The sequence below is a fragment of the Methylotenera sp. E1MeOHC1 genome, assembly GCF_058745595.1.
In genome coordinates this window covers 634,385-692,055 of the sequence record NZ_CP196025.1, presented here as the reverse complement: position 1 = coordinate 692,055, position 57,671 = coordinate 634,385, and the positions used below count along the sequence as shown (strand labels likewise).

The following is a 57,671-nucleotide window of genomic DNA, read 5'->3' as shown; positions in this document are numbered from 1 at the left end:
AAAATTACCGAACTACCTCATGAGCTAGGTAACTGTACTGCTCTGCAAAAGCTAATGCTCGCGGGAAATAAGCTACGAGACTTACCTGCATCAATGGCCGCCTGTACTAAGTTAGAACTGCTGCGCATCTCAGCAAACTGCTTTACATCCTTACCTAACTGGCTACTGTCACTCCCCCGCCTTGCTTGGTTAGCTTACGCAGGCAATCCTCTTACTGAGGCAAATGAAACTGCCGCAATAAGTAATCAAAAGATTCCACAAATTGATTGGTACAACCTTAACATTCTGCAGCAACTAGGCGAAGGTGCGTCTGGCACTATCTATCATGCCACACATCAATTACAAGGCCTAGCCTCACCTGTTGCAGTGAAGATGTTTAAAGGAGAAGTCACCAGTGATGGCTTACCAAGCAGTGAACAATGTGCGAGCATCGCTGCCGGTGCGCATGCTGCGCTGATCCCTGCAATAGGAAATGTAACTGGACATCCAGCAGGTAAATCTGGGCTGCTGATGTCTTTAATCCCGCCTAGTTTCGTTAATCTTGCCGGACCACCCAGTCTTGAGTCTTGCACACGTGATTGTTACACAGAACAAACCAGTTTTAGTTTAGCCTCTGCGCTCAACATTGCGTTGAATATTGCCAGTGTGGCGCAGCATCTGCATACACAAGGCATCATCCATGGCGATTTATATGCGCATAACATTCTGTGGGACGAACACAACAATTGTTTACTTGGTGATTTTGGTGCTGCTTCTTTTACCCCTCAGCACGATAGCCAACTGACATCCAGCTTGGAACGCATAGAAGTACGCGCACTTGCTTGCTTACTTGAGGAGTTGCTTGAGCGTTGTAGCCCTCAGCTTGAAAATAAGCACATCGTAGATGCTTTAGGTATACTTCAGCAACGTTGTGCACAACCAGAAGTAAGTTCGCGGCCTGTATTCAGCGAGATAACACAAAATTTGACAGTACTAGCCCAGCGTATAAACAATTCAGCAGTTATTAATGACTAAAGGTTAATTCTCATGATTTTGGATACGATCACAAACGCACATCGCTACGCCACCTTACACCCTATGTTTGCAAAGGTATTCGACTATATACAAAGCACAAATCTACACGCACTGGCGCCCGGCAAACACCTTATTGCCGGCGATGATTTATTTGTCATTATTGAGCGAGTGCCAGGTCGGAGCAGAGAGTCCACACAATTAGAATGTCATCGCAAATATATTGATATTCAGCTCGTACTAGATGGCGTAGATGAAATGGGCTGGAAGTCTCTTGCCGACTGTCAAAACCCTGTGAGCGACTACAATGCTGATTACGACGTGCAGCTATTTAATGCTATGCCAACTGCATGGGTCGCTACGCCAGCAAACTCTTTTTGTATTTTCTTTCCTGAAGATGCGCATACGGCATTAGTTGGCACCGGTGACATTCACAAAGCCGTGTTTAAAGTTGCGGTAAATACTGAAAGTAAAATCTAAACCTGCCTGCCAGAGTTAAAATCCTCGCAGATTCAGCGCGTTATCACGGCCGCCAGAACTTAAGCAATAGCGCATTAGAAATAACACTCACACTACTTAACGCCATAGCCGCACCAGCGAGCACCGGGCTTAATATACCCATGGCTGCCAGCGGAATGCCAACCACGTTATAGATAAATGCCCAAAATAGATTCTGTCTGATTTTTTGGTAAGTGCGCTTAGAAATATCTATCGCTTGTGCAATCAAGGCTGGGTCGCCGCGCATGAGTGTAATGCCAGAGGTGTGCATAGCCACATCCGTGCCACTCGACATTGCAACGCCAACATCTGCCACGGCAAGTGCTGGCGCATCATTTAATCCGTCACCCACCATCGCCACCAGTCCACCTTGTTTCAGTTCAGCAACGATAGCGGCTTTTTCATCCGGCAACACTTGCGCATAAAATTGTGAAATACCTAATTGACTAGCTACATTAGCAGCACTGCCCTGGTTGTCACCCGATATCAGTACGGTTTTTATACCGGCCTGTGACAAGTCTGCAATTGCCTTCTGTGCCGTGGCTTTTATCGTGTCACCAAAGGCAAAAAAACCTAATAGTTTAGGTGCAAAATTATCAAGCGGCCTCGCTTGCGCTATCCAGGAAACACTGTGCCCTGCCTGCTCCAGTAACAGCGCATCCTCTTTATATTTAGAAAGATTGACCTTTAACTCATTCATCAGGCGCGAACTTCCAACATACAGCGTCTGCCCATTTACCTCACCCACCAGACCTTTACCTGCCAATGCTTGCAACCCTTGCGCCAACTGCAGTGATAAGCCTTTAGCGTTAGCGGCGTTTGTCACGGCCTTTGCTAATGGATGTTCACTACCAGCTTGCAAGCTTGCAGCCAACATCAGTAATTGGTCGTCATTCTGAGTGTCGCCGTCTTTAGCAGTGGTGTGCATGGCAATCAACTTAGGATGCCCCTCTGTCAGCGTACCTGTTTTATCAAACGCCACTGTTTTAATCGCATGAGCAAGCTCAAGCGCCTCAGCATCTTTAATTAAAATACCATGCTGTGCGGCAACGCCAGTCCCCACCATAATGGCCGTTGGCGTTGCCAAGCCAAGAGCACATGGGCAGGCGATAACGAGCACAGTTACTGCGTTAATAATGGCAGACTCCCAGTTGCCGTTGTAGAGACCCCACACCAGCAGAGTCAGTAGCGCAATCACCATGACAATCGGCACAAAGACTGCGCTCACTTTATCCACCAAGCGCTGAATCGGGGCTTTTTTTGCTTGTGCAGATTCAACTAAGCGCACGATACGCGCCAGCACAGTTTCAGCGCCCACAGCCGTAGTTTTAATGTACAGTGCGCCTTCTCCGTTCATAGCGCCACCAGTGACTTTGTCGCCGACTTTTTTAGCCACAGGCAAACTCTCACCCGTAATTAACGACTCATCCACTTGGCTGTCACCTTCCTGCACATTGCCGTCCACAGCAATTCGCTCGCCAGGCCGCACTAGGACTACATCCCCTACCTTCACCATCGCAATAGAAACTTGCTGTGCTTGGCCATCAGCTACAACCGTAGCAAACTCCGGCCTTAAGGTATTAAGGGCGCGGATTGCTTGTGTTGTTTGCGATTTTGCACGGCTTTCCAGCCACTTTCCAAACAGCACCAAGGTAATGACAATAGTAGAAGACTCAAAATACAAGTGGTGCAGAGCGCCGTTGTGAGACGGGACAAATAACAAATAAACGCTTAAGCCATAAGCAGCCGAAGTGCCGATGGCAACTAGTAAGTCCATATTACCAGCTCTGGCCTTAAGCGCATGCCAGCCTGCTTGATAAAAACGCCAACCCAACCAAAACTGTACCGGTGTCGCTAACAGCCATTGCAACCAACCAGAGATTTGACCCGCCCACCCTAACCATTGCGCGACCATTGCAATCACCAGTGGTAGTGAGAACATAGCGGCAAGCGCGCTGGGCAACCATTGGTGCTGTTTATCAGCACTTGCCAGATGCTCAACCCTGTCTTGCTCTGCGAGCAATGACTGCGCTTGGTAGCCAGCAGCAACCACTGCATCGATTAACTGTTTTGTTGTGACTTTGTCTACAGCAGCAACCTGCGCAGTTTCTAAGGCGAGGTTAACCTCAGCGCTAACCACCCCTGACACTTTAAGTAGTGCCTTTTCAACACGGCTCGCACAAGACGCACAAGTCATGCCTTTAATCGCTAAAGTCCATTCACTATTTACTTGATTAGCCATGATTTTTTAATATCGATAAAGATGATTATGTTGGTAATCTATTATAATCCTCGTCAATCCAATTCACCTTTAACTTTTGTGTAGAAACGAGCAATCATGTCCGGGGCAAGTCTATTAACGCTGATTGATGATATCGCAACAATTTTAGATGATGTATCTGTCATGACTAAAGTCGCGGCAAAAAAGACCGCGGGAGTATTGGGAGATGACTTGGCGCTGAATGCACAGCAAGTTGCTGGCGTGAATGCAGATCGAGAGTTACCCGTGGTTTGGGCAGTTGCCAAAGGCTCTGCTATGAACAAAGTCATTTTAGTGCCTTTGGCGCTTGTAATTAGTGCGCTAGCGAATTGGCTGGTGACACCGCTACTGATGTTAGGTGGTTTGTTTTTGTGCTTTGAAGGCGTTGAGAAGCTATTCCATAAGTTTTTTCATGCGGAAGAAACCGTACATCATGATCCTAAAAAGATGATTGGTCTGGACGAGAGCAAAACCTTAGAAGTACTGGAGGCAGAAAAAATCAAAGGTGCCGTTCGCACTGACTTTGTTCTCTCTGCTGAAATCATCGTGATTACTTTAGGCACGGTAGCAACGGCAGCCTTTACGCAGCAAATATTAGTACTGACTGGGATTGCCATCTTAATGACAGTTGGGGTTTATGGCTTAGTCGCTGGGATTGTAAAACTGGATGATGGTGGCTTATATTTAGCAAGTTGCAAAGGTAACACCATACTAGCCAGCTTAAAACGTAAATTTGGTTTCGGTATTTTATGGTTTGCACCGCATATGATGAAAACATTATCAGTGGTAGGCACAGCAGCCATGTTCTTGGTAGGCGGTGCGATTTTGGTTCACGGTATTCCAGTGCTACATCACGCGATTGAGCATATGGGCAGCAATATGAGCAGTGGTTTTCTGCAAAGCATTACCCCTACCTTGTTAAATGGATTATTTGGTGTAGTTGCGGGGATTGCAACCCTAGTGACAATGCTGGCTGTTAAAAAGCTATTGCCAATTGCTAAGGCGAGCTAATGTTGAATATGACAGATTTTATAGGCTATTTATCAGCATTTTTAACGACATTTGCTTTTGTACCGCAAGCGCTGCACTCTTGGAAAACTAGAGATTTATCTGGCGTATCTCTGCCTATGTACAGCATTTTTAGCTTAGGGGTATTTGGCTGGCTGGTGTATGGCATCCTGATGATGTGCTGGCCGATTATTGTTGCCAACAGCATCACATTCATGCTGGCGTGCATAGTGCTATATCTAAAAATCACTCACTCAAATTAAGCAATATTTTAGTGCTTTAACAAACCAAAATCCGATAAGGCACTTTTTAAGCCACTGGCTACGATGCGGTAGCCATCGGCATTAGGGTGTACAGGGTCTGCTTTCAGGCTATTTTTTGCTAGCACATCAGAAAACACATCCTCCACCAGTGGTGTGTTGGTCTGCTCTGCCAGCTTTTCATACAAGGGATGATCTTCAAGATTGCCCAAAGCCGCCCCTATCGGACTAAACTTTGGGATGGCAATTAATACGGTATTAATGCTGCGCGCTTTGCTTTTTGCCAATATTGCGCTTAAGTTACGTACGGTTTCTGCTTCAGGAATGTGCCGTAAAAAGTCATTGCCGCCTAGCTCTACAATCAGCAAATCAATTTTTTGTGCACCATCATCATGCGATGCCAACAATGCATCAAGCCTCTCCAAACCATCAGCCGAGGTATTGCCAGGAACACCTGCATTCATGATGTTCCATCCTGTACTGCTGCTCAATAGACTTACGTAGTCTTCACCATCTGCCGCACCGGTACCGTAGGTTAGGCTATCTCCCAACACCACCACGTTGGCATTAGCAGAGAGTGCAGTGAACTGCTGACCTGAGCCACAGGCTGCCAATAAGAATAAAACTGCAGCAACCAAGAAGCGTTTAATCATTGAATATCCTATGCATTAATGGAGTGCGTAAACCAGAACCTCATCCCCAGCGGGAAAGCCAAAAATAGCATTGCCACCAGCAACCACGGCTACATATTGTACGCCATCAATCTCATAACTGATGGGCGGTGCATTGACACCGGCAGTGGCTTTAGACTGCCAAACGCGTTGGCCAGTATGACTGTTATAGGCTTTAAAGTAGCCACTACCCTCCCCCATAAACACCAAACCACCACGTGTAACTAAGACCCCCCCCATTAACGGTTGCTCAGTTTTCACTTGCCAGCGCATTTTGCCGGTGCTTAAATTAATTGCCGACAGTACTCCCCAACGCGCATCATTGGTTGGCTCAGATGAAACATACTGTATGGCAGGCAAATCTCCCTTAGCTGGTTCGTCCACTAAGGTGTATTTAATCGGCGCATGTATACCGGCCACATAGCTTGTTTGGCTACTTTCATCTAAAGCACTTGGGCTCCAGTTTGAGCCACCTAGTATGCCTGGGTACAACACGGTACCTTCTTTTGTTGCTTTGGCAAACATATTATGCTGTGGAACAAACGCTTCTGACTTACTTAATAAAGCGCCAGTTTTTCTGTCGTTTATGTAGTACCAGCCAGTTTTACCAGCCTGCCCAACCGCGGCAATTTTTTTACCATTTTGCACATAATCAAACAGTACCGGCGGACTTGCTACATCGTAGCCCCAAACATCATGTGGCACCTGCTGATAATGCCATTTAATCTTGCCGGTTTCAGTGTTTAAGGCTACGAGAGAAACTGTATATAAATTATCACCTGGGCGTGAAACGTCATTCATCTGTGGTGAAGGGTTACCTGTACCAAAAAATAGCGTATTGGTTTTAGTATCAATGGCAGGGGTAGTCCACGCGGAGCCGCCACCAAACTTCCAAGCATCTTGATGTGTTTTCAAATTTTCTTTTTCAGCAACAATATCACGGTTTAGCGCTACGCCATCAGAAGTTGTTTCAGCAAATTTTCCCTCCCAGCCTTGAGATGGGATAGTGTCAAATTGCCATACCTTTTCACCATTATTTACATCATAAGCGGCCAAGAATCCAGGACGCCCATATTGACCGCTCACCCCGACTACGGCACCGAGTGGCGCATCTATCCTTGGTTGATCAATGTGAAGCCCATAACCAACACCAGTAACGCCTACAATGACCTTGCCGCGATATACCACTGGCGCCATGGCAATACCAATCCCAGTGCCGCCATAAATTTCTTTTTTACTTTTAGCATCAGCTTTGCTAAGCAACCCTGTATTTTCAGTTAATGCGGTATCTTCAGCGACATCAATGTCCCATAGCTTACGCCCTGATTTTGCATCCAAAGCAATGAGTCTTGCATCCACAGTGCCAATATACACTTTGCCATCGCTCACAGCCACGCCACGATTAGCTGGGCCACAACACATTTTCCAATCTGCTTTACGGCTATGCTCGTAACGCCAAATCTCTTTACCAGTTTTTGCATCCAGCGCAGCTACATGATTAAAAGGCAAAGCCACATACATAATGCCGCCCTGCACGATTGGCGTGGCTTGAAAACTAGCGGATACGCCGGTTTTAAACGACCAGGCTAACGATAGCTTATTAATATTTTGCGTATTAATTTGCGTCAGGGGTGATAAGCGCTGATTGGTGTAATCGCCACCATGTATAGGCCAATCTTTTTGTGTAGATGATGAGTGCTGATTTTCCAAGCCGGAACATGCGGTCATTGCAACGGCAGTTGCCATTAACAGCACACTCCCAACTGGTTTTAACTGCTTTAAACTCCATCGCTTATACATAAAAAACATCCTTAATATTTAGCTTGAACAGGCAAGGTTTAACTCAAAGTATACAGATGTGTATACTTTTTGCCAACGCAAGCTATGGCAAATTACCATATCTCTGCTAATTAACTGATATAGCGCTATACTCGTCAACAGGGAGTATCAAATACTGTACTGTCATTTATATAAGTCATTTAACTGCACAAGGGGTTTGCATGAACGAACGGATTCAACAATTACTAAATCAAATTACCGAACTTGAAGATGACTTACGTACTGCACTAAATGAACAACAGTCCACCATATTTTTTCAAATCAAAGGAAAGCGTGTTGAATTTGAAAAGTCAATTAAAGATACCCACAAGCGCCTTAAAAGAAACTTTTTTACGTGGCTTATCACTAACCGCCCACAAAACTTGATTACAGGGCCTATCATCTATGCCATGATTATTCCGTTGGTTATTACCGATATTTTCATCACGTTTTACCAGCTAACATGCTTTCCGATTTACGGCATAAAAAAAGTACGTAGAGCCGATTACGTTATTTACGATAGACAACAGTTACAGTACCTAAACTTTATTGAAAAATTTCACTGCACCTACTGCGCCTACGGTAGCGGCATGATTGCCTATATTAGTGAAATTGTAGCGCGCACAGAGCAATACTTTTGCCCGATTAAACATGCCAGAAAGATATTGGGCACACATTCACGCTATTCGCGCTTTATTGATTATGGGGATGCTGAGCACTATCAGGAAAGACTTGAAGAATACAGACGTGCCCTGAATAAAGAAAATAAATGAAGCGCAAAATAAATTAAAAGCAAACCAAGCTCAAGAAGCGCAACAAACCTAACGGATTAAACATCCATTTAATCCGCTTAGTTATTACGGTAATTACTACCAAAAAACTCCATCATTAAGAAGTCTTCCAAACCCGCATTATCTTCTAAGCGTGCAGACTGCGTGACGGAGCGCGCAAGTCGATGTGACTCCCAAGTAAAATCACCTTGGTAATGCTCACGGATTAGCGCAATCATACGTTTCACTATCATCAAGCGAATGTCTTGGCCGCTGCCAGCCTCTACTTCAAAATACTGAAGCTTGGCGTTGCTATAGTCATTAGTCCAACCTTTAAAGGCAAAAGTCGCGTGACGTGAACTTCTGCTGGTAATCTCAAAGATACCGTTAGTACCACTTTTAAAGTTGTTTTTAATACGCTCGTCCCTCATCTGCTCTGCACTCGGCCCACGCTCCTTGGCAATTGCCTCCGCATTTTGCCGTGCTGCGTCATATTCAGTGCCCTGTCTGCTGGCCTGTACCGCTTTCATATAGGAAGCCATATCTGGAAACTTAGTGGGATCTAGCTTACTTTCCTGCACCGGGGGCGGCTTAGGCGTGTCTGGCACTTTTAAGCTTGAGTCAGCAGTCGTAGTAGGTACATTTGCAATCACTTTGTGCTTTGGTTTCACTACAGGTTTGCTTTTTACAGGCTCTACCTTGCGCTCTACTTTAGCTGGAGGTTCTGCCTTAGGCTGAGGCGGTGTAGTAGCGGCTGGTGCACGTTTGGGCGGCGCTAGGCTTACCTCAATAGTGCTAGCTGGGCTAGACGGTGGCTGATCAAACTCAACCTTGGGTGCCAGAAAGAAGATAGCCAAGTGAACGAGGATAGAAATAACAATCGCGAGTAATGTATTACGGCTGATATTCACGCGAATCAGCTGCTCGTTGACACTCTTGAATTTGAGCGCTCGCGCTAGAAATTCATCAAAGTTTTCTTCAACTTGATTGTTATTAATTTGATCAGAGTACATAGAGATTAAAAGCGCATGTCAGCCCAAGTTTTTTCAAGCCGCTTGAGCGACACGGGGAACGGTGTTTTAAGCTCTTGCGCAAACAAAGACACACGCAGTTCTTCAATTAACCATCTAAAATCCTGCAAATGCTGTGGGATATCTAAATGCGCAGTATTCAAAGCATTGACTTTATCTTGCCATTTTTGCCAAACCAAGCCCACGCTTGCTGCATTTTTACCATCACGGTCAGGGTTAGCCGGATGCTTCTCAATACGCAGCCTTAGAGCTTTTAAATAGCGTGGAATGTGCTGCAACTGCTCCCAAGGGGTTTGATGAAAGCAGCCTTTGTACACTAACAAACCAATTTGCTGGTCTAAATCACGTTTTAGTCTGTTTGCGGCAGCTGCCATTTGGCCTTGCTTCTGCACCAGTAATTGGTATTCAGTTGCGATTGCCTGCGCTTGCCTTGCTACCGCTTGTGTCACAGCTGGCAAGCGTGTTCTGGCGCGCTGTTTTAATACCATAAACTCTGCATTGGTTCGCGGCAAATCATCTTCACCAATAAACGCACGGTCTGCTATCGCTAAAATCATGTCCTCACGTAAATCATCTGCCTGCATCACATTACGCAAGAGTAGCGCGTATTGATTAAAGTTAGGCAGGCTTTTTTCCAACTGCTTCATCTGCTCTTTTAATTCAAAGCGCATCAGGCGACACACACCCTTGCGATGACTAAGTGCAGCCTCACGCTCTGTATCAAACAGCTTAACTGCGATACTGTCATGCGCATCTTCAAGCGCAGGGTAACCTGTGACTTTTAAGCCATCACGTTCAAAACTTAGCGTCTGTGGTAAATCACCAAAATCCCACTGTTTTAAACCAGTTTTTTCAATATCTGGTGAAGTATTTCTAAAGGTAAGCTGCGCGGCTGAGCCCAGCTGTTTTTTCAGGGCGTTCCAGTCACGCCCCATTGCTAGCTCCCTGCCACCATCGTCCAACACACTAAAGTTCATTAAATGGTGTGGCGGTATGTCGCTTAGGTTCCAATCCTCTTTACTAATTTTAAGCGTGGTTTTGCGCTGTATGTAAGAGGCTAGCGCGTCTAGCATTGGTTGTGAGAAACTCTCGTTTACGTCATCCAAAAATCCGGTCACAAACTCTGGCACAGGCACGCACACACGCCTAAATGTTTTAGGCAGTGCTTTAATCAAATACGTGATTTTCTCGCGCAGCATGCCCGGTACTAGCCACTCTGTTTGCACTGGATTTAACTGATTCAATAAGGCGAGCGGTACCGTTGCGGTCACACCATCCAGCACGTGGCCAGGCTCAAAACGATACTTCAAATTAGTTTCAACACCATCTAACATGACCTTCTCAGGAAATTGCACGGCCGTAATGGCATCTGCACCATGGCGCATTAAATCATCACGCGTTAAGTACAACAGCCTTGGTGATACTTTTTCAGCGTCTGCTCGCCATTTTTCAAAACTGGCGGCATTAAAAATATCAGCAGGTATTTTGGCATCGTAAAAAGCAAAAAGTTTATGTTCATCCACTAATACGTCTTGGCGGCGTGCTTTATGTTCTAGCTCTTCAACCTCAGCAATCAAGCGCTCATTAGCAGTGAAAAATGCTGCTTTGGTATCAAACTCGCCGTTCGCAAGCGCTTCACGTATAAATATCTCACGTGATTCTGCAGCGTTAATCGGGCCATAATGCACACGGCGTTTTGGAATAATGGTGAGGCCATACAGGCTTACGCGTTCCCAAGCGTTGACCATGCCCATTTTTCTATCCCAGCGTGGGTCAGAATAATGGCTGTCGGTAAGGCCTCTGGCTAGCGGTTCTATCCAATCCGGCTCAATTTTTGCCACCCCTCGTGCATACAGTTTAGAGGTATCTACCAGCTCGGCAGCCATTACCCATTTCGGGCGCGTTTTCTTGAGCGTAGAGCCTGGTGCAACATGAAAACGAATGCCGCGCGCACCCGCGTAAGAGTCACTATCGCCGTCTTTAAAGCCAATATTACCTAATAAGCCAGCGAGCAGCGCTTTATGAATCTGCTCGAAATTGGCCTCTTGCTCATTCGGCTTAAATTCCATCTCTGAAACGATATCTAACAATTGGCCATGTAACTCACGCCACTCTTTCAAGCGTAAGAATGATAAAAAGTTGCTATGGCATTGATTGAGCAAGTCTTTATTGGATTTTTTAGTTTTGAGTGCGTTATCGAAGAAGTCCCACAGTTTGAGATAGCTCATAAAGTCTGAGCCCTCACCCGCAAACTTGGCATGTGCATTATCAGCAGCCTCGCGCTTATCCATTGGGCGCTCACGTGGGTCTTGTATGCTGAGTACACTTGCAATAATCAATATTTCTTTTAAGCAATGCTCACGTTTGGCGGCAAGAATCATGCGTCCTACACGCGGGTCCAGCGGCAGTTTTGCTAACTGTAAGCCTGTTTCTGTAATCTGGCGACGTGCATCTACGGCACCAAGCTCTTGCAATAGCAAATAACCATCAGCGATTAAACGTGATGAAGGTGCCTCAATAAACGGAAAATCCGTTACATCCCCCAAACGCAGGGCTGCCATGCGTAAAATGACTGCGGCCAGCGAACTGCGTAAGATTTCTGGTTCAGTAAACTCTGGACGGCCATTAAAATCCTGCTCAGAATATAGTCGCACACAAATACCGTTTGAAACCCGGCCACAGCGACCTGCACGCTGTTTAGCAGCTGCTTGGCTAATCTTTTCGATTTGCAGCTGTTCAACTTTTGCACGCGTACTATAGCGATTCACCCGCGCTAGACCCGCATCAATCACGTATTTGATGCCAGGCACGGTCAGCGAGGTTTCGGCCACATTGGTTGCCAGCACAATCCGCCGACTGCTATGGCTTTTAAATATCTTCTGCTGGTCTTCAATACTCAGGCGAGCAAACAAAGGCAGTACTTCTATGTGCTTAAGCTTGGCGGAGCGTCCTTGATATTTGCGTAAATGGTCTGCTACATCACGAATCTCGCGCTCACCTGGTAAAAATACCAAGATATCGCCATCGCCTTGACGCAATAAATCATCGGCCGCATCTAAAATAGCCTCTTCGATTGCCTCTTCTTCGTCATCTTCCTCTAGCCAGCGCGCTTCTGTTTTGGCTTTGCGCGCAATACCAAAGACAGTGTCGTCATCTAAGTCAAACTGTGCATTCTCAGCCTCAGCCACTTCACGTGCGCGGAAACCGGCTGCACCTAATGGACGATAGCGAATTTCCACGGGGAAAGTACGACCAGAAACCTCAATCACCGGAGCACCGTTAAAGTGCTGCGAAAAACGATCAGCATCAATGGTGGCTGAAGTGACGATGACTTTTAAATCAGGGCGTTTAGATAGCAGTTGTTTAAGGTAGCCCAATAAAAAGTCGATGTTTAAACTGCGCTCATGCGCTTCATCGATGATAATGGTGTCGTAAGCGTTTAGAAACTTATCACCTTGTGTTTCCGCAAGCAAAATACCATCTGTCATCAACTTAACGTAGCTAGATTCTGATAGCTTGTCGTTAAAGCGCACCTTGTAGCCCACCGCTTCACCCAACGGCGTTTTTAGCTCTTGTGCAATACGGCTAGCGACTGACCTTGCGGCAATGCGGCGCGGCTGGGTATGGCCGATAAATCCGGAAACCCCTCGTCCGAGCTCTAAACAAATTTTGGGTAACTGTGTGGTTTTACCTGAGCCGGTTTCACCGCACACAATCACCACTTGGTGTTTGCTGATTGCGGCAGCGATTTCATCACGTTTGCCGCTTACTGGCAGTTCTAGCGGATACTCTGGCTTAGGCAAGTGCGTTAAACGCAATTGATACTTTTGCTGCGAAGCATGCATCTTTTGCACGACTTCATTGACCATGCGCTGAGCTTTGGCTAGTGACTTTTCATCCGCAAGTTTTTGTAGCGTTTTGATATCCTGCATTTTACGGCGCAACGCATGCCGATCGGCCAGCATGCAGCTTTGTAAAGCTTGTTCAAAATTAGCAGGAATTAAATTATCAGGTTTACTCACATTCATAGGCGCAAATTTTATCATGCCATGCTGTTCTACTTTAACAATCATACGAAAGCATTTGCAAATGGCACTTAATATGTCACTTTATGCATGTTACCAGCACAAAAAAGTGTAATAAATTGGCTGTAAATACTAAAGATAAAAAGGCACACGCTTAATTAACAGCTAAACACTATCGATTTGACTTACATCAAACCAAGCCTAGGCAAAATAAAATAATCTGGGCCACAGTAATGAGACTATTTGAATTTTAGGCACTGCACCCAATGCCAGCAGAAAAACTAGCAACGTCAGCCATATTGTATTTATCTAAGGCAGGCAATATGATGAATGAAAGTCTATCCTTAAAGCTTTCATTCAAGCACCCCAGATTTATTGTTTTTAATATCATGCTATCGCTAGGCATGTTAATCATTTCCTCTGCGGCAATGCTCACGAGTACAGAACAAAGCAAAATCTCCGCGTATACGCTAGAACAAACCTACCAATTACTTAACCTATCTAAAAATCTACAAAGTGGATTTTACGACCACAAATCCCTGATTACTCAGTATTTACACAACCCAACCCCTAGCCTGCTAGAAAACTTACAGTCCATACGTTCTAATGTGTTTGAGTCATTGTCCACGATCAAGAAAATGGCGGGGCAAAGTATAGAAATGAAACGCCAGATTAGGAGCGTCGAAGAGATTTTTAGAGAGTCCATTAATGAGTCAGAGTCTATATTGCCGACTAAAGGTGGCTTAGTTATCGTTGGTCCTAGTATTTCTATCATTACTGAAGGCAATATCAACCATCTCACTAATTTACTGACTTCAAAGCTGCACACATTTGATATTGCCGTGCAAAACAGATCAAATGAGCGTCAAAAGCTGGCATCGCTGAAAGTAGGAATAGCGCAAATAGTGATGCTGATTAGCTTGCTCATTGGTATTGGCATTTTATTTTATACACTCAAAACATTGCGTGATGAAATGACCAAACGCATTGAAACAGAAAATAGATGGCGATTTGCAATAGAGGGAACAAGTGACGGTGTTTGGGATTGGAATCTGGAAACCAATAAAACATATTATTCAAGCAAATGGGCAGAGATTCATGGCTTAAGCAATGACATCATCAATAATGACATGGACACTTGGGAGAGCAACATCCACCCTGAAGATAAGCCGTGTGTATTCTCAAGCGTACACGATTATTTAAACAATAAAACAAAAACTTATATCAGTGAGCATCGCATTATTGATCACCACGGAAATACCAAATGGATACTTGAGCAAGGGGTCGCAGTCGCCCGCAATGAGGATGGAGAGCCCACACGTATTATTGGCGTGCTAAGAGATACTACCGAACACCAACTCTCCAGACACGCGCTGCAGGACAGCGAATCACGCCTTAGAGGGCTACTCACTGCGATTCCAGATTTAGTCTGGCTAAAAAGCCCTGACGGTATATACCTCACTTGTAACTCTCGTTTTGAGAGGTTCTTTGGTAAAAAAGAGTCTGATATTGTTGGCAAAACTGATTACGATTTCGTCGACATCACGCTTGCGGATTCTTTCAGAGAAAACGATAGAAAGGCAATGGCAAGTAGCGTACCGTGTATCAATGAAGAATGGATTACTTTTGCCGATGATGGTCATTCTGAACTACTGGAAACCACAAAAACTGCAATCTATGATGAGCAAGGTAACGTGACTGGCGTACTTGGCATAAGCCACAATATTACCGAGCGCAAAAGTATAGAAAATGAACTAAAAATTTCCGCATATGTATTTGAGGCACAAGAGGGAATGATTGTCACGGATGCTAACAATATCATTCTGCGCGTCAATCATGCCTTTACCGCAATTACGGGTTACAGTGCGGAAGAGATAATAGGCAAAAATCCTCGCATACTGAGTTCAGGTAAGAATAATGCCAGCTTTTATAGTGCCATGTGGGAATGCATAGCCAACAAAGGTTCATGGAGCGGGGAAATATGGAACCGTCGTAAAAATGGTGATATTTACCCAGAATATCTCACAATTACCGCAGTAAAAGACCAATATGGCACGATTACTAATTATGTAGCGACTATGGCAGACATTACCTCGAACAAAGCTGCCGCAAAAGAAATAGAAGTATTAGCCTTTTACGACCCACTCACACACTTACCTAATCGACGCTTATTCACTGACCGCTTAAGTCATGCACTAGCCTCAAGTGCCCGTAGCCAAAATAAAGGGGCTTTATTATTTATTGATTTAGATAACTTTAAAAATCTTAACGACTCACTCGGGCATGCGGTTGGCGACATGTTGCTGCTACAAGTTGCAGAGAGATTAAATAGCTGCGTGCGAGAAGGTGACACCGTAGCCAGGCTAGGTGGCGACGAGTTTGTGATTACCTTAGAAGATTTAAGCCTACAGCTAGATGAGGCTGCGTCTAAAACCAAGCTAATCGGTGAAAAGATTTTGCAACGATTAAGTCAGCCTTACAACCTAGGTGAGTATGAATACCAAATCACGTGCAGCATTGGCGCAGCGCTGTTTCACCATCATGAACAATCGCAAGATGAATTGCTTAAACAGGCTGATATTGCCATGTACCAAGCTAAAAAACTTGGGCGTAATGCGCTATGTTTCTTTGACCCGGAAATGCAAACCAGTATTAATGCACGTGTTGAACTTGAGCGCGATTTAAATATTGCCATCAATGAGCAACAATTCCAGCTGTATTACCAAATACAACTGGATAGCCACGGGCAAGCCATAGGCGCTGAAGCACTTATCCGCTGGCCACACCCGGAGCTTGGGTTAATTTCGCCTGCCAAATTTATCCCGCTAGCAGAAGAAACTGATTTAATTATCCCGATTGGCTCATGGGTACTTGATACAGCCTGCTCACAACTCAAACAATGGCAGCAAAACACGCGCACTCAGGATTTAGTATTATCTGTGAATGTAAGCGCCAAGCAGCTGCATCAAGTAGACTTCACTTCTACCGTACAAAACACCATAAACAAGTATGCAATAAATCCTAATTTACTCAAACTTGAGATTACGGAAAGTATGCTGCTTAACTCGATTGAAGACACGATTAGCATCATGAGCAGACTACAAACAATTGGCGTTCGGTTCTCACTCGATGACTTTGGTACAGGCTACTCATCACTCCAGTATTTAAAGCGTTTGCCGCTTAATCAATTAAAAATCGACCAATCGTTTGTACGTGACATTACGGTAGATGAAAGCAATCGAGTGATTATTCGCACCATTATTGCCATGGCACAAAGCCTTGGCTTAGAAACCATTGCCGAAGGGGTAGAAACAGAAGCCCAACGCACGTATTTACTCAAAAATGGCTGCACACACTTCCAAGGCTATTTACTTGGTAAACCTGTTTCTATTCATGTGTTTGAAGCAGCGCTGATCTAACATAAGCTTAGCGAAAACATTAAAATTAAACCTCAGCAGTCTCTTGCAAGCAACTACGCAACTGCTCAATATTAATAATTTGCAGCATCTGCGCTTGTGGATCTTCCGAGCTAGATAACACCAGTTCGTTCACCACCTGATTGTAAGCCGATATCTCAGCACCTACTGGGCGCACCTGCTCCATTGGAACATCCATCATTTCACCTAACGCATCTACAACCAGGCCAATATACTCACTATCGATTTTAACCACGACGACTTCCGTAATTTTTTGATTCACAGGCTTCGCACCACCCAACAGCATACAGGTATGCACAAGCGCCAGTGAGTTACCTCTATACATCAAGTAACCAGCTACTATATCTTGCTCGCCACCTGAAACTGGCAAATGCGTACCTACTTGAATCGCACTTGCAACCTGACTCGCCCTAAGCGCCAGCCAATTATTCCCAACATAAAATGTAGCGAGTTGCATGTTGTAAATACTGTTGTGTATAGCGTGCTGCACATACGCGGGCTTGAGCGACTCTACCTGTTGCACCGCCTGTGTTTCCTCTCCCAGATAAATCAGCACAAATGCAAACACCTCTTGCTGGTAATGGTCGGCAATGCCTTTATATTCACGATACCCAGCAGACTTACTGCAACCGACTGCATAGTTTTTATGGTGGAATGTCACTATTTTGCACGTAGACTGCCCGTTCTCCAGCGCAAAAAAATCATCACTAATATCAAACAAATCACCGGCAGAAAAGCTCTTATGCGTAGAGGTAATCACTGATTTATCCGCATCAGTGTAAACCGCAAAGCTGTAATCAAACTGCTCTTCCTTCTGCATTGCCACCTGATCCTGCGGCAGTACATCCTGCAACATTGCCAAAAACTGCGGTGCGGCATCAAACACAATGCCAATTCCACCTAGTACCTGGCCGTCATCTATTGCATGGATAGCAGTCGCGTAAATATAGCTAGGTAATGCGTTATATAAAGGGGTAGCAACGAAGTCAGAGACTACATAATCCTGTGCTGTTCTTAATGCCAATGCCTTCCGCACCCACGGTTCCGTCAGCACCTGTCCCTGCAAATGTTGCTCTTGCTGGTTAGAAACTGCGAGCACCTTACCCTGCGTATCAAACACGATGATATTGCTATAAACGGTATACAGGCTATTAATATAATGCAGCACAGACTGTATTTCGCTCACATCTTGTGTTTGTAGCGCACTCTTACTCATCAGGCTTCTAAACGTTGTGGTGAGTGCCCACCAGCGGCAGTCATTAGCACGTTCGTATAAGTTGCGATCCATAATATCAATGGCAAGTGCGGCCATATTCATGCTGTCTTGCAGTACAGATGCAATTACGGTTTTTTGAATATCTGCAATTGAGTTCTCAAATATATGCTTGGTCAACACACCGGTGTGCTTAATCTCACTAAGCAGTACTTTGGACACAACTGCATCACTGCTGCTTTTGTCAGTCGCTTGCTGTACGTTTCCGTTCCACACCAATCGATTCAGTTCACGTTGAATTTGACTTGCGCTGAGAGGGATGCTTTTAATCTCCGCATTAAATAATGCACCTTGCATCACAGAGTCTAGCAAGGCAGCCGGTAAGTCAATTGCCACATTAGACTGCGGGCTAAATACCTTTCTAAGCGGAACCATCACAAACCCCAGCCAGCCTGAGCCATGATAGCCTTGAAAACCATCAGTCTGTCGTGCACAGCAAAAGTACTCAATTCCTTCATAGTTCACTAAGCTGTAGTCTTGATTTAAGTCCGGTTTAAACCTTGTGTTTAAAGCCAATTTATCAGAGCTACTTGCAATGACCCTACCCTCTTGATTGAGTAAGGCAACAATGGCTAATTGATCATTACTTAACAAATCAGCAAAAATGCCATCACACTCATTTTTGAATTTAAAGCAGAGGCATATCACTCCTAAAGCATGACCGTCATCAGGCGATACAACGCGATAGGAGTAAATTAAACTATTTTGCTCATTAGGTAATAAATCGCTATACCTAAAGTTCTCTACATAGGTGTTTTCTGTATGTAAAGACTCCATAATCAAAGGGTCTTTAGATTGCGTTACTGGATTACGCTGGTCTAACTGCAGCACCACATTGCCCTGCGTATCTAACAGGATAATATTGTGATAAACAGAATATTTGGCAACATACTGCTCAAATCGGTCTAATAAATACTGGCGCTTTTCACTCAAAATATCAGATGTAGGCTCAGACTCAAGCAGCTTCAGGTATGCACAAACATCATCGTCCGTTGCAATAAAGCCAATATCAGCCGTACGCTCAAATAGATTACGAATCATGATATTAATCGCCACCTGCGCCTTAAACGCATATTGACGTACCGACTTATTCAATAACTCCAACCCTAATTGATTAAGTAAGGTTCCCGTCAACTGTGTAAACTCTTTGCGTGTTTGAGATAGCTCAGTATCCAACTTTGCGAGTTGCCCTAATACTGATAAATAATCCCACGCTACCTGCTGCTTCTGTAAATCATCACGATAGTTTTCAACGCCATTCATATGTCGAATCACTCCATACAAACGATCATCTACTTCAAAACCTTTGTAATAGCTCATCTTTATTACCTTTATACACAACCAACATCAAACAGCAACCGAGAATCATTACTGACACAAAATTTGGACGAAAAAAAAGGCGCATGACAACCGACCAACTCTTTAAAAAGAATAGTCAATTATCAAGACGCCTTTGTCTTGAACCTCTTATAAAATTCGAGCCTACGTTGGCTCTAATATTCTGCGTTACTTGTTTAGTACAGCAATCCGCCGTTGGACACCAATTACCAAACAATCTGTTACAAATACTTACATTTTATTAATCATATCAGAAAAATATTAGGTTCCCACTAATTTCTAGATTTACCTCAAACATTAGATTATTTTTAAAGTAACCTAATCAAAGTGAATAATTTCAGCTTAAAGCATGATGTAACGTCTGACTTTAAGAGCGCGCCTTATCGTACCAAACTTGGTGGTTGGGTTAGCATTTACCAACACTCTCCAATAGCCTTAACAAAAGCACGGACACTTGATGGTAAATCTGTATCGGTTTTGGTGTTGTACCTACAACATTTAACTGTGCCATCACAGCCATAGTCTGACATCTCTTACAAAAAACTTTTTGGCGATAGTGTCGCCCTGAAATTTTTCAGCAAAACCTGTAAGGAAGCATCTGCGCATGCGACTAACTAGCACATTCTATATTCGGAGTTTTTCATGAAAAGTTTATTAAAGTCCTTACTGCTAGTATCTAGCTTGCTTATTGCTGGGACTGCTTTTGCAGAACCTACCGCATTCAGCCAATCCCGTTTTAATCAATTACAGGCAGCAGGTAAATCGATATTAGTTGAAGTTTATGCACCATGGTGCCCTACTTGCCGTGCTCAAGCGCCTGTTGTTGATACGTTACTCAAAAAGAAAGAGTATCAATCTATATACGTATTTCGTGTAGATTTTGATAACCAAAAAGAAGCTTTAAAAACATTTAATGTGAGTAAACAAAGTACATTAGTTGTTTATAAAGGGTCGAAAGAGATGGGACGCAGCACTGGAGATACCTTATCAGCAAGCATAGAGAAGTTAATTAAAAAATCACTCTAGATAAATAATAAGGATTGCTAATCATGATTGCTCATTTTGGTGTTTATGGACTAAGTTTTCTTGCGGGGATACTGTCTATCTTATCCCCATGTGTATTACCACTTGTCCCCATTATCGTAGGGACTGCACTCAATACGCATAAATATGGGCCCTATGCACTAGCAATTGGATTAGCCATTTCATTCACGGCAGTTGGGGTCTTCATTGCCACCATTGGGGCTTCAATCGGCATCGACCAAGAAGTATTTAGAACAGTTGCTGCCATCCTTTTAATTTTATTTGGTGTTGTATTACTTTCCGGGACATTACAAGAAAAATTTGCAAGCATCACTGCGGGCATTAGTGGGTCTGGGAATACTTTATTAAACAAAGTATCTACAGACTCATTATATGGTCAATTAATCTTAGGATTACTGTTAGGTATTGTATGGAGCCCATGCGTAGGGCCTGTTTTAGGCGCAACCATCACTTTAGCTAGTCAAGGTACCAACTTGCCTCACGTTACATTGGTGATGGCTTTATTTGGACTAGGCGCTGGCTTACCACTCATCATATTAGGTTCTCTTTCAAGGCAAGTCATGATGAATGTCAGAAATAAATTATTTACCGCAGGTAAAATTGGCAAACGCATTCTTGGAATCATTTTATTGCTTGTGGGCTTACTTATTATTTTTGGATTAGATAAGCAATTCGAAGTTTTAATTGTAAAAGCATCACCAGATTGGTTAATCTCGCTCACCACACGGTATTAAATTTTCCGAGCTGGCTTTTGGGATTGCTGGCACCAATAAAATACCTAATGATTATTGTGCTTCAACAACCCATGACATGAGTTTAACCACAATAGGCCTTACAAAAAGTATGCATACAAAGGCAGATGGCATAGCCAATGTATAGGCATGAATGACACGCTGCAAGTAGCCAACACCAATACCGCTATTAGCAGCCACAATAATGGTGCACATCAAAAGTGCCATGATCGTAGCCATAAAAAATGCGAACACGTAACCGGTATATCGGTGAGGAATTTTCATGATTGTCCTAGAAGTTAAAGATTATGGTGCCACTGTAACTCCTAACCAAATCTGTGCATAGAGCACTAACACTACACTCAGTTTAAATATAAACTATCGAATCACTACACAAACTCGATAGTTATATGGATACACTAAGAAGCATTGAAAGTTTTGTTAAAGCCATAGAGGGCGGGAGCATTGCAGCTGCGGCGCGTATGCAAGGCATTACCCCAGCAGCTGCCAGCCAAAATATCATCAGGCTTGAAGCGTCACTGAATGCTCGTTTGCTGACGCGGACAACCCGCAGCTTAGCCTTAACTGAGGCCGGTGCAATCTATTATGAAAAAGTACGTCATGTTATTAATGATATTGAAAACGCACAGTCATTAGTGACAGAGTTCCAAGGTGAGCCCCAAGGTCGGCTGAGAATAGCAACGTCTGCGGCATTTGGTCGGCACGTACTCTCCGCCATTATTCCGTCATTTACTGCCATGTATCCCAAGCTATCGATTGAGTTAATTCTTACAGACCAGAATATTGATCACGTTAAAGAAGATATTGATGTCAGCATCCGATTCAAGCAGCAATTAGAGCTTGGTTTGGTTGCAAAAAGGATTGCCACTATTCCTGTGCTGTTTTGTGCGTCTCCCACTTATATTGATCGCAAGGGAGAGCCGCATACACCCGAGGACTTACAGCGACACGACTGCCTAATGTTTCGCATGCCCACCAGCGGACGGTTATTGAACTGGGGATTTTTGCGCGATGAGCTGCGCTTTGAGCCTGAGCTTAAACCGACCATTATCAGTAACGACATCAACTCACTAGCTGAACTAGCTATTGCTGGCGCAGGCATCGCAAGGCTTGCTGCATTTATTGCTAATCCGCTGATCAAAAGCGGGAAGTTAACCTCGTTATTCCAACAAGATAAAACAAACCCTTCAATTATGCATGCTGATAATGAACCACTGGAGTTTTATGCCTGCTTTCGTGACCACCACGCCATGACATTAAAGGTAAAAACCTTCATCAGTCATTTAACTTCCGCCCTTCCCTCCACTTGGGATGTGATTTAACGTAAATTAGCTGCTCTCAGATTTGACTGACTCGTCCAACTCAAGTGCGAGCAAATCTTTAAGATCCTGGCGCCCTTTTTCAGAGATATTCATTAATGCATTCATATCGTGTTTAATGGCTCTGGCTGCTTCAAGCTGCTCTATATCATGGCGCTCAAAGTGTTTAATGATTTTTGCGGCAGAGGCTGGCGTTTCACCCAGTGCCAACAAAGCTTGCTTGGCCGCAGCTAATGATGAGTAAAAAGTCTCGCGTATAGGATCCAGCCCTATATCAAGCAAATCAAAAGCATCGGTTCTGCTGCGCGCTCTTGTAACAACAGCAAGGTTAGGCCATCGCTCCCTTACCAGCTTACCGATATTGAGTGCAGCCACCGGGTCATTCACAGAAATCACCAATAACTTTGCTGTGGCGATACCGGCCTCCTCTAGCAAATCTAACCTGGATGCATCGCCATAATAACAACGCCATTTAAACTTGCGCATCAGATCAACCTGATTCGGGTCATTATCAATTAAAGTTGCCGTAATGCCTTTAGCCAGTAGCACCCTGCCAACGATTTGCCCAAAGCGCCCAAAACCAGCAATGATAACGTTATTGTTTTCCTCAATATTATCTTTAGGACGCTCACCACATTGCAGCGTTAAAAATCGATCATAAAGCAATAGCAATATGGGGGTGATAAGCATAGAAACTGCCACAATCGCATTGAGCACATTGTAAATCTCACGCGGAATGGTGTTTTGCGTGAAAGCGATGCCAAATATCACAAACGCAAACTCACCAATTTGCGAGAGCGCAGCACCATATAACAAGCCATCTCTCAACGAGTATTTAAATACATAAGCAAGGCCTAGCAATATAGCCATCTTGACCATTACGATCAGGAAGGCTAACCCGAAAATCATCAATGGTGAGTTCGCCAATAACGATAAATCTACAGACATGCCAACAGCGATAAAAAACAAACCTAATAGCAAGCCTTTTACCGGCTCGATATCCAGCCTAAGTTCATAGCGATACTCAGAATCTGCTAACAACACGCCGGCCAAAAATGTACCAAGCGCCATAGATAAGCCCACAGATTGCATTGCTAACGACACACCGATGACTAAGAGCAATGAGAATGCGACGAAAATCTCACGAATCTCAGTCTGCGCCACAATGCGCATAATAGGACGAAGCAAGGTTCTGCTAGCCACAATGATGGCGGCAATTACAGCCAATGCTTTCGCCACTGCCCAAACATCAAAACCAGATTGACCACTATCTGGCGCAATAAACGCCAGCAACATAAACAATGGAATGACTGATAAATCCTGAAACAGCAATGTGGCAAATGATGCCTGCCCGCCAGGTGTGCTCAACTGTTTTTTCTCTGCAAGTGCAGTGAGCCCAATTGCAGTAGACGACATCGCCACGCCCATACCAATCACAATAGCTACAGGCCATGAAAAATTCATCATATGCGCAACGATTGCTACTAGCCCTAATGTGCCAACGACTTGTAACCCGCCTAGCCCGAATAATATCTTTCGCAGTTCCCAAACCTTTTGAGACTCAAGCTCTAAACCAATCAGAAATAGCATAAGCACTACACCAAACTCAGCAAAATGCAGCACATGCTCAGGGTCAGGAATAAGCTTTAATGCGTAAGGACCTATTAATATCCCGGCTATTAGATAACCCAGCACTGAACCTAAACCTAGCCTTTTGAAGAAAGGCACCAGCAGGATGGCTGATGATAAATAAATCATCGTTTGAATCAGAAAATTAGAAGTGCCCATAGGAAGTCATCGTTTTTATAATGAATGTTAGGAGTTATCAATATTCGCGTTGCTCAGTGCCATATAGGCACATGCAGTATTGTAGCTGCTAAATAAACTTTTACTTGGCAAGGTTATGTGAATCCACATTAAACACATACCATGGCAACGCTTATATCTATAAGGCTACCCACAATATAATTAAAGTTTTACTTTATAATACTTAAATAATTAATTGAATATTAATAATAAATTAATCTTTAAAATAACGGGGACAGTACCAAAATATTATAAAATAAAATGCTGCTAGTGCAGCATCTGAAAGCCAAAGCGGCTTGGATTGAAAAATAAAACATATTAAGAATGTTTTATCAAAAACTACGATTAATGGAAAACCGCCTGATTTTTACCTGTCGCTTTTGCTTTATACATCGCTTCATCTGCGGCGGAAATTAAAGTCTTAATGTTTTTCACTTGGTCAGGGTAAATAGCAATACCTATGCTGATACCCATAAAAACATCCGTTCCTGCTATCGAGATTACTGGTTCTTTAAGCGCTTGAATAATGCGATTAGCAAGAATTAACAGCTCACTAGCATCATTAAAATTATGCGCAACCAGCGCAAACTCATCGCCCCCTACCCTCGCAATAAAATCAGTATCACGTAGCACGTGATTGATTTTAGTCACTGCACCAATCAAGGCATCATCACCCGCATCATGTCCATATTGGTCATTGATTAACTTAAACCCATCAAGATCCATATATAACAAACCAATTTTTTGCTTACTTCGGCCCGCTTGTGAAATAGACCTTTTCAGATATTGCTCAAAATTTCTTCTATTAGGTAAATGGGTTAATGCATCATGCATGGCAAGGTAGCCAAACTCCTCAGCAAGCTCTTGACTAGAGGATGCATGCTCAAACAGAGCAATGGTTCTTTTATAATTAACCAGCAATATACCAATAATTAAGAATACAACCACCAGCGCGGCAAGTTTCAAGCGATTAATGGTGATTGACAGCGTTGCCCCAATGCGGTCATTTTCATCACGCAAAATCTTATCAAGCTTATTCACTTCATCAGCAATTTCGTCCGTAAGCACCTTGCTAGCGCCTGTCGAAAATTTTAAATGCGGAGAATATGACCCTGCCGTGAGCTGAACATGGAGTGTAGATTCGATTGTGCTGAATTTTTCCTGAATCAGCTTATCGAGCTTAATCAGTATAGGGGTAAATTCTTTGAAGTCTTTTTCACGGCTTTTAATTTCAGAAAACAACAAAGCCGTATCTTTAGCTGAGCGATTATAAGGCTCAAGAAACTGCACACTACCGGTGAGAAGATAACCTCGCAACCCGGTTTCGGCATTCACAATGGTATTCATGAGTTTGACTACTTCATAGCGTGTGTCTGCAACTTTTACCTTGCGATCACTTAGCACCAACAAGCTCTGCGCGCTAAAAAAGACCCATGACATTGCAATCAACAGTATGATCGATGCAACAATCGGTGGCAGTAGAATCTGTTTTCGGTAATTTAGAATAGAAAACTCCCCTTTCTGAAAGCACCAAAACTTACAGCTACAATAGCCTCAATTACATTAGAACGTACAAAATATCAAAATATTCAACCTATTACAGTATACATAATGCACCAAATATGTGCAAAATGTATATACAGGCTACGCTTAATTATTCACTCACCACACCATCATTATGGATAAATTTATTTAATATCTGGTAGTGAGTTTTATTGTTTATATTTAAGTTATTTGTATTAACTATTCGAGTGTTGCTATTTCTTATGGTTCACTGCATGTTTAATGCAGATAAAACCCACTTAATATCATTTCTCTATGGAAAATATTGAATAATAATTAAGCATATATACTGTTTTTATATTTCACTTAAATTAAATTACGTGTAGATTATTAACAGTAAGCGGTTTTATTTTCTTAATGATTATAAAATTGAAAAACAAAAAACTCTAAAGAGTGAAATATCTTGACAAAACATAGTGTTAAGAATCAATCCATCGGAGAAACGACTAACCAATCAGAGCGCCAGATTGGTGAAGCGAGGTATCGGGCACTCTTTGAATATGCGCCCGACGGCATCCTTATTGCCGACGCGCAAAGCTATTATCTGGATGCCAACCCCAGCATCTGCAATATGTTAGGCTATACCCGTGATGAGCTGGTTGGACTACACGCTACTGACATTGTTATTCAGAGTGAGGTTCCTCACATCCAATCCGCGCTAGATACTATTCAAACAAAATCTGGTTACATGCGAGAGTGGCAATTACGGCGTAAAGATGGCTCTATTTTCAGTGCGGAGATCATGGCAACCACCATGCCAGATGGCAACCTGCTGGGTTTGATACGAGACATTACGGTGCTGAAAGAACAGCAACGGGAAATTTCTCAACTATCCCGGCTTTATGCTGCGCTCACTAAAATCAATCAGGCCATCATTTGGCTACCTACTCGAGAAGAATTATTTAAAAGAGTGTGTCAGACTCTGGTGGATGAAGGTGGCTTTCATATGGCCTGGATAGGCTGGCACGATGCTAAAACCCACCAATTAACTCCGGTAGCATCTTGGGGTGAGCATTCCAATTACTTTAACAATATCAAAATTTATGCGGACGATAAGCGAGCAGTCAAACGACCCATTAACTTAGCGCTTCGCTCCGGTGAGCCCTGTATCTGCAACAACATGCTGGAAGACCACGCCATGCAGGTTTGGTGTGATGATTTAGTCCGTCTCGGGTTTCGTGCATCAGCTGCCTTTCCGATTCAAACAAAAGACAAAGTAAGTGGCATTCTTAGTGTTTACACTAACCAGACTATGTTTTTCCATGATAAAGAAATTTCATTATTGGCAGAGGCCGTAGGCAATATTTCTTTTTCTTTAGAAAACCTAGAGCGCGAGGAAAAGCGTAAACAAGCAGAACTAAATGCTGAAAACGAATCATTATTTTCAGACATGATGATTGAAAGCATGCCAGGGATCCTCTACTTCTATAACCACGAAGGAAAATTCTTACGCTGGAATCGCAACTTTCAAACCGTTTCTGGCTACTCCAATAAAGAAATCACAAAAATGCATCCGTTAGATTTCTTTGCGCCTGAAGAAAAATCTGTCATTAGCAATAAGATATCGGAGGTATTTACCCGAGGACAAGCATTTGTAGAGGCATCGTTGCTATCTAAAGATGGTAAAAAAACACCTTATTTATTTACTGGTAGAAATGTTACCTTCAAAGGCACTGATTGCTTAGTCGGCATGGGCATAGACATTAGCGAACGTAAAAATGTAGAGTCTAGGCTCGATGAAAGCGAGCAAAAATATGGTGAGCTTGTGGAGTCTGCAAACAGCATTATTCTGCGCTGGAACGCTCAAGGCTATATCACCTTCCTTAATTCATTCGGGCAACGTTTTTTTGGGTATGCTTCTGATGAAATCATTGGCAAGCATGTGATTGGCACCATTGTTCCATACACAGATAGCGCCGGGCGTGACCTACAACAACTGATGCAACAGATCTGCTTAGACACAAAAGTATTTGAACAAAATATCAATGAGAACATACGTAGCAATGGTGAAAGTGTATGGATCTCATGGACGAACAAAGTAGTGCTAGATACGCAAGGCCATGTGGTAGAAATACTGAGCATTGGTAATGACATCACCGAGAGACTATTCGCCGAACAAGAGATTCGCGAGTTGAATGCAAGCTTAGAAAAGCGCGTTACAGAGCGTACTGAAGAGTTACAAACCGCACTCGTTCGGGCAGAGGCCGCAGATAAAATCAAATCAGCTTTTCTAGCCACCATGTCGCATGAGCTAAGAACGCCATTGAACTCAATTATCGGATTTACCGGCATTATTTTACAAGGCATGGCAGGCCCGCTCAATGCTGAGCAAACCAAGCAGCTTGGCATGGTGAGAGGCAGTGCCAGACATTTACTTGAGTTAATTAATGATGTGCTGGATATTTCTAAAATTGAAGCTGGTCAGTTAGAAGTTAAGTGCGAGGCTTTTGATCTGGTAGCACTCATAGAGCGAGTAGTTAATTTATTAACACCGACGATAGAGAAGAAGGGATTGCTACTTCACACCTCTATTAGTCAAGAGTTAGGTAGCATCAATAGTGACCGCAGGCGGCTTGAACAAATATTAATCAATTTACTCAACAATGCTGCCAAATTTACAGATAAAGGCAGCGTCAGCATTACCGCAGAGTTACTCCGTGATTTCAAAATCTCAATAGACGCTACCCCTGCTCCATTTTTAAAACTAAGCGTTACCGATACAGGTATTGGCATCAAGCCTGAAGATCTGGATTTACTATTTCAGCCATTTCGCCAAGTAGATAGCGGGCTGTCTCGTTTGCATGAGGGCACAGGGCTAGGGCTCGCCATCTGCCGTCGTTTACTAGAACTCATGGGCGGGCAAATCTCTGCCGTTAGCGAGTGGTCAACTGGCAGCAAATTTATTGTTTTACTGCCTATAGAGGGTGTGGTCAAATCATGAAAAAAACCGTCCTACTCATTGAAGATAATGAACAGAATAGTTACTTAACCACTTTTCTTTTAGAAACGCATGGCCTTAATGTGGTCACAGCCGCGGATGGCGCCACGGGCATTCATTTAACAAAAGAATTATTACCTGACTTGATTCTGTTGGATATTCAACTACCCATGATGGATGGTTATGCTGTGGCTAATGCCTTGCGAAAAATAGAGTCATTAAAACAAGTACCAATTATTGCTGTCACATCATACGCTATGGTTGGCGACCGTGAAAAATGCTTAGCCGCCGGCTGTAACGGGTATATTGAGAAACCAATCAACCCTGAAACATTTGTAGCAGAGATTTCCCTTTACCTAACCGCTTGATTCGCTGTCCAAGGAAGTTTATGACACATATTCTGATTGTAGATGACAAGGAGGATAACCTTTATTACCTACAGGCGCTGCTCACTGGTAATGGTTACCTCGTTGAGCTCGCGCACCACGGCGCTGAGGCGCTAGTCAAAGCACGTCAGAAACCACCACAGCTAATCGTCTCTGATCTGCTCATGCCTGTCATGGATGGCTACACCCTACTACGTCACTGGAAAGGTGATGCTAAGCTTAAAAAAATCCCGTTCATTGTTTACACCGCAACCTATACAGAGCCTGAAGATGAAAAGCTGGCTCTCAGTCTTGGTGCAGATGCTTTTATCCTTAAACCATCCGAGCCTGAAGACTTTTTGGCCAAGTTTGTTGAAGTACTAGCTAAAGGCGTTGCAGCCACTCCTAACACCTCCAGTACGACGAATAACGACCATAGCGATACGCTCCAAGATTACAGCGTGATACTCATCCGTAAGCTAGAAGAGAAAACGCTGCAACTAGAAGAAGCCAACCAGATATTGCAGCAAGACATTGCCAGAAGAAAAGAAGCCGAAGATAAAATCCAACATTTGGCCTACTATGATTTATTAACCAACTTACCCAACAGGCTGCTTCTGATTGATCGCCTACAACATACTTTAGCCATGAGTGCTAGGCATCACAACCATGGCGCTTTACTCTTTATCGACCTAGACCATTTTAAAACGCTAAACGATACCAAAGGCCATAGTGTAGGCGACTTGTTACTGGTAGAAGTTGCTAGGCGATTACAAACCTGCATGCGTGAAGGCGATACGTTAGCTAGGTTAGGTGGCGATGAGTTTGTGGTCATATTACAAGACCTCAGTGAGGATTCATCGCAAGCCGCGGTGCAAGCAGAAACAGTTTGTGCCAAAATAATTTCTACAATTAACCTGCCCTACTACTTAGATAGTTATCTATATCACAGCTCGACCAGTGTTGGCGTGTGCCTATTTCACAATCAAGAATTTACGGTAGATGAGGTACTGAAAAGAGCTGATATAGCCATGTATCAGGCAAAAAATGCCGGGCGTAACACCCAGCGTTTTTATGACCCCACAATGCAAGCAGTGTTAGAAGCGCGCGCAGCCCTAGAGAGTGACTTGCGATTAGCAATCAAAAGGAATCAATTTAGGCTTTACTATCAGATGCAAGTTGACCACTCCGGCAATGTGCATGGTGCGGAGGCGCTCATTCGCTGGCAGCATCCTCAAAAAGGCTTAGTACCTCCGTTGCAATTTATTCCACTCACAGAAGAAACAGGCCTGATTATTCCAATTGGGCACTGGGTAATGGAAACAGCATGTGCGCAAATTAAACGTTGGGAAAGTGATCCTGCAACTCAAGATTTGCAAGTTGCCGTTAATGTGAGCGCATGCCAATTTCATGACCCAAGTTTCGTTGATCGTGTGATTGAAATGCTGAGCCGTCACCAAATAAAATCTGGCAAACTCAAGCTAGAGCTTACTGAAAGCCTAGTACTGGATAATGTAGAAGAAGCTATAGTGAAGATGCAGGCACTCAAAACCTTTGGTGTACGTTTTTCTATGGATGATTTTGGCACCGGATTTTCATCCCTGTCTTATTTAACCAAGCTACCGTTGGATCAGCTAAAAATTGATCAGTCTTTTATACGGAATATGTGTATGAATAATAGAGATGCCGTGGTCGTGCAAACCATTATCGGCATGGCCAACAATCTGGGCATTGAAGTGATTGCAGAAGGTGTCGAATTAGAAACCCAGCGCAAGTTCTTAGAGCAGAATAAATGCAATCTGTGTCAAGGTTACTTGTTTAGCCAGCCACTACCTGCTGACGCGTTTGAAACCAAGCTAAAGCAGATACATGCGGCATATTTAACACAGCCTTAACACATGACATAGGTTTTAATGGATGACAGCTGAGTTGCTAGGCGCACGTAACTGTTTATTCAAAGACTCAACTTCATAAACAACGCAGCGTGCGCGCCCCGCTCTTTTTGCTTCATAAAGTGCAATATCCGCTTTTTCCAGCAGCACAGCAGCGTTATCTGCATGGCTAGGAAACAAGCTAACGCCTATGCTAGCCCCCACACTCACCTGCGCACCTGATGCTAGTGTCACAGGGGACTCAATCGTTGCAATCAACTCTTCTGCGACATTTAGCGCATCTATGCTGGAGTCGATCGACCCAATCACCACCACAAACTCATCGCCACCTAAACGTGCCACGGTATCGACATCACGCATGCGTGAACGCATACGTTTAGCAACCTCAATCAACACCTCATCACCTACAGCATGACCATACTCGTCATTAATAGGCTTAAATCGGTCTAAATCTAAAAACAACACTGCACATATTTTGTGATCACGTTTTGCAATGGAAATACTGTGATTTAAACGTGTATACAATAATGAGCGGTTAGGCAAATCAGTCAAGCTGTCATGCTGCGACAAATGCTCCATATAAGTTTCCACATGCTGCATACGGCTGACATCCAGGCAAATATAGATAAGCTGAAATGGTTCTCCGTCAGTTTTGCGAATAGTACTGACCGCTAACCACTCACGATAAATGTCACCGCCCTTGCGTCTTTTCCATACTTCACCCTGCCAAGCTCCGGTCACCTTTAGAGCCAGCTCCATTTGGTGCAATGTATCTTTGTTTTTGTCTTCAACATACAAAAAATCAATGGGGTGGCCTATCAAATCTTCCGCACCATACTCGGAAATCAAGTTAAACGCGGGATTCGTGACTAGAATCTTTCGCTCCAAATCAGTAACTGCAATCCCTTCTTGCGTATTTTGAAAAATGGCTGAGGCTAAATGCAACTGCTCTTCTTGTTTTTTCCTGGCGGTGATATCACGCGCAACGCCCATCACCGCGGGCCTATCTCCATAGGCAGCCACATTGGCACGAAGCTCAATCCACACATAATGCCCATCACGATGCTGAAACTGCACTTCGTAATTGCTTATGGGCTTGGATGTGCCGGCGATGCGTTGTTCAAAACGCTCAGTCCAAACAGACAAATACTCTGGTGCCACTACTTTATAAAAAGGAGAGTTAATAAACTCTGTTGCGCTATACCCAAGCAATTTTGGAAACGCTGGATTACAAAATACAAACTTATAATCTTGTGCAATAAAAATACCATCATCCAAAGCCGTGAGTAAAAGATTATGTGTGGCATTCACCTTACTCAATTTGGCATCTAATCTCGTTCTAGATCGCTTCATCAATGCATACAAATAGCATGCAAAAATATTAATACTGACGAAAATAATTAAGGCGGCATAAGTCACATAGTTTTGCTTAATGACCGTAAACTGTTCCGGTACAAAAAACCACCATGCACAAGCAGCGGACAAAAAGGTGGCAACAACGCCTTCTTTGAGGGTGCCTAAATAGATGCAAAAGAAAACAGATGGCCAATATAAAAACCATGAGGATGGGTAAATGCTGCCCCATAGCGACCACTGCACTGTGGTAGCAAGCAAGGGAATGCCTAGCGCAATCAAGGCGCTCCGTGCGGGCTTGATACTCAACAGCTGATACACGCTATTAAGCCATGAAAATTTATCTTTATTTGTAACCATATGGATTATTTTAAATGGCAAAAATAAATGCTAAATGAAAAGCAATTAAGCTATTACGTACCAAGCGTAATAAGTGAGCTGAACGATACGCTATAATTAGTCATTGAAAAAGTGCAAAGTCTACACAACCAATACTAATTTTCTATCAGCACATCAAAACAACTGTTATTTTGACGAGTGACGTAAAATATTGCATTTGGACTTTACTCACATTTCATAATATAGTCTATGGGTAGAATAATATCTAACTAAAAGTTAAGAACAATACATGGAAAATGTAAATTTAAATACAGCATATAACGGCAACAGCCTTGAATGGCCGGAGCCGCCTTACTTTAAATTTGCAACTAGTACTGGAAAATCACCAAAAGAGACCTGCTTTGTTCATTTGAGCGATGGACAAGAGTTGGCTGGTTACCTGATTAGATTCTCACCAACAGAGTCCCGTATTTTATTTCAGCCAGTGACGGGCAATAGTAGCGAAATTATTAGCTTTAGCCAAATTAGAGATCTGCAGTTACTGAAGCCGATCAATTTAGTTCGAGAACAGAGCTTTCTTGAAGCTCGTGCTCAAGATGTGTTTGAATTGTCGGATAAGCAACCCTATAAACTGGTATTTACAAATGACATAACAAAGACTGGTGAAACTTTTGGTTCTGTAAACACTGATGCTGGCTTGTATATTTACCCACTTACCGGCAATGAAAAAGTAGAGCGGCATTTCATCCCACACCACGCAATTAAAAGCTACAAAACTGGTATGCACATTGGTGAAATATTAATCAATGAGAATCTTGCAACAGCAACTGAAGTTGAAAGCGCTTTACAATACCAACAGGAATTACGCACCAAACGAATTGGTGACTACTTAAATGAAAACCAGATTCTGTCAGCCGAGCAACTCAGGCAAGCAATCATCCATCAAGAGCAACGACCAGTACTCAGACTGGGTGAAGCGCTCATACAGCTTAACCTACTCACCGAAGAGCAGCTAGCAGAAGCATTAGCTAAACAAAAGCTGAATCGCTCATTAAAACTTGGTGAGATTATCATTGACATGGGAATTGTTGATGACAACACGCTAAAAAGCACACTCTCCAAAAAGTTGGGGATTCCCTTTGTCAATTTGAGCAAATTCAACTTTGACCTAAATGCAATCAAATTAGTCAATAAGCAGCTCGCAAGAAAGTTAATGCTGATGCCATTGTGCATCCATGATGGCATGCTGGTCGCTGCCATTGAAGATCCAATGGATTCAAAAGCAATTGATGAGCTACGTTTTGTAACACAGATGAAAGTGCTGTCAGTCATGGCATCACGTGCAGATATTTTATCCGCAATAGAAAGCAATTATGGATCGGGTGACTATTACGGTACAGATGATTTAAGCAACTCCCACGATCAGTTCGATGGTTCAATTGAATTCAATTTAAATGATAGCATTTCATCCGACTCCGGCATTAATGCACTGGCAAGCAAACTATTCAGTGAAGAAAAGTCGCATAACGTAGAAGTGGCCTCAGAGCCGATCGGGGAATCTGACAATACGTTAGTACAACTTGTAAACAAGATGATTCTAGACGCATTCAAAGACGGCGTATCCGACATTCACATTGAAACTTACCCTGGTAAGAAAAATACGCAAGTACGCTTCCGTAAAGATGGGTCACTTATGCCATATCTTGAAATTCCTGCAAACTTCCGTAATGCCTTGATATCACGTATAAAAATTATGGCGCAACTAGATATTTCTGAACGCCGCAAGCCTCAAGATGGTAAATTAGATTTTCAGCAATATGGCCCAGCAAAAATTGAACTAAGGGTTGCAACAATACCTACATCTAATAACCTTGAAGATATTGTGATGCGCTTACTTGCCGCGTCAAAACCATTGCCAATGGAAAAACTGGGCTTAAATCCAGACGCTTATAACACAATTAAGAATTTATCCGAACGCCCGTATGGTTTAATTCTAGTATGTGGCCCCACAGGCTCAGGGAAAACCACAACACTGCATTCGCTTCTAGGGCATATCAACACTCCCGAACGTAAAATATGGACGGCAGAAGATCCTATCGAGATTTCACAAACTGGCTTAAGGCAGGTTCAGGTAAATCCAAAAATAGGACTTACTTTTGCAGCGGCAATGAGAAGCTTTCTTCGTGCTGACCCAGATGTCATTATGGTTGGGGAAATGCGAGATGAAGAAACAACAAGAATTGGAATTGAAGCATCTTTAACAGGCCATCTAGTGCTATCGACATTACACACGAACAGCGCCCCTGAAAGTATAGTGCGTATGTTAGATCTTGGAATGGATCCGTTTAACTTTGCTGATGCCTTGCTTGCTATATTGGCACAACGTCTTGCAAAATCGCTCTGCCCAAAATGTAAGGAAGCTTACAATCCTACTGAGAATGAGTTGGAATCTCTCGCGGCAGAGTTTGTTGATAATACTGATGGTGATGCAAACGTCACATTACAAGAATGGAAGCAACAATACACAAAGGACCATAAATTCACCTTGTATAAAGCAAAGGGCTGCAAATCTTGTAACCAGACTGGCTATCGTGGACGAATCGGTTTGTATGAGTTAATGACTGTAACACCCGACATAAAACGGATGATTCAAAAACGCGCACTTGTTAGTGAGATTACACATGAGGCGCTAGCAGGTGGCATGAACACGCTTAAACAAGATGGGATTATCAAAATCTTAAATGGTAATACAGACATCACTCAGGTACGTGCTGTCTGTGCTTAGTTTAAAAGTGTCTATTGCAGCGGGTTAAGCGACACAAGTACAAAATAAAAAAGACCCGCTAGGAGCCTTATATATTTTGTATATTTTGGTAGGAGATGCGAGGATCGAACTCGCGACAAACGGATTAAGAGTCCGCTGCTCTACCAGCTGAGCTAATCTCCCAAATGCAGTTGCTATTATAAACACGGATGTTACTGTTAGACGCTAAAAATTAGGTTTGGCTCATACGCATAACCTTAAACCATCAAACTCAAGCCAAGTGGCTACTGCCTGACGCCTTATTGCCTAAAACCTTATTGAATAACGCAGTCTTCAACCCCGGTGTTACCGCCCTTAAATTCTGGTTCAAAGTAAAACTTATGAAAGCTCCACTGGCCGTTGGCATTCTTTTTCATTTCAGCGATGCCAGTGCCATAGTCTTTAGTGCTTTGGTCTTGTAATGCAAAGTGCATGGCAACATGGTAACCATTGGCTGCTGCATGGCCTAAATAGGTGCCGTAGCCCGGTACTTCTAGCTTGAAATCATAGCTCGCGTAATTATCTTTACTCTGCGCTGGTTTTAATGCCATGGTCACAACCCCAGTATATTTACCCTCGTGTGCGTCATCCCCAGTACAGTTGTAGACTCCACTAAAATCTTGCGCGGCAGTTTGCTCTGCATGAGCACTAAAGCTAACAAAAAACAACAGTATGCAAATAAAGTAATTCATCTTTTAATACTTATTGCTCGGCTAAAAATCTAGACTTCATGGTTTCTAGATTCAGCTCTGTTAAGATATTATTAATCCGTTCTTTCGCATTTTTGCGCGGCTGGCCAGTATATTTAGCAATGATTAACTCATTTTTCATGGAGTGCTCCCAACCTACAAGCTCGGTCACAGTCACACTATAACCAGCGGCTTCCAACTGCAGGCAACGTAGTACGTTGGTAATTTGGCTGCCAAACTCGCGCGTATGAATTGGGTGGCGCCAAATTTCGCTTAATGGTGTTTTACCGAAGCTTTCATTTTTATGCTGCCTTAGCACCTCCGCAACCTCTGCCTGACAACATGGCACTAACACCATATATTTTGCATGTTTTTTTAATGCAAATTGAATCGCATCATCCGTTGCGGTGTTGCAAGCATGTAAAGCGGTCACAATATCCACTTTATTCGGGATAACATTGGACGTAGTCGATTCTTCAACCGTTAAGTGCTCAAAGCGCATACGTGCAAAGCTAAGTTGCGCTGCTAAGTCTTTTGATTTTTCAACCAACTCTGCTCGCGTTTCAATGCCAACTACCTCCCCTGCCACCAGCTGTTTCAGCAATAAGTCATACAAGATAAACCCAAGGTAAGATTTACCCGCCCCATGATCTACCAAAACGGGGTTAGGATTATGTGCCAGCACATCATTGAATAATGGCTCGATAAAATTCACCAAGTGATACACTTGCTTGAGTTTACGGCGACTATCTTGGTTAAGCTTGCCATCACGGGTGAGTATATGTAGCGCTTTAAGTAGCTCAATCGATTGATTAGGCTTTATTTCTGGAATATTTTGCATATTGCTATTTTAATGGAAAATAATATTTTTATCTGACTTGTCGTCAAACAAATCACTACTGCGTTTTGTATACCAAGGGCACTTAAACATTTGTGTTCTGGCAGCAAAACTCAAACAAACCGAGATAAGGACATCATGATGAAAAACATACTCTCAATCACCACTATTTTACTCACAATATTAGCATCAGCATCTGCAACAGCCGACGAGACCACCCACGGCAAAGTGGGCCTAGATGAACGTGGCGATCGTATTGAGCAGCGCTTAGATAACAAAGGTGATCGTATTGAAAATCGCCTAGACAACCGTGACGACGCAGTTGAAAACCACCTAGATGCCAAAGCTGACAAAGCGCGTGAAAATGGCCATCTAAAACGTGCTAATCATTTAGAAAACAAAGGCGACCAAATTAACCAGCGCTTAGATAACCGTGGTGACCGTATTGATAACCACATGGATAGACAAGGCGAGCGTATCAACAACCGCTTAGACAGACGCGCTAAACGCAAATAGACGCAACGAACAACGCATGCATATGGGGCGCGATTTCGATAAACAATATCTGAGTATGAATCATTTTCTTGCAGATATCGAAGGTCGCGCTTTTCGCATGGCACAAATCGCCACTGGCAATCGTGACGATGCGCTGGAAATAGTACAGGACACGATGATGAAGCTAGTGCAAAAGTACAGCCAGCACCCGGCTACGGAATGGAAAGCATTATTCTACAGCATACTGAATACGCGCATTTTAGATTGGCACCGCAGGCAGTCTGTACGCAACCGCTTTAGAAGCTGGCTGAACTGGCATGATGAAGACGAAGAAGTAGAAGACGCGCTAGCCCAGCACCCAGATGACGCAAACCATGCACCGGACGTTAAGCTGCAGGATAGTCAGTTCATGGCGAGCTTAAATATCGCGCTGAGCGCACTCCCGCTACGCCAGCAGCAAGTTTTCTTACTGCGGGTGTGGGAAGGCATGGATATCAATGAAACAGCAGCCATCATGTGCTGTTCGGCTAGTAGTGTTAAAACACACTATGCACGCGCATTAGAAAGATTACGTGAAAAGCTAGAGGATCACCAATGAGCACCGAATCAATAATGGAGCCTACAGAATTAGAGTCCAAAATTAAAACCAGCCTAGATGCTAGCGTCATGGCCTTGGATAAAGATACGCAGCGCGCATTAGCATCCATCCGAGAAAAAACACTAAAAAGGCAGCCTGCACGCCCTTGGCTAAACTTTAACATATGGGGCTCTGCAAGCGCAGTTGCACTTTCTGCTTTGCTAGCAATATTGTTTGTCTCTCCCCCTCACCACCAGGATGAGTCATTGCCACACATAGTAAGCCAACAAAACCTTAACCATGAGCAGCCTGAGCAAATCAACATGCTAGAGCTACTTACCAATTCAGAGGATTTGGAAACGGCAACTGACCCAGATTTTTATGTCTGGATAGATGAGATCTTGGCAACTGAGGGTGTGAATAATGCAGTTTAAATTAGCAGCCCTCGCGTTATTACTGCTCATCAACGTTGGCTACTTAACAAATGCTCTGGCAGCCTCTAATCCACCTTTAGATGTCATAGAACTGCTGGGCGAAATAGACGATGAAAGCATGTTAGCCGCAGCATTAAACGAGCTGGATAAGAAACCGATCAAAAACCAAAAAATAAACAGCACCCAACCCAGCAGCAAACAAAGCGCTGACACAGCCACACCTGCAGGAGGCAACAAAAAATGAATATCACTTTATATTTTCAGCACCGTGTAATGGCATGCACCCTATTGCTTGGGGTCGGCTTGTTTGCAAACTCGGCCATGGCAGAAGGTGTTGCTTGGGAGTCGCTTAGTGAGCAGCAACAGCAGACGCTAAGCGCCGTCAAAGATCACTGGGATGAGTTACCTCCGCAACGTCAGGAAAGGCTGAGCAAAGGTGCAGATAAGTGGGCAAACATGCCACCTGAACAAAGGGAACGTGCTCAGGAAAATATCACTCGCTTTAAGAACCTATCCCCGGAAGATAAAGCGCGGGTGAAAGAACACATACAAAAATTTAGACAACTACCCCCAGAGCAACGTAGCGCGTTGCGCGAGCGCTGGAAAAAGATGTCACCAGAGCAAAAAGAAGCGTTTAAAAACCGCATCAGGAACATGAGCCCAGAACAGCGTAAGGAATTGCGAGAGAAAATTAAAGCAAGAAAAATGGAACAAGCACAATAAGCAGATACTTACATAAATATTCCACGGAGAGTCACAGATAAAAACTTGAATTGAAGCCGTCAATGCTAAAATAACGGAATTCGTGTAAAGCAATTTTTGTTTCACCATTGCGAGACAGCAATGGCCAAAAGCCAAAGAAACCATGCTTTAGACACTACACTTTTATGTCAGCCACGCAGCAAGCAACATAGTCAGAATTATTGAGGGAATAAAATACATGGCAATTCAATGGTACCCGGGTCACATGACCCAAGCGCGTAAAAAAGCCGAAGAGACCATGGAGTTCACCGACATGGTGATTGAGGTGTTAGATGCGCGCGTACCCGCAGCCAGCCATAACCCAATGATTGATGAAATGCGCTTGTTCCGCCAACGCCCACAGCTTAAGATTTTAAATAAGGCAGACTTAGCAGACCCAGCGGCCACGCAAGCCTGGTTAAACTATTTTAACGCACAGCCTAATACCAAAGCCGTCGCACTTTCCTGTAAAAAAGCGGGCGATGCCAAAAAAATTCCAGCACTCTGTAAAAAAATCACACCGCATCGTGGCACCCATTTAAAACCATTGCGCATGTTGATTATGGGCATCCCTAACGTAGGGAAATCCACGCTCATGAACGCCCTGCTCAATCGCCGTGTAGCAAAAGTAGGTGATGAGCCTGCCGTGACCAAAAACCAGCAACGTTTTGATTTAGACGACACCATGAGCATTACCGACACCCCGGGCATGATGTGGCCTAGAATTGCTTACGAGTCTGATGGCTACATGCTGGCTGCCAGCCATGCAATTGGTAGAAATGCGGTGATTGATGAAGATGTGGCTACATTTCTGGCTGACAACTTATTAAAAAACTACCCTGCCTTGGTGAACGCTCGCTACAAGCTAGACGCGATGAAACTTGACGTAACACAAATGGATGGCGTTGACTTACTTGAGGCGATTGCAAAGCGTAGATCTTACAAACGCCATGATGGCCTTTGGGATATGGAAAAAACAGCCGTTGCATTTTTAACTGATTATCGTAGCGGCGCCATTGGCCGCGTCAGTTTAGAAACACCCTCATCCAGAGCTGAAATGATGTCCAGCTCACAAACCAACCCAACTAACAACCCAGAGCAAGTCGCAGAAACAGACGACTCAACCAACTCCGCACAATAGCAATCTGCAATGTTAAACACGATGAATGCGCCTCAACGTGAGGCGGTAAAGTATTTAGACGGCCCTCTCCTGGTACTTGCGGGTGCGGGCAGTGGTAAAACACGCGTGATTACGCAAAAAATCAGTTACTTGATTAATGAGGCTGGTTACGCGCCCAAAGAAATTGCAGCGATTACTTTTACCAACAAAGCGGCGTTAGAGATGCAAGAGCGTGTTGGCAAGCTGATGCAAGGCACCAACATCAAAGGCTTAACCATTGCCACGTTTCACTCATTAGGCTTGCAAATGCTGCGGGCTGAGGCAACCTTGCTTGGCTATAAACCACAGTTCTCAATTTTAGACTCTTCCGATAGCTTTAAAATCTTAGCAGATGTGCTGGCCACCACAGATAAGCAGTTGCTACGCAAAACACAATGGCAGATTTCTAGCTGGAAAAACGCATTTATTAACCCGGATCAAGCCAAAGCACAGGCAGATGAAGAACTGACCCATGCTGCTGCTAGGGTGTATCAGATTTATCAACAAACTTTAAAAGCGTATCAGGCAGTAGATTTTGATGACTTAATCAAATTACCCGTTGAGTTGTTTGAACAGCATGAAGATGCGCTAAATAAATGGCAACGTAAGCTGCAATATCTATTAATTGATGAATACCAAGATACCAACGCTTGCCAGTATAAGCTGGTAAAAATGCTCACAGGTTTACGTGGGCAATTTACCGCAGTGGGTGATGACGACCAAGCCATTTACGGCTGGCGCGGTGCCGACGTTGAAAACCTGCGCCAACTGACCACAGACTTCAGCAAGCTTAAAGTGATTAAGCTTGAGCAAAATTACCGCTCTACCGTACGCATTTTACGTGCGGCAAACCAAGTCATTTCAAATAATCCTAAGTTATTTGAGAAGAAACTTTGGAGTGAGTTAGGCACAGGTGATTTAATTCAAATCACAGCAGCCATGAGCGAAGAGCATGAGGCTGAAAGCGTGGTCATGAAGCTGCAAGCACATAAGTTTGAGCATCGCACTTACTACAAAGACTACGCAATACTTTATCGCGGCAATCATCAAGCTCGTATACTTGAGCAACACCTACGCAACCATAAAATCCCCTACACAGTATCCGGCGGGCAATCTTTCTTTGACAAAGCAGAAATCAAAGATCTCATCAGCTATTTAAGATTAATTGCCAATGAAGATGACGACCCTGCATTTATTCGTGCCGCAACCACCCCTAAAAAAGGGATTGGTAACACCACGCTTGAGCGCTTAGGTGAGTACGCCAGTGCACATAAAATTTCATTGTTTGCAGCAGCGTTTGAAGGCGGGTTCCAAAATGAGATTGGCAATAAGCAATTAGAGGACTTACTCAACTTTTGCCAGTACATCAATAAACTGCAAGCGCGTGCAGTAAGAGACCCTGCCAGTGAAGTGCTGAATGACTTATTGGCATCCATACATTACGAGGCATTTTTATATGAGTCTGAAGAGCCGCGCGCCGCAGAGGTAAAGTGGGCAAACGTGCTAGACTTCACGGGCTGGCTGTCTAAAAAAGGTGAGCCTAGCACTGAGTACGGCAATGAAAAAGAAGGCAAAAATCTGCTAGAACTTACGCAGATGGTATCGCTCATGAGCATGCTCGAGGGGCGCGAAAATGGCGAACCCGATGCGGTGAAACTATCAACGCTACATGCCTCTAAAGGCCTAGAGTTTGGTCATGTGTTTTTGATTGGCGCGGAAGAAGGTATCTTGCCGCACCGCGAATCAATTGATAATGACAAGATTGAAGAAGAACGTCGCCTGATGTATGTGGGCATTACCCGTGCACAAAAATCGCTCAATATTTCATGGTGTAAAAAACGCAAGCGTGCAGGCGAAATGGAAATGTGCGAACCCAGCCGCTTTATTGCCGAAATTCCAAAAGATGATGTGCGTCACTTTGGTAACCCATTTAACAAAGACCCAGAAGCCAGCAAAGATTTTGGTAAATCAAAAATGGCAAATATTAAAGCCATGCTGAACAAGCAGTAACACTTTGTATCTCATCTACAAGCATTTAAAATACTTAAGTAAAAATTTGAAAGTCACTCATGCCATACATTACCCTCGATAACGCCTGCCTCGCTTTTGGTCATCATGCCCTGCTCGACCATGCTGCATTTCAGCTAGATGCGGGTGAACGTGTTGGTTTAATCGGACGCAATGGCGCAGGAAAATCCAGCTTATTAAAAGCCATTGCAGGCACCATTAAACTAGACGACGGCACAGTATGGCGTGCACCTAATGCACGCGTGGTATATGTACCGCAAGAGCCGGAACTGGTGGCAACACATACCGTGTTTGAAGCAGTTGCAGAAGGCTTGGGTAACCTGCAGCAGATACTAGTTGATTACCATCAGGTCACCCATGACATGGGCATGCCAGATGCGGACATTGAAGCACTGATGACAAAAATGCAGGCACTACAACATGATTTAGATGCACAAAATGGCTGGGCAGCACAATCACGTGTAGAGGCTGTGCTTAGCCGCTTAAACTTAGATGCAGATGCGCTCATCAGCACACTGTCTGGCGGCTGGCGTAAACGCGTAGCACTGGGTCGCGCACTGGTGGCAGAGCCTGAAGTGCTGTTACTTGATGAGCCGACCAACCATTTGGATTTAAGCGCCATTGAATGGCTAGAAGATTTACTACTAGGCTTCAATGGAAGCGTGCTATTTATTACCCATGACAGACGCTTTCTGGACAAGCTCGCGACGCGTATCACTGAGCTGGACCGTGGCAAACTCACAGACTTTATTGGCAACTTTACCGCCTACCAAGTTAAAAAAGAGGAACTACTGGCTGTTGAAGAAACCCATGCCGCTAAGTTTGACAAGATACTAGCACAAGAGGAAGTTTGGATCCGTCAAGGTATTAAAGCGCGCCGCACACGTAATGAAGGCCGCGTGCGCAGACTGGAAGCACTGAGGTTAGAACGCGCCGCACGTCGCGAACGCCAAGGCAATGTAAAACTGAACGTCGATGTAGGCGAACGTAGTGGCAAACTGATTGCTGAACTTGAGAACGTCAGCAAGGCCTATGGCGATAAAGTACTGATTAAAGATTTCAGCACACGTATTTTACGTGGCGATAAAATTGGCTTGCTAGGCCCGAACGGTATCGGCAAAACTACCCTACTTAAACTAATTCTGGCAGACATTGAGCCAGATAGTGGCAGCATTGAGCGCGGCAGCAAACAAAGTGTCGCCTATTTTGACCAAATGCGCGAGCAGCTCAATGAAGAAGCCACCTTGGCAGATACCATTAGCCCAGGCTCTGATTTTGTACAAATCGGTGAAGAGCGTAAACACGTAATTAGCTATCTGGAAGACTTTTTGTTCCCACCACAACGCTCACGCTCACCAGTTAAATCACTCTCAGGTGGCGAGCGTAATCGCCTGCTGTTAGCACGTCTATTTGCGCGCCCTGCCAATATACTGGTACTAGATGAACCGACCAATGACCTGGATATCGACACATTAGAACTATTGGAAAATCTACTACAAGACTTTAATGGTACATTGTTCTTAGTAAGCCATGACCGTGCATTTTTAGAAAACACAGTGACACAAGTGATTGCATTTGAAGGCAATGGCATTTTGACCGAGTTTGGCGGTGGCTATGATGATTGGCAACGCTTCAGTACCAAACGTGAGGCAGATAAAGCCGCGCAAGCTAAAGCGCAGGCCAGCAAGCCTGTAACCAAAGAGGCTGCACCTAAAACCCCAGCTAACAAACTTAGCTTTAAAGAACAAAAAGAGCTCGAGGAAATACCCGCGTTGATTGAAGCGTTAGAGGCTGAACAAAGCAGTATTAACACAACGCTGGCTGACCCTAACATCTATGTGCAAGAGCCTGACAAGGTCAAAACACTGCAAGCGCGATTAACTGCAATTGATACGGAGCTTGAAGCTAAGATGACGCGTTGGGAAGCATTAGATAAGCGCAACGCTTAATCACACTAAGCGTTTAACGTAAAAAAACCAGCTAAATCTTAGCTGGTTTTTTTACGTTAATTAATACGCATTTCACTTACGTATGTAATTCACTTGTATTTATTTCACTGTGCGTATAGCAGTTTGTTTATAAGTACGTAGCTACCTTAACGGTAAGCATCAGTGTATAAACTACTGCCAACCGCTAAAAGTTATAATTTAGCCTTATGTTTCCAAAGGTCTAGATACAGATCCGATTGATTGAGCAGATCTTCATTCATTTCCTCATAGTTTAGCAACAAAGACAAGTCTGCCTCTTTAGATAAAGCGGTATAACCTAAACCCAATTTTCCACCCGGTACTTTAAAACCAATAAAGTCTAAAATGGTTGGAAACATGTCAAAAGGCAATATCTGATTGCGGTTTTTCTCAAAATGATCGTTTGAAATAAATTGATTATAAATATAGCGCTCTTTAATTAAATCCAACTTCTCACTCACTGGGTTTTCCATCGCTAAATGGTCACCAAGAATAACGACATTAGTATCTTTTAAGTAGCCACTTTTTTGCATAAACTTAACAAAACTGGCTACCTGGTTAGAAGTACACTCCACAATTCCTTCAAACGTTTTGCTGCCTACAGACTTACAATATTTAGAAAAATGCCCATCTGGGCCGTGCGTATCAATAGTCGTAATCGTTAGGTTAAATGGCTGCTTACTTTTATGCAGTTCTATTAATTTAGCCTTAGCAGACGCAAACAAATCATCATCATACAAGCCCCAAAAATTCAATTGCGCATCGGTAAGCTTGCCTTTTAACTCATCACGACCATACACTTCATCATAGTGATGGTCCTTAAAAAACATGCCTTTACCTGCAAAGCCAAGTGCATCACCACCTAGATAAACATTGTGATAACCGGCATCATGCAAAATGTCGCCCAAGCAAACAGCGTTGGGTAAAAAGCTTTTAATTTTTTCCCCTTGGTCATTACCATCATACAAACTAACACTTTTTAGCGGCACAGCGCATTGTGTTGCGGTAATACCGGCAATCGTCCACCATGTACCGGGTGCTTTTCTATAATCAGTAAAACTTACCCCTTTTAAGCGGTCTAGACTACTGAGCAGGTTCTTACCAAACAGCTTAGGTTCTTTATAACTATTCTCTAAACTCTCCACATAAATTAACACCAAGTTTTTAGGTTGTATGGTTTCAACCTTTACCTCAGCGGGGTTCAGATAATGTTCAGCAAAATAATCTTTACCAAACAAGTTATGCAGAAAAATGGTGACAGAAAACTGCACCCCAAAATATACCGTTGCAGCAGTTAATGCGTATAAAGGAGCTCTGTGCCCAATAAACCAATAAAACACTTTTAAGAAGTGAATGTTGGCAAGTCTGGCAGGCTTGGTTAGCCAGTGTGACGAGCCATGCGTGAGAAATAGCGCGATTGAGTACTCAATCAACACCAATAGTAACGAGATAAAGATAGGTAATACAACACACCAAATGACAAAGCTCTTAATAATCGCGGCGTCAGTATCAACCAATCCGCCCATGCCAAATTGCGCATGATAGAGCAACTGCTCCAGTGAAGGCTCGCCAAAATTATCAGCCACCCACAATGCAACAGCGATTAAAAAGAATGCGCATAAGTAGGTTAAAAATCTAATCACGCCGCGTACAACATGGCGGCTGCGATGATGCGCATTCGTTTTATGTGGCTCTTGTGTACTAGTATTCATCAAATGATATTAACCGTTTTCTCTTTTACTGATAATTTGGCAGGCAACCGCACTTAAATAAGGTAATGATTGCAAGCTCAGCATCGCTACCCAGATTTGAGCATCGCTATTACCAACGCCACGTGTCGCTAGCATAGCAATACTGCTCAGGGTTAACGCAGTCAGCAAAAACAGTTCTTCTTGAATTGGTGCAATCCAATCATACCAGTTGGATTTTTTAAGTCCCTTGCCTTTTGCGGTCACTTTAAACACACCATCCTTTTTAATGATGCCGCTGATAATGCCCCTAGCAATCGCATGTGAAAGCCCCAGACTCGCGATTGATGCACCGAAGATGTCAATCCAACGACATGTCATGGTTTTTATATACAACATCGGCCCCATAATCGCTTTAATCACTAAGAAGCAAATAATAGTGGTAATCATCAGAGAAACCGGCAAACTCGCCTCTTCTGGGAACAACAGCATGGCAACTGACCAGGCAATCGAACCTATGGTAAAACCTAATTGCAAAGCCTCACCTAACCAACCGAACCAACCCGTTAAAAAGTGGTAACGCTGCCCAAATGTTAGGGTTGAGTCCCCTAATAGCTTAGGTATGTGGCGTTTTAAAATTTGCATGGCACCAAATGCCCAACGGAATCGTTGTGACTTCAGTGCTTTAAAGTCCGCCGGTGTTAAGCCACGCCCAAAGGTGTCATCGATGTAACGTAACTCATAGCCATCTTCAAGCAAACGTAAGCCCAACTCGGTATCTTCACAGATGCACCACTCAGACCACTTTCCGCTAGCCATCAGCGCCTGATACCTCACCAACGTCATTGTACCGTGCTGAATTAACGCATTACGTTCATGGCGATGGTGCATACCAATACGGAAGAAACCTTCAAACTCCCAGTTACCCATGCTACGGAAGAAACTATGCTCCCAGTCTCTATGTGCTTGCGGTGCTTGTACCACGGCAACTTTTTGCTCAAGGAAATGCGGCACTAAATCAGACAGCCAATCTGGCGTTACCTCATAATCAGCATCCACTACCCCCACTACCTGCGCGTTAGAGTTGGTTTGCTCTAGTGCAAAGTTTAGAGCGCCAGCTTTAAAGCCGGGCCATTGCGGCAAATGGAAGAATTTAAAATTCTCTGGCATTTTTGCCATATAGGCTTCAAGCGGCTTCCATTTAGCTTCATCTTTAGTGTTGTTATCAACAACAATCACCTCAAAATTGGTGTAATTAAGTTTAGCCAAACTTTCGATGGTGGTAATGACCATTTCTGGCGGCTCGTTGTAACATGCCAAATGCACAGAAACAAACAGCTCTTCATCAGCAGGCAGTGGCTTTGCACGCTTAAATGCGCGATTCCAGCCTTTTTTAAACATTACTTCACTAAACTCTACCGCATAAATCATCAATACCGCAGACGTTAGGCCCATCCCTATCAGCAACGCTATCAACACGACAAAATCTTTCATCGTATAGTAGTAATCGCCAGGCAGATTCCAGGCAACCACCAAAGTGGTAATACAAGCCTGGAGTAACACTGCCATCGAGATACGTGCTCGTAAGCCCCAATGCCTGAAGCGATAAGCAATGAAGAATATAGGCAGCAATCCTAACAAGCTTGCCCATAATGCCTTTGCCTTCCAGCGGTCATCCTTAGGTACCGCGCCGTGCAGAGAGTATTTCTCATGGCGCTCAGCATCAAACATACCCCAATAGGCGCCTGCCCAGCCTTCCAGCTCTTTTTTCCAAGGCTGGTCAAATGCTTCCATTAAGTAATAATCGTAATTTTTATGCGCGGTTTTAGCCAAAAACTCCCGGACAAAAAGCGCTTGATTCACTTTAGACGCTACCGCAGCACCTAATGTTGGCCCATTGCTAGGCCAACCAATTTCGGTAATCACGATTTTTTTTCTTGGATATACATCCATTAACTCTTGATATCGCTTAAGTGAGTAATCCACGGCACTTTCTACAGGCACCCCTTCATGATAAGGCAACAGGTGGACCGCAATAAAATCAACGTGTTTTACCAGCTCAGGATTTTTTAACCATACGTGCCAAGGCTCTGCGGTAGAGATTGGCAACTTCGTGGTTTTACGAACGTCTTCTATATAAGCAATCAATTGCTCAGGTGTAAGGTCGTTACGGAGTAAAACCTCATTACCCACGATGGCACGTTCAATTTTGGGGTAAATTTTAATCTTTGCCTTCAGTGCCTCAACTTCACGATAGTTTGCAGAAGCATCACTGCCCAACCATGCACCGGCTGTTACATGAAACCCTAAACTAGAAGCAAGCGCGGTTACTTCACTATTCTCAAGCGCACCATAAATGCGAACACGGTGAGTCAAAGGCTTAAGTAAGCGCAAATCCTTTTCTAACTCAGCAGTACTTGGGTACTCTTTTCGTAACGGACTCTGATTCTCCTGAAATCCACTAAAGGCAAAGCCATTCACAATTTCTGGCGCATTAATTAAAGGTAATGCGCGATTGGAAATATACCAAAGACTAAAGTGAATCGCAGCCACTAGCACTGCAAACAAAAGTGGAATTAAATAGCGTTTAGTTTTTTTAATCATAAGGTTACGCTGAGAGTTTCTATCAAAGTAATGAAGGAGTTGAGGCTTGAGATTTTGGCCATAATGCAGTCACAAATAAGCCACACAGACCAAGCCAATAATAAGCGGATATATTTTCAGTTTCTAAATAAACGCAATACACCACTGTAAGCATTAAAACTGAGCTCAGCACATAGCCAAGCAAACGTGGTGGCCTCACATCTATTTCTAGAAAAGTTGACGAAAATGATAGCAGCAAAATCGGCAAGGCATATAAGCTGATGGAGAAGTCGCGGTATCTACCGTCAACAATTAATAAAACAGTGGCGCTAATTGCCGCGACTGAAAGTATAAGCACACCTGTTTTCAAAACTAGCGCATGATGTTTAGCTGGTTGGCATATGCGCCATACCAAACCAATCACGAGCAACCAGCCAACCAAGGCTAAGCCACCTAAGGCTAACCACTCTGAGATGTTTCGACAAGCACTCGCTAAATATTGCATCTGCAGCCAAGTCGATATACCAAACACAACGCCAGCAGCACACAAACCTAGCTTTACAGTCAATTGACGCGTTTTGAAGAAAAACGCCAAGCCCAGAAACAAGGCAAAGCCCAATGCTCCCGAGAGTGCAATAGCGCCTAAATCATGACGTGGCTGTATATCACCAGTGAACGCAAACTTAGGTGTCAGATCTGTGTCAAAAATACCCCAATAACCACCTACGGTACCTTCAAGTTCACGTTTCCATGGTTGATCAATCGCTTCAATCAAGTTGTATTGCCAAGCATGCTCATGTGCTAGTTGTAAAAAGCCGCGTAAATAACTCGCTTGATTGATTAAGCTTGGCTCAGAACCTTGACGCTGCCTACCAACGGATGGCCATCCGGTTTCACCAATTAAAATAGGTTTTTTAAAGGTGTCTGCTAATAGACTCATCACATTCACTACATGCTGGCTTGCTTCAGTAATTGCCTGCGGATCATCTTCCCAATATGGAAGTATATGCACCGTTACAAAATCTACATTAGCCTCTAATTTCGGGTGTTTTCGCCAGAACTCCCACACATCGGCATAAGTCACAGGGACAATGGTTGAGCGTTGTGCTTTTTCCAAATACGCCTGCATTGCAGCCTCTGATTGCTCACCGCGCAATAAAACCTCATTACCGACAATCAATGCTTTCACAGTCTTCGGATATTTATTCGCAATACTAATTGCCAGATCAAGCTCTTTATCATTGTTTGTCGCTACCCAGCCTATCCAAGCGCCCAAGTAAACCTGCATACCTAATTTAGAGGCGGCCTCAGGCACATAACTAAGCCCCTGAGAAACAGAGTAAATACGCACGCAGTTAAATTGCTTGGAAAGCACTGCAAGATCACGATCAATCTGTGCAGGCTGTATAAAACTATTGGGATTTAGCGGGGTTTGCCCTGAGTGGTAATAAGGTGAGTAAGAAACACACTGCAACTTGCCATCACTAGGCAATTGAGGCTGCACCACATTAACTGCTTGGTTTACTTGCCAAAGCCAGAGCATCAATCCCAATAGCAAAGCAATATTGAAGATACTGAAACGCCAAAGTAACGTAGTAGATAATGCCTTAACTTGGGGAATTTGCATAAAATTTTGATGTATTAAGTCAAATAATCGATTAAAAATTGATTTAGGCGCCCATCATAATGCAAGCACAGAAACAAAACAAAACATTAAGGCATAAAAAATATAAAAAGTAAGTTTCATAGCATACCAGCCTCACGCTACAATAGACCCTTTTAAAATATCCTAAAATACCCATCATGAAACGTGCGATTCTTACTTCTTTATTAATCACCATCAGCACCATTCAGATAGCTGAAGCAAAACCTAATTTTGTTGGTACGAACTACAGTGGCACTTATTTATGTAAAGGCAACAACAGCAAGGTTGGTGACTACCAAGTGCTGGCAAAACTCACGCTAAATCGCGCAGCAAGCAGAGGAAGTATCGGCATTTATGATTTCGCACTAGAAACCGAAAACTCTTTCACGTACAAAGGCAAAGCCGTAGCCAATGCAAACAAGATTGCATTTAATTTAAGCATGTCTGAAGTCAGCTCAGCTGAGTTCAGCACCGGCATTGCCAATATCAGCAAAAACCCGGCTGGTAAACTTACTTACACCAACCATTACTACGAAGTAGATTCTAATGTTGGCACTTATGGAAAAGAAACCTGCGTCATGCAAAAAAACGCACAATCAAACAAAAAACCAATCAAACCGGTTTAAGCCTTTAGCATTCAATATCAACAAACCTTAAATGACAGGTTAACCTGAGTGCTGCACCAAACAATAGCTACTAAACATTAGTAACTAGGCAATGGTAGCACTCATACAAGTTATGGCTCTCGCACAATGTTAACTTCATTAAATATTGTGCCAAAAGCATCACTGTTCAGTACGCTAAATTCATTAACTCTAGCAGGATAAATAGGGTCATTCACATGCCCATCTGCGGTTTCCATGGCTGGATGGCACATCAACACAGACGTACCAACACTTTTCTTAGCTTGTGTCGCCCAATCAATTAAGCGCTTTTTATAATCGTGCACATCACCGCTAAAATTATAAACGCCTAATAGCCCACTACTGCACTTAAAACCCAGTTGCTTAGCCTCTCGCTCCAACGCACTGGCTCCAAGCACTTTAATGATGCGGCCTTTAATGCCACTTTCATGACTGGGCTTGGCAATTCGTATCCAAGGTAATTGCTTGTGGTACCGCCGCTTTAATACCGCCAACAAAACCTCACGAATTTGCGGAAGCTGATGCACATGCTGATGCCCATCAACATAATCAGGCTGCGTGCCTAACACCACTTCAAACTGATTCAGTTGATGTTCAATACTGTTTTGAATCGCAGCTTTTGGCAAGCAGCGCAATAGGCTCAGCAAGGTCAATACGCCGTGTGGATAGCGATATCCAAATAACGTAAAGTCAAGATGCAAGCCAATATGCGCTTTGCCCCTAATGTCTGAAGTAAGCAATTTGGCAGATGATGCCCAATGCGGGCTATTGACCATACAAGACGCCGCGGTCAGCCTGTCATTTTCTATAAGGCGTACTATAGCCGCATCAATGCCTGGGCTTTGTGCAAAATCGTCAGCACAGATAATAAGTTTCATGGCTGCTTACCTTTAAAAGCCCAGTATCGGCTCAAGAAATAAGTTGAACCAGCAACAATCACCATCACTACACCCAGCACCAGCCAAAACGGAATATGCGTAAAGTGGATTGCATTAATCACCAAAAATTGATTCGCAAAGAAGCCGGATACAGCAACTGCAAAAAAGCGTGGAAAAGCATGCAAGTGTGTAGATGACTGTCCAGAAAAGCTTAACTTACGATGCCCAAAATAACTCACAGGGAACGCAAACAGAAAACCTGCTGTGTTTGCATGAATTGCAGTAAGCAAATGGCTAAACTCCAAGCCCACGGCGACAACGTAATGCACACCAGCGGCTAGCGCGCCAATCACGGCAAACCAAGAAATTGAGTGTCGATGCGTTTGTATCATTATTGCTGTGTGATGGCTTGGGGCTTGAGCACTTCAGCCACGATATAAGGTGGGCGCCCTTTAACCTCATCATAAATGCGTGATAGGTACTCACCTAATATACCGATAAATAATAATTGCACCCCAGCAAAAAACATCATGCTGGCAATAATAGTTGGCCAACCGGGCACTGATTCATCAAAAAACATATGATCAACCACTACATACATCCCATAAGTGAAAGACAGCAAAGCAAGCAAAGCCCCTACCGCACTTGCTAAGCGCAATGGCATCACAGAAAAACTGGTGACCCCAGTCCAAGCCAGTTGGATCAGCTTTAATTTTGAAAATGCACTTTCACCATGAGAGCGCGGCAATGGTATAAATGGAATACCAACAGAATGATATCCCACCCATGCATAAATACCCTTCATAAAACGGTTACGCTCAGGCAAAGAAAGCAGTGCATTCACCACTTGCCTATCCATTAAGCGGAAGTCTCCAGCATCGCGAGGAATGTGAATCTGACCACCTAAGCTAATAGCGCGGTAAAAAATACGTGAGCCCCAACGTTTAAATCTTGACTCTACATCACGGTCTTGTCGATACGCGTAGACCATGTCATAACCTTCACGCCATTTTTCTAACATTTTTACTAACAACTCAGATGAATGCTGACCATCGGCATCCATACAAATAACTACATTACCCGTTGCATATTCCAAACCGGCAGTAATAGCATACTCCTTACCAAAATTACGTGAAAAGCGCACCAAGGTTGTTCGTAAGCTTTCAGGCAGGTTACGTACGATATTAGCTGTTTGATCACGACTTCCATCATCAATCACAATGATTTCCCAGTTTTCGCTCAGCAATTTAAGGCGATCCACAATGGTATGGATAGTACTGACAATCGCAGCCTCTTCATTAAAGGCCGGGACAATCACGCTAATGTGCGCTTCGGTACCTACTCGTGGAAAAATGTTTTTATTCATGACCCTAATCCCGTGGTGCGGCACGCGGTATTCGCGCATCGCCTATTAATGTTCTACGATCTTTCACTACGGCAAGTGGCGCGCCCAAACGTTCCACCACCCCAATCACTTCGCCCTGTAGCACTTTATCGCAATTCATATTCGTGCTAGAAATAAAGAAATCGGCAGTCACCCAATTCTCAGTGATATTAAAGCGCTTATCTAAATACGCCTGCCCCTGAAAAGCCTCTGCGCAAACAGCAACAGAATATGTAGCGGTACTTTTCTTTGGCAAACTCACCGCTTCTGCATCCACATACTGTTCTAACATTTTAGTTGCGTCAATCAAACTGCTAGACCAATAATCACCTTCCCAATTATGCTGCGCATGCTTAAAGTCTGCGCCTGCAAAATGGTTGTAGTACAAATATTCATATGGATGCAGCGCGTAAAGCGTACATATCGTGTTCACACTCAACAGCGCGCATACAGCAACAAAACCTAAGCGCCATTTTTTATATCCTGATAAAACATCAAACATTTTGGATAAACCAATACCAGCAACAATCGCCAATGTAGGAATCACAAAAGTAAAGTGCCGCACGCCATTATAAAGTGCTGGGCGGTCTAGAATCACAAACACTAAAGGGGTAAGTAAAGCGATGCTAAGCGTAATTTCAGGCAACTGGCTTGCCTTCAAAAACGACACCTGCTTTAGCCTCATCGCCAACACAACAACTAGGCTGATTAAGCCCAGTAAAAAAATCTCAGGCAATCGAATACCTAGATATTGAAACAGGTAAGTACGAGGCACATCGCCGATGCTAACAAACTGACCATTCACAATGGTATTCATATCAAAAGCGAAATGTGAAAAAGACTTAACAGCAATTAGAATATGATCAGAACCCATCACCGACCATGGCCAAAAAATAGCCATTAAACCTAAAGCCACAGCACCTGCAGGTAACAGGCGGATAAAACTATGCCAATAAAACGTCAGTTTCAGTTTGTAGCCCTCGGCAGTTAAGCACCCAGCGACTAACACCATTAACAACAAATAGATAACGGCAAAGGCGCCACCTATTCTCAAACCTAACGCCAACCCCACTGCCACGCCAAGTTTCAAACTCAATGCTAATGGAATGCGAGGCAATTGTTTAGAAATTAACAATGTGTAATATAGCGCCCAAACCATACACGCAGCAAAAGACACGTCCTTAGTGTGCGTAAACATTGCACCAGTCCATGCACCAGTAATTGTAAGCAAAAAGGCGGCAATAAAAGCGGCTCGCACACCAGCTAGCTCACTGGTAACTTTATGCACGGCCACAATGCCAGCTAAGCCAAACAATGCTGAAAGCAAATGGCGAATATCCCACACCCAAAGCGGTAAAAGCTTTTCTAAGATGGCTGCGATTAAGTCAAATAAGCCGCCGTACAAGTAGAGATTTTTATAAGTGAAAGCTGCGTGATCTACAAACCCTGTACTATAAAATTTAAGTAATAATTGCCCATAAACATGCTGTACTTGCTCATCATTGCTAATACCATATTGCTTAAACGTCAAAACAATAAAAACAGCAAGCAATGAAAATAGCGCCAGAGATAGTCGTTTAAATACAGTTGATGTCATTTTTATAGGTTTTCTAATGATCACTCGCTAAGAAGTGCAGTTATTCCCAAGTACGCTTATTTTCAAACACATCTACTTCTAAGCACAGTTAATGAAATACAGCCAACCAATGTGTTGCTCTGTTAAAACTCTTAAGCAGCAAACAATATCAATTTCAACAAATATTGGATTGATGGTGCCCCCGACACGAATCGAACGTGTGACCCTCCCCTTAGGAGGGGGATGCTCTATCCACTGAGCTACGGGGGCAGATGCTTTGAAAACCTTATTTTGCAAGGATTACAGAGACAACCTAAAAAAATTACGTTCCGCAAAACGTATTTTTAACAGCCGCAATTATACATCGCAAATTGACCATATTTCATTGGTCATAGTAGCTCGCTGAAGAAAGTTATTTTTTAACCTTACGCCTATACTAATCACTAGATAAGTATTAAGAAAAACATAAAAACTAGCAACCAAGCTCCAGCCCTAAAAATACAAAAGTTTAATTGTCATAACGGGTACACTTTTGTTACAATTGATAATGATTATCATTTGTAATTTTATATGAAGTTTATTATTTACATTGCGTTACTAACAATATCAAACAGCGTGTGCGCGGAAATAGAACGGGATGACCGTATATGGCTCACTTATCAAGCAGACTATAACTTATCCCCACGACTAAAAGCCATGGTACAAATTCAGCCCTACTGGCGTGACGAAGGTAGTCATCGGGACCAAATCACTATACGCCCTGGTCTGTACTACCAAGTATCAAACAGTGTTTTTGTTGGCGGTGGTTATGCTTACAACCTCGGCTTTAATAATAGCAATCAACACACGCATGAACAACGTTTATGGGAGGATATTGGTGTAACACTATTTGAGGATAGCGCCTATAAAGTTCAGGAGCGCACCCGTTTTGAGCACAGACAGTTTGAACATCAAGGTGAGATATCAACTGGACTGAGGCAACTGGTCAAAGTGAGCGTTCAATTATCCACCCTCTACACGGGCATAATCTCTGATGAAGCTTATTTCAATCTTAATAGAACCGCCCAGGTTCAATCCGGTTTTGATCAAAATAGATTATTCCTAGGCATAGGCAGAAAAATACTTACAGCAACTAATTTAGAAGTTGGCTACCTAAACCAATATGTAGCAATTAGCGCACCTGACAGAATTAATCATATTATCGCCCTCAATATAAGCCAATCTTTTTGACTATAAATACAATACTGGAATCAATACACCTCATGGAAATTTGCCAAAACAGTGCTAACATCCTAATAGAATGTTTCTCCTCAGTACAAAATCTAATCAAGGTAATCACATGTTAATTAAGGGTATATTCTACGTAGCAGTTATATTGCTTGCGCTCATCGGTTATCGCCACTACTCACTCAAGCAACCAAGTTTAATTATTGGTGAAAATGCACCTGAATTTACGTTAACTGATACAAAAGGGGTCAAGCGCTCGCTATCTGATTACAAGGGAAAGTACGTCGTGCTTTACTTCTACCCTAAAAATGACACGCCTGGCTGTACGAAAGAGGCTTGTAACTTCAGAGATGACTTATCTAAACTAGAACAATTGAATGCCAAAGTAATTGGCATTAGTGTGGACTCAGAAGCATCTCATCAAAAGTTTGCAGAAAAATACCACCTACCCTTTACCTTACTGGCTGATGTAGATGGTAGTGTCGCAAATGCATATCATGCGCTCACCAATCTAATCTTGATTAAAATCGCTAAACGCTATACTTTTTTAATCGGTCCAGATTCAAAAGTGATTAAAATCTATAACGATGTGAATGTTTCTAACCATTCCCAACAAATTATTGATGACTTAACCAACATGCAGGCCGCTAAACATTAAATAGCAAGACCTCGTGCTCAAATTGCTACCATGTTACGCAACTTGGTATATGTGTTTTAAGTAACCGAGAAAAACGACTGTAAAGAAACGCAATTCGCGTATATATGCCGTTACATATTTAAAAGGCTCACAAAATAGCCATGATGCCATTTGTGAGCCTTAGATGGTATTTGAGGATTACTGACTAGAAACCTAAGCTATCCAGCAAGTCATCAACCTGCTCTTGGCTGGCTACCACATCCACCGCATTGGGATCAATTTGTGGCCCATTCAAAAGGCTTGAGTTATCAGTAGCATCAGCTTTATTTGCTTCTGCATCTTTTTTAGGAATTGCCGGCGAGAAATCAATCAACAACTGCACTAACTGCTGCTCTAACTCCTGAGCCAAACCAGTGATTTTTTTAATCACTTGCCCGGTCAAGTCCTGAAAATCCTGAGCCATCATGATATCCATCAATAAGGCTTTAGTTTCTGCTGTGTTTTTACCTGCCATTGTTAAATAAGTGAGTGTTTCATTGGCAGCCAAATTATATTCACTCTTTAACGATGGCTCGCGCATCACATCTTTCCAGCGTAGCTGTAGCGCCGTTGCGCCTGCCGCAAGCTCTTCTTGCAAAGGGATAGCCACATCGGTTGCGTTTAAAACACGCTCGGCTGCCTGTTCTGTCATCCGTGCAACATATGCCAAGCGGTCACGCGCATCCGGAATATCTTGTGCAACCTGCTCTAGTATTTTATCTAAACCTAAACCACTTAAACTATCATGCAACGTTCTTGTTACGTGGCCTACACGATTCAGAATCTCATCACTTGACGACAACCCTAGCGGAGACTCTATATTTGAAGCTTGCTGTGGTGTGGCTTCGCTAGTCATAGTTAAGCACCT

Annotated in this window: 45 protein-coding genes and 2 tRNA genes (2 of these 47 running past the window's edge); 24 read left to right on the top strand and 23 right to left on the bottom strand. The window is 43.4% G+C overall.

Annotation, left to right across the window (positions count from 1 at the left end):
- On the top strand, positions 1-1,014 hold the 3' portion of the coding sequence (locus ACSSU7_RS03050; RefSeq protein ID WP_492517265.1) for a leucine-rich repeat-containing protein kinase family protein. Its footprint begins 342 nt before the window's first position; 1,014 of the gene's 1,356 nt are visible here — the last part of the coding sequence; its start codon lies beyond the left edge, outside the window; its stop codon occupies positions 1,012-1,014.
- 12 nt (positions 1,015-1,026) lie between these two features.
- Complete coding sequence (locus ACSSU7_RS03045) at positions 1,027-1,491, top strand: NanQ anomerase/TabA/YiaL family protein (protein ID WP_492517264.1); 465 nt, start codon at positions 1,027-1,029, stop codon at positions 1,489-1,491.
- A gap of 43 nt (positions 1,492-1,534) precedes the next feature.
- Here the strand turns inward: ACSSU7_RS03045 and ACSSU7_RS03040 are convergent, their stop codons facing one another.
- Positions 1,535-3,751, bottom strand: coding sequence for a heavy metal translocating P-type ATPase (locus ACSSU7_RS03040; RefSeq protein WP_492517263.1), 2,217 nt, complete (start codon positions 3,749-3,751; stop codon positions 1,535-1,537).
- A gap of 96 nt (positions 3,752-3,847) precedes the next feature.
- Here ACSSU7_RS03040 and ACSSU7_RS03035 point away from each other — a divergent pair, with 96 nt between their 5' ends.
- Both ACSSU7_RS03035 and ACSSU7_RS03030 read left to right on the top strand, forming a co-directional pair.
- Positions 3,848-4,780, top strand: coding sequence for a DUF808 domain-containing protein (locus tag ACSSU7_RS03035; RefSeq protein ID WP_492517262.1), 933 nt, complete (start codon positions 3,848-3,850; stop codon positions 4,778-4,780).
- Positions 4,780-5,040, top strand: a complete 261-nt coding sequence (locus tag ACSSU7_RS03030; RefSeq protein ID WP_492517261.1) for a SemiSWEET transporter — start codon at positions 4,780-4,782, stop codon at positions 5,038-5,040. The genes ACSSU7_RS03035 and ACSSU7_RS03030 overlap by 1 nt, the downstream gene beginning before the upstream one ends.
- Before the next feature lie 8 nt (positions 5,041-5,048).
- On the opposite strand, the gene ACSSU7_RS03025 is transcribed toward ACSSU7_RS03030, so the two are convergent.
- Positions 5,049-5,690, bottom strand: a complete 642-nt coding sequence (locus ACSSU7_RS03025; protein ID WP_492517260.1) for a GDSL-type esterase/lipase family protein — start codon at positions 5,688-5,690, stop codon at positions 5,049-5,051.
- Positions 5,691-5,705: 15 nt separating this feature from the next.
- Positions 5,706-7,508, bottom strand: coding sequence for a pyrroloquinoline quinone-dependent dehydrogenase (locus ACSSU7_RS03020; RefSeq protein ID WP_492517259.1), 1,803 nt, complete (start codon positions 7,506-7,508; stop codon positions 5,706-5,708).
- Positions 7,509-7,708: 200 nt separating this feature from the next.
- Here ACSSU7_RS03020 and ACSSU7_RS03015 point away from each other — a divergent pair, with 200 nt between their 5' ends.
- Positions 7,709-8,299 carry a hypothetical protein gene (locus tag ACSSU7_RS03015; protein ID WP_492517258.1) on the top strand — a complete coding sequence of 197 codons (591 nt, stop codon included), beginning with the start codon at positions 7,709-7,711 and terminating at the stop codon, positions 8,297-8,299.
- 77 nt (positions 8,300-8,376) lie between these two features.
- Here the strand turns inward: ACSSU7_RS03015 and ACSSU7_RS03010 are convergent, their stop codons facing one another.
- Together ACSSU7_RS03010 and hrpA are read right to left on the bottom strand one after the other, a co-directional pair.
- Positions 8,377-9,309, bottom strand: coding sequence for a hypothetical protein (locus ACSSU7_RS03010; protein WP_492517257.1), 933 nt, complete (start codon positions 9,307-9,309; stop codon positions 8,377-8,379).
- Between the two features lie 5 nt (positions 9,310-9,314).
- Positions 9,315-13,400: an ATP-dependent RNA helicase HrpA gene (gene hrpA / locus ACSSU7_RS03005; RefSeq protein WP_492517256.1), complete on the bottom strand. Its 4,086-nt coding sequence runs from the start codon at positions 13,398-13,400 to the stop codon at positions 9,315-9,317.
- A gap of 218 nt (positions 13,401-13,618) precedes the next feature.
- On the opposite strand from hrpA, the gene ACSSU7_RS03000 reads away from it, so the two are divergent.
- Positions 13,619-16,771 (top strand): EAL domain-containing protein, encoded by a 3,153-nt coding sequence (locus tag ACSSU7_RS03000; RefSeq protein ID WP_492517255.1) that lies wholly within the window; start codon positions 13,619-13,621, stop codon positions 16,769-16,771.
- Positions 16,772-16,796: 25 nt separating this feature from the next.
- On the opposite strand, the gene ACSSU7_RS02995 is transcribed toward ACSSU7_RS03000, so the two are convergent.
- Positions 16,797-19,382 carry a chemotaxis protein CheW gene (locus tag ACSSU7_RS02995; protein ID WP_492517254.1) on the bottom strand — a complete coding sequence of 862 codons (2,586 nt, stop codon included), beginning with the start codon at positions 19,380-19,382 and terminating at the stop codon, positions 16,797-16,799.
- A gap of 660 nt (positions 19,383-20,042) precedes the next feature.
- Here ACSSU7_RS02995 and ACSSU7_RS02990 point away from each other — a divergent pair.
- Positions 20,043-20,426 (top strand): thioredoxin family protein, encoded by a 384-nt coding sequence (locus ACSSU7_RS02990; RefSeq protein WP_492517253.1) that lies wholly within the window; start codon positions 20,043-20,045, stop codon positions 20,424-20,426.
- 23 nt (positions 20,427-20,449) lie between these two features.
- On the top strand, positions 20,450-21,178 hold the full coding sequence (locus tag ACSSU7_RS02985) for a cytochrome c biogenesis CcdA family protein (protein ID WP_492517252.1): 729 nt from the start codon (positions 20,450-20,452) through the stop codon (positions 21,176-21,178).
- Between the two features lie 51 nt (positions 21,179-21,229).
- Here the strand turns inward: ACSSU7_RS02985 and ACSSU7_RS02980 are convergent, their stop codons facing one another.
- Positions 21,230-21,460 carry a DUF2798 domain-containing protein gene (locus tag ACSSU7_RS02980; protein ID WP_492517251.1) on the bottom strand — a complete coding sequence of 77 codons (231 nt, stop codon included), beginning with the start codon at positions 21,458-21,460 and terminating at the stop codon, positions 21,230-21,232.
- A gap of 125 nt (positions 21,461-21,585) precedes the next feature.
- On the opposite strand from ACSSU7_RS02980, the gene ACSSU7_RS02975 reads away from it, so the two are divergent.
- Positions 21,586-22,518, top strand: coding sequence for a LysR family transcriptional regulator (locus ACSSU7_RS02975; RefSeq protein WP_492517250.1), 933 nt, complete (start codon positions 21,586-21,588; stop codon positions 22,516-22,518).
- 6 nt (positions 22,519-22,524) lie between these two features.
- On the opposite strand, the gene ACSSU7_RS02970 is transcribed toward ACSSU7_RS02975, so the two are convergent.
- The gene (locus ACSSU7_RS02970; RefSeq protein WP_492517249.1) at positions 22,525-24,303 is read right to left on the bottom strand and encodes a monovalent cation:proton antiporter-2 (CPA2) family protein; all 1,779 of its coding nucleotides are present in this window, start codon (positions 24,301-24,303) and stop codon (positions 22,525-22,527) included.
- 363 nt (positions 24,304-24,666) lie between these two features.
- Entirely contained in the window at positions 24,667-25,761 is a 1,095-nt protein-coding gene (locus ACSSU7_RS02965; RefSeq protein WP_492517248.1) for a CHASE3 domain-containing protein, read from the bottom strand.
- A gap of 526 nt (positions 25,762-26,287) precedes the next feature.
- On the opposite strand from ACSSU7_RS02965, the gene ACSSU7_RS02960 reads away from it, so the two are divergent.
- From ACSSU7_RS02960 to ACSSU7_RS02950, 3 genes are read left to right on the top strand one after another with little or no spacing between them, the layout of a single operon-like run.
- The gene (locus ACSSU7_RS02960; protein ID WP_492517247.1) at positions 26,288-28,825 is read left to right on the top strand and encodes a sensor histidine kinase; all 2,538 of its coding nucleotides are present in this window, start codon (positions 26,288-26,290) and stop codon (positions 28,823-28,825) included.
- Positions 28,822-29,190, top strand: coding sequence for a response regulator (locus ACSSU7_RS02955; protein WP_492517246.1), 369 nt, complete (start codon positions 28,822-28,824; stop codon positions 29,188-29,190). The genes ACSSU7_RS02960 and ACSSU7_RS02955 overlap by 4 nt, the downstream gene beginning before the upstream one ends.
- A 20-nt stretch (positions 29,191-29,210) precedes the next feature.
- Entirely contained in the window at positions 29,211-31,082 is a 1,872-nt protein-coding gene (locus ACSSU7_RS02950; RefSeq protein ID WP_492517245.1) for a two-component system response regulator, read from the top strand.
- A gap of 15 nt (positions 31,083-31,097) precedes the next feature.
- Here the strand turns inward: ACSSU7_RS02950 and ACSSU7_RS02945 are convergent, their stop codons facing one another.
- A complete protein-coding gene (locus ACSSU7_RS02945; RefSeq protein WP_492517244.1) occupies positions 31,098-32,792 on the bottom strand; it encodes a diguanylate cyclase domain-containing protein in 1,695 nt (564 codons plus the stop codon).
- Positions 32,793-33,060: 268 nt separating this feature from the next.
- Here ACSSU7_RS02945 and ACSSU7_RS02940 point away from each other — a divergent pair, with 268 nt between their 5' ends.
- Complete coding sequence (locus ACSSU7_RS02940) at positions 33,061-35,556, top strand: GspE/PulE family protein (RefSeq protein WP_492517243.1); 2,496 nt, start codon at positions 33,061-33,063, stop codon at positions 35,554-35,556.
- 86 nt (positions 35,557-35,642) lie between these two features.
- On the opposite strand, the gene ACSSU7_RS02935 is transcribed toward ACSSU7_RS02940, so the two are convergent.
- The 3 genes from ACSSU7_RS02935 to ACSSU7_RS02925 form a co-directional block, all read right to left on the bottom strand.
- Positions 35,643-35,718 (bottom strand) — tRNA-Lys (locus ACSSU7_RS02935).
- 131 nt (positions 35,719-35,849) lie between these two features.
- Complete coding sequence (locus ACSSU7_RS02930; protein ID WP_492517242.1) at positions 35,850-36,266, bottom strand: hypothetical protein; 417 nt, start codon at positions 36,264-36,266, stop codon at positions 35,850-35,852.
- A gap of 10 nt (positions 36,267-36,276) precedes the next feature.
- Entirely contained in the window at positions 36,277-37,104 is an 828-nt protein-coding gene (locus ACSSU7_RS02925; RefSeq protein ID WP_492517241.1) for a class I SAM-dependent methyltransferase, read from the bottom strand.
- Between the two features lie 135 nt (positions 37,105-37,239).
- On the opposite strand from ACSSU7_RS02925, the gene ACSSU7_RS02920 reads away from it, so the two are divergent.
- The 8 genes from ACSSU7_RS02920 to ACSSU7_RS02885 all read left to right on the top strand — a co-directional run bounded on the left by ACSSU7_RS02920 (position 37,240) and on the right by ACSSU7_RS02885 (position 44,484).
- Positions 37,240-37,617 carry a hypothetical protein gene (locus ACSSU7_RS02920; RefSeq protein ID WP_492517240.1) on the top strand — a complete coding sequence of 126 codons (378 nt, stop codon included), beginning with the start codon at positions 37,240-37,242 and terminating at the stop codon, positions 37,615-37,617.
- Positions 37,618-37,672: 55 nt separating this feature from the next.
- The gene (locus ACSSU7_RS02915; RefSeq protein ID WP_492517239.1) at positions 37,673-38,194 is read left to right on the top strand and encodes an RNA polymerase sigma factor; all 522 of its coding nucleotides are present in this window, start codon (positions 37,673-37,675) and stop codon (positions 38,192-38,194) included.
- Complete coding sequence (locus tag ACSSU7_RS02910) at positions 38,191-38,607, top strand: hypothetical protein (RefSeq protein WP_492517238.1); 417 nt, start codon at positions 38,191-38,193, stop codon at positions 38,605-38,607. The genes ACSSU7_RS02915 and ACSSU7_RS02910 overlap by 4 nt, the downstream gene beginning before the upstream one ends.
- Complete coding sequence (locus ACSSU7_RS02905; protein ID WP_492517237.1) at positions 38,597-38,851, top strand: hypothetical protein; 255 nt, start codon at positions 38,597-38,599, stop codon at positions 38,849-38,851. The genes ACSSU7_RS02910 and ACSSU7_RS02905 overlap by 11 nt, the downstream gene beginning before the upstream one ends.
- Entirely contained in the window at positions 38,848-39,330 is a 483-nt protein-coding gene (locus ACSSU7_RS02900; RefSeq protein WP_492517236.1) for a DUF3106 domain-containing protein, read from the top strand. Before ACSSU7_RS02905 ends, ACSSU7_RS02900 begins: the two co-directional genes overlap by 4 nt.
- A gap of 217 nt (positions 39,331-39,547) precedes the next feature.
- Entirely contained in the window at positions 39,548-40,489 is a 942-nt protein-coding gene (gene ylqF, locus ACSSU7_RS02895; protein WP_492517235.1) for a ribosome biogenesis GTPase YlqF, read from the top strand.
- 9 nt (positions 40,490-40,498) lie between these two features.
- Entirely contained in the window at positions 40,499-42,517 is a 2,019-nt protein-coding gene (locus ACSSU7_RS02890) for a UvrD-helicase domain-containing protein (protein ID WP_492517234.1), read from the top strand.
- 59 nt (positions 42,518-42,576) lie between these two features.
- Positions 42,577-44,484 carry an ATP-binding cassette domain-containing protein gene (locus tag ACSSU7_RS02885; protein ID WP_492517233.1) on the top strand — a complete coding sequence of 636 codons (1,908 nt, stop codon included), beginning with the start codon at positions 42,577-42,579 and terminating at the stop codon, positions 44,482-44,484.
- Between the two features lie 191 nt (positions 44,485-44,675).
- Here the strand turns inward: ACSSU7_RS02885 and ACSSU7_RS02880 are convergent, their stop codons facing one another.
- The 3 genes from ACSSU7_RS02880 to ACSSU7_RS02870 are packed head-to-tail and all read right to left on the bottom strand — an operon-like array spanning position 44,676 to position 50,400.
- A complete protein-coding gene (locus ACSSU7_RS02880; protein ID WP_492517232.1) occupies positions 44,676-46,214 on the bottom strand; it encodes a sulfatase-like hydrolase/transferase in 1,539 nt (512 codons plus the stop codon).
- Positions 46,215-46,223: 9 nt separating this feature from the next.
- Positions 46,224-48,794 carry a glycosyltransferase gene (locus ACSSU7_RS02875; protein WP_492517231.1) on the bottom strand — a complete coding sequence of 857 codons (2,571 nt, stop codon included), beginning with the start codon at positions 48,792-48,794 and terminating at the stop codon, positions 46,224-46,226.
- Between the two features lie 22 nt (positions 48,795-48,816).
- Positions 48,817-50,400 carry a glycoside hydrolase family 17 protein gene (locus tag ACSSU7_RS02870; protein ID WP_492517230.1) on the bottom strand — a complete coding sequence of 528 codons (1,584 nt, stop codon included), beginning with the start codon at positions 50,398-50,400 and terminating at the stop codon, positions 48,817-48,819.
- 176 nt (positions 50,401-50,576) lie between these two features.
- Between ACSSU7_RS02870 and ACSSU7_RS02865 the strand changes: the two genes are divergently transcribed.
- Entirely contained in the window at positions 50,577-51,044 is a 468-nt protein-coding gene (locus ACSSU7_RS02865; protein ID WP_492517229.1) for a hypothetical protein, read from the top strand.
- Between the two features lie 110 nt (positions 51,045-51,154).
- Here ACSSU7_RS02865 and ACSSU7_RS02860 read toward each other — a convergent pair whose 3' ends face one another.
- The 5 genes from ACSSU7_RS02860 to ACSSU7_RS02840 all read right to left on the bottom strand — a co-directional run bounded on the left by ACSSU7_RS02860 (position 51,155) and on the right by ACSSU7_RS02840 (position 55,170).
- Positions 51,155-51,940, bottom strand: coding sequence for a ChbG/HpnK family deacetylase (locus tag ACSSU7_RS02860; protein ID WP_492517228.1), 786 nt, complete (start codon positions 51,938-51,940; stop codon positions 51,155-51,157).
- Positions 51,937-52,332 (bottom strand): GtrA family protein, encoded by a 396-nt coding sequence (locus tag ACSSU7_RS02855; RefSeq protein ID WP_492517227.1) that lies wholly within the window; start codon positions 52,330-52,332, stop codon positions 51,937-51,939. Before ACSSU7_RS02855 ends, ACSSU7_RS02860 begins: the two co-directional genes overlap by 4 nt.
- Entirely contained in the window at positions 52,332-53,306 is a 975-nt protein-coding gene (locus ACSSU7_RS02850; RefSeq protein WP_492517226.1) for a glycosyltransferase family 2 protein, read from the bottom strand. The genes ACSSU7_RS02855 and ACSSU7_RS02850 overlap by 1 nt, the downstream gene beginning before the upstream one ends.
- A 4-nt stretch (positions 53,307-53,310) precedes the next feature.
- Positions 53,311-54,921, bottom strand: a complete 1,611-nt coding sequence (locus ACSSU7_RS02845) for an ArnT family glycosyltransferase (protein WP_492517225.1) — start codon at positions 54,919-54,921, stop codon at positions 53,311-53,313.
- Between the two features lie 173 nt (positions 54,922-55,094).
- Positions 55,095-55,170 (bottom strand) — tRNA-Arg (locus ACSSU7_RS02840).
- 300 nt (positions 55,171-55,470) lie between these two features.
- Here ACSSU7_RS02840 and ACSSU7_RS02835 point away from each other — a divergent pair.
- Both ACSSU7_RS02835 and ACSSU7_RS02830 read left to right on the top strand, forming a co-directional pair.
- Positions 55,471-56,130, top strand: coding sequence for a DUF2490 domain-containing protein (locus ACSSU7_RS02835; protein WP_492517224.1), 660 nt, complete (start codon positions 55,471-55,473; stop codon positions 56,128-56,130).
- Between the two features lie 109 nt (positions 56,131-56,239).
- Positions 56,240-56,785, top strand: a complete 546-nt coding sequence (locus ACSSU7_RS02830; protein ID WP_492517223.1) for a peroxiredoxin — start codon at positions 56,240-56,242, stop codon at positions 56,783-56,785.
- A 184-nt stretch (positions 56,786-56,969) separates the two neighbouring features.
- Here ACSSU7_RS02830 and cheZ read toward each other — a convergent pair whose 3' ends face one another.
- Together cheZ and cheY are read right to left on the bottom strand one after the other, a co-directional pair.
- Positions 56,970-57,659: a protein phosphatase CheZ gene (gene cheZ, locus ACSSU7_RS02825; RefSeq protein WP_492517222.1), complete on the bottom strand. Its 690-nt coding sequence runs from the start codon at positions 57,657-57,659 to the stop codon at positions 56,970-56,972.
- A 2-nt stretch (positions 57,660-57,661) separates the two neighbouring features.
- Positions 57,662-57,671: the final stretch of a chemotaxis response regulator CheY gene (gene cheY / locus ACSSU7_RS02820; RefSeq protein ID WP_015832190.1), read on the bottom strand. 389 nt of this gene lie beyond the right edge of the window; the window shows 10 of its 399 coding nt (coding positions 390-399); its start codon lies off the right edge, out of view; its stop codon occupies positions 57,662-57,664.

Excerpts from the sequence above, each read along its gene's own strand:
- ACSSU7_RS03045 (WP_492517264.1), top strand. The coding sequence starts at position 1,027 with ATGATTTTGGATACGATCACAAACGCACATCGCTACGCCACCTTACAC.
- ACSSU7_RS03040 (WP_492517263.1), bottom strand. The coding sequence starts at position 3,751 with ATGGCTAATCAAGTAAATAGTGAATGGACTTTAGCGATTAAAGGCATG.
- ACSSU7_RS03035 (WP_492517262.1), top strand. The coding sequence starts at position 3,848 with ATGTCCGGGGCAAGTCTATTAACGCTGATTGATGATATCGCAACAATT.
- ACSSU7_RS03030 (WP_492517261.1), top strand. The coding sequence starts at position 4,780 with ATGTTGAATATGACAGATTTTATAGGCTATTTATCAGCATTTTTAACG.
- ACSSU7_RS03025 (WP_492517260.1), bottom strand. The coding sequence starts at position 5,690 with ATGATTAAACGCTTCTTGGTTGCTGCAGTTTTATTCTTATTGGCAGCC.
- ACSSU7_RS03020 (WP_492517259.1), bottom strand. The coding sequence starts at position 7,508 with ATGTATAAGCGATGGAGTTTAAAGCAGTTAAAACCAGTTGGGAGTGTG.
- ACSSU7_RS03015 (WP_492517258.1), top strand. The coding sequence starts at position 7,709 with ATGAACGAACGGATTCAACAATTACTAAATCAAATTACCGAACTTGAA.
- ACSSU7_RS03010 (WP_492517257.1), bottom strand. The coding sequence starts at position 9,309 with ATGTACTCTGATCAAATTAATAACAATCAAGTTGAAGAAAACTTTGAT.
- hrpA (WP_492517256.1), bottom strand. The coding sequence starts at position 13,400 with ATGATTGTTAAAGTAGAACAGCATGGCATGATAAAATTTGCGCCTATG.
- ACSSU7_RS03000 (WP_492517255.1), top strand. The coding sequence starts at position 13,619 with ATGCCAGCAGAAAAACTAGCAACGTCAGCCATATTGTATTTATCTAAG.
- ACSSU7_RS02995 (WP_492517254.1), bottom strand. The coding sequence starts at position 19,382 with ATGAGCTATTACAAAGGTTTTGAAGTAGATGATCGTTTGTATGGAGTG.
- ACSSU7_RS02990 (WP_492517253.1), top strand. The coding sequence starts at position 20,043 with ATGAAAAGTTTATTAAAGTCCTTACTGCTAGTATCTAGCTTGCTTATT.
- ACSSU7_RS02985 (WP_492517252.1), top strand. The coding sequence starts at position 20,450 with ATGATTGCTCATTTTGGTGTTTATGGACTAAGTTTTCTTGCGGGGATA.
- ACSSU7_RS02980 (WP_492517251.1), bottom strand. The coding sequence starts at position 21,460 with ATGAAAATTCCTCACCGATATACCGGTTACGTGTTCGCATTTTTTATG.
- ACSSU7_RS02975 (WP_492517250.1), top strand. The coding sequence starts at position 21,586 with ATGGATACACTAAGAAGCATTGAAAGTTTTGTTAAAGCCATAGAGGGC.
- ACSSU7_RS02970 (WP_492517249.1), bottom strand. The coding sequence starts at position 24,303 with ATGGGCACTTCTAATTTTCTGATTCAAACGATGATTTATTTATCATCA.
- ACSSU7_RS02965 (WP_492517248.1), bottom strand. The coding sequence starts at position 25,761 with ATGTCATGGGTCTTTTTTAGCGCGCAGAGCTTGTTGGTGCTAAGTGAT.
- ACSSU7_RS02955 (WP_492517246.1), top strand. The coding sequence starts at position 28,822 with ATGAAAAAAACCGTCCTACTCATTGAAGATAATGAACAGAATAGTTAC.
- ACSSU7_RS02950 (WP_492517245.1), top strand. The coding sequence starts at position 29,211 with ATGACACATATTCTGATTGTAGATGACAAGGAGGATAACCTTTATTAC.
- ACSSU7_RS02945 (WP_492517244.1), bottom strand. The coding sequence starts at position 32,792 with ATGGTTACAAATAAAGATAAATTTTCATGGCTTAATAGCGTGTATCAG.
- ACSSU7_RS02940 (WP_492517243.1), top strand. The coding sequence starts at position 33,061 with ATGGAAAATGTAAATTTAAATACAGCATATAACGGCAACAGCCTTGAA.
- ACSSU7_RS02930 (WP_492517242.1), bottom strand. The coding sequence starts at position 36,266 with ATGAATTACTTTATTTGCATACTGTTGTTTTTTGTTAGCTTTAGTGCT.
- ACSSU7_RS02925 (WP_492517241.1), bottom strand. The coding sequence starts at position 37,104 with ATGCAAAATATTCCAGAAATAAAGCCTAATCAATCGATTGAGCTACTT.
- ACSSU7_RS02920 (WP_492517240.1), top strand. The coding sequence starts at position 37,240 with ATGATGAAAAACATACTCTCAATCACCACTATTTTACTCACAATATTA.
- ACSSU7_RS02915 (WP_492517239.1), top strand. The coding sequence starts at position 37,673 with ATGAATCATTTTCTTGCAGATATCGAAGGTCGCGCTTTTCGCATGGCA.
- ACSSU7_RS02910 (WP_492517238.1), top strand. The coding sequence starts at position 38,191 with ATGAGCACCGAATCAATAATGGAGCCTACAGAATTAGAGTCCAAAATT.
- ACSSU7_RS02905 (WP_492517237.1), top strand. The coding sequence starts at position 38,597 with ATGCAGTTTAAATTAGCAGCCCTCGCGTTATTACTGCTCATCAACGTT.
- ACSSU7_RS02900 (WP_492517236.1), top strand. The coding sequence starts at position 38,848 with ATGAATATCACTTTATATTTTCAGCACCGTGTAATGGCATGCACCCTA.
- ylqF (WP_492517235.1), top strand. The coding sequence starts at position 39,548 with ATGGCAATTCAATGGTACCCGGGTCACATGACCCAAGCGCGTAAAAAA.
- ACSSU7_RS02890 (WP_492517234.1), top strand. The coding sequence starts at position 40,499 with ATGTTAAACACGATGAATGCGCCTCAACGTGAGGCGGTAAAGTATTTA.
- ACSSU7_RS02885 (WP_492517233.1), top strand. The coding sequence starts at position 42,577 with ATGCCATACATTACCCTCGATAACGCCTGCCTCGCTTTTGGTCATCAT.
- ACSSU7_RS02880 (WP_492517232.1), bottom strand. The coding sequence starts at position 46,214 with ATGAATACTAGTACACAAGAGCCACATAAAACGAATGCGCATCATCGC.
- ACSSU7_RS02875 (WP_492517231.1), bottom strand. The coding sequence starts at position 48,794 with ATGATTAAAAAAACTAAACGCTATTTAATTCCACTTTTGTTTGCAGTG.
- ACSSU7_RS02870 (WP_492517230.1), bottom strand. The coding sequence starts at position 50,400 with ATGCAAATTCCCCAAGTTAAGGCATTATCTACTACGTTACTTTGGCGT.
- ACSSU7_RS02865 (WP_492517229.1), top strand. The coding sequence starts at position 50,577 with ATGAAACGTGCGATTCTTACTTCTTTATTAATCACCATCAGCACCATT.
- ACSSU7_RS02860 (WP_492517228.1), bottom strand. The coding sequence starts at position 51,940 with ATGAAACTTATTATCTGTGCTGACGATTTTGCACAAAGCCCAGGCATT.
- ACSSU7_RS02855 (WP_492517227.1), bottom strand. The coding sequence starts at position 52,332 with ATGATACAAACGCATCGACACTCAATTTCTTGGTTTGCCGTGATTGGC.
- ACSSU7_RS02850 (WP_492517226.1), bottom strand. The coding sequence starts at position 53,306 with ATGAATAAAAACATTTTTCCACGAGTAGGTACCGAAGCGCACATTAGC.
- ACSSU7_RS02845 (WP_492517225.1), bottom strand. The coding sequence starts at position 54,921 with ATGACATCAACTGTATTTAAACGACTATCTCTGGCGCTATTTTCATTG.
- ACSSU7_RS02835 (WP_492517224.1), top strand. The coding sequence starts at position 55,471 with ATGAAGTTTATTATTTACATTGCGTTACTAACAATATCAAACAGCGTG.
- ACSSU7_RS02830 (WP_492517223.1), top strand. The coding sequence starts at position 56,240 with ATGTTAATTAAGGGTATATTCTACGTAGCAGTTATATTGCTTGCGCTC.
- cheZ (WP_492517222.1), bottom strand. The coding sequence starts at position 57,659 with ATGACTAGCGAAGCCACACCACAGCAAGCTTCAAATATAGAGTCTCCG.